This window comes from Parapedobacter sp. ISTM3, from assembly GCF_016533505.1.
Lineage (GTDB): Bacteria > Bacteroidota > Bacteroidia > Sphingobacteriales > Sphingobacteriaceae > Parapedobacter > Parapedobacter luteus.
The window spans coordinates 1-57,671 of sequence record NZ_JAENGN010000008.1; the positions used below are offsets into that span (position 1 = coordinate 1).

General features: G+C 48.4%; 43 protein-coding genes and 1 CRISPR repeat array (1 of these 44 running past the window's edge). Of the genes, 9 read left to right on the forward strand and 34 right to left on the reverse strand.

The genetic code is table 11. The features are described 5' to 3' along the window. The coding region (locus JHJ32_RS12140; RefSeq protein ID WP_233632629.1) for a hypothetical protein at nt 1-350 on the forward strand (350 nt) is incomplete at its 5' end. A gap of 60 nt (nt 351-410) precedes the next feature. Here the strand turns inward: JHJ32_RS12140 and JHJ32_RS12145 are convergent. From JHJ32_RS12145 to JHJ32_RS12155, 3 genes are read right to left on the reverse strand one after another with little or no spacing between them, the layout of a single operon-like run. Further along, on the reverse strand, nt 411-1,790 hold the full coding sequence (locus JHJ32_RS12145; RefSeq protein WP_200121135.1) for a RagB/SusD family nutrient uptake outer membrane protein: 1,380 nt from the start codon (nt 1,788-1,790) through the stop codon (nt 411-413). 3 nt (nt 1,791-1,793) lie between these two features. Continuing rightward, nucleotides 1,794-4,997 (reverse strand): SusC/RagA family TonB-linked outer membrane protein, encoded by a 3,204-nt coding sequence (locus JHJ32_RS12150; protein ID WP_200121136.1) that lies wholly within the window; start codon nt 4,995-4,997, stop codon nt 1,794-1,796. 11 nt (nt 4,998-5,008) lie between these two features. After that, nucleotides 5,009-7,039 (reverse strand): TlpA disulfide reductase family protein, encoded by a 2,031-nt coding sequence (locus JHJ32_RS12155; RefSeq protein WP_200121137.1) that lies wholly within the window; start codon nt 7,037-7,039, stop codon nt 5,009-5,011. Nucleotides 7,040-7,941: 902 nt separating this feature from the next. Here JHJ32_RS12155 and JHJ32_RS12160 point away from each other — a divergent pair. From JHJ32_RS12160 to JHJ32_RS12180, 5 genes are read left to right on the forward strand one after another with little or no spacing between them, the layout of a single operon-like run. Then, a complete protein-coding gene (locus tag JHJ32_RS12160; protein WP_200121138.1) occupies nt 7,942-8,193 on the forward strand; it encodes a hypothetical protein in 252 nt (83 codons plus the stop codon). 48 nt (nt 8,194-8,241) lie between these two features. After that, nucleotides 8,242-8,418 (forward strand): hypothetical protein, encoded by a 177-nt coding sequence (locus JHJ32_RS12165; protein ID WP_200121139.1) that lies wholly within the window; start codon nt 8,242-8,244, stop codon nt 8,416-8,418. Between the two features lie 10 nt (nt 8,419-8,428). Continuing rightward, nucleotides 8,429-8,614, forward strand: a complete 186-nt coding sequence (locus tag JHJ32_RS12170) for a PIN domain-containing protein (RefSeq protein WP_079716501.1) — start codon at nt 8,429-8,431, stop codon at nt 8,612-8,614. A gap of 32 nt (nt 8,615-8,646) precedes the next feature. Then, on the forward strand, nt 8,647-8,973 hold the full coding sequence (locus JHJ32_RS12175) for a type II toxin-antitoxin system RelE/ParE family toxin (RefSeq protein WP_200121140.1): 327 nt from the start codon (nt 8,647-8,649) through the stop codon (nt 8,971-8,973). A gap of 18 nt (nt 8,974-8,991) precedes the next feature. Further along, a complete protein-coding gene (locus JHJ32_RS12180) occupies nt 8,992-9,630 on the forward strand; it encodes a hypothetical protein (protein ID WP_200121141.1) in 639 nt (212 codons plus the stop codon). Nucleotides 9,631-10,058: 428 nt separating this feature from the next. Continuing rightward, a CRISPR array of direct repeats spans nt 10,059-19,350; the repeat unit is 30 nt; unit sequence ATTTCAATTCCTGTATGGTGCGATTAAAGG. 211 nt (nt 19,351-19,561) lie between these two features. On the opposite strand, the gene cas2 is transcribed toward JHJ32_RS12180, so the two are convergent. From cas2 to JHJ32_RS12245, 13 genes are all read right to left on the reverse strand, one after another. Then, a complete protein-coding gene (cas2, locus tag JHJ32_RS12185; protein WP_200121142.1) occupies nt 19,562-19,825 on the reverse strand; it encodes a CRISPR-associated endonuclease Cas2 in 264 nt (87 codons plus the stop codon). Then, on the reverse strand, nt 19,825-20,832 hold the full coding sequence (cas1b, locus tag JHJ32_RS12190) for a type I-B CRISPR-associated endonuclease Cas1b (protein ID WP_200121143.1): 1,008 nt from the start codon (nt 20,830-20,832) through the stop codon (nt 19,825-19,827). The genes cas2 and cas1b overlap by 1 nt, the downstream gene beginning before the upstream one ends. A 6-nt stretch (nt 20,833-20,838) precedes the next feature. After that, entirely contained in the window at nt 20,839-21,351 is a 513-nt protein-coding gene (gene cas4, locus JHJ32_RS12195; RefSeq protein WP_200121144.1) for a CRISPR-associated protein Cas4, read from the reverse strand. 66 nt (nt 21,352-21,417) lie between these two features. Beyond that, nucleotides 21,418-22,473, reverse strand: coding sequence for a hypothetical protein (locus JHJ32_RS12200; protein ID WP_200121145.1), 1,056 nt, complete (start codon nt 22,471-22,473; stop codon nt 21,418-21,420). A gap of 20 nt (nt 22,474-22,493) precedes the next feature. Further along, nucleotides 22,494-23,810, reverse strand: coding sequence for a hypothetical protein (locus JHJ32_RS12205; protein WP_200121146.1), 1,317 nt, complete (start codon nt 23,808-23,810; stop codon nt 22,494-22,496). After that, on the reverse strand, nt 23,807-25,957 hold the full coding sequence (gene cas3, locus JHJ32_RS12210) for a CRISPR-associated helicase Cas3' (protein WP_200121147.1): 2,151 nt from the start codon (nt 25,955-25,957) through the stop codon (nt 23,807-23,809). Before cas3 ends, JHJ32_RS12205 begins: the two co-directional genes overlap by 4 nt. A gap of 1 nt (nt 25,958) precedes the next feature. Beyond that, nucleotides 25,959-26,543 carry a hypothetical protein gene (locus JHJ32_RS12215; RefSeq protein ID WP_200121148.1) on the reverse strand — a complete coding sequence of 195 codons (585 nt, stop codon included), beginning with the start codon at nt 26,541-26,543 and terminating at the stop codon, nt 25,959-25,961. A gap of 7 nt (nt 26,544-26,550) precedes the next feature. Then, nucleotides 26,551-27,210, reverse strand: a complete 660-nt coding sequence (gene cas6 / locus JHJ32_RS12220; RefSeq protein WP_200121149.1) for a CRISPR-associated endoribonuclease Cas6 — start codon at nt 27,208-27,210, stop codon at nt 26,551-26,553. Between the two features lie 16 nt (nt 27,211-27,226). Next, nucleotides 27,227-27,370, reverse strand: coding sequence for a hypothetical protein (locus JHJ32_RS12225; RefSeq protein ID WP_200121150.1), 144 nt, complete (start codon nt 27,368-27,370; stop codon nt 27,227-27,229). 305 nt (nt 27,371-27,675) lie between these two features. Then, entirely contained in the window at nt 27,676-28,185 is a 510-nt protein-coding gene (locus JHJ32_RS12230; RefSeq protein ID WP_200121151.1) for a thermonuclease family protein, read from the reverse strand. A 65-nt stretch (nt 28,186-28,250) separates the two neighbouring features. Beyond that, the gene (locus JHJ32_RS12235) at nt 28,251-28,916 is read right to left on the reverse strand and encodes a response regulator (protein ID WP_079718622.1); all 666 of its coding nucleotides are present in this window, start codon (nt 28,914-28,916) and stop codon (nt 28,251-28,253) included. An 11-nt stretch (nt 28,917-28,927) separates the two neighbouring features. Continuing rightward, nucleotides 28,928-30,619 carry a tetratricopeptide repeat-containing sensor histidine kinase gene (locus tag JHJ32_RS12240; RefSeq protein ID WP_233632630.1) on the reverse strand — a complete coding sequence of 564 codons (1,692 nt, stop codon included), beginning with the start codon at nt 30,617-30,619 and terminating at the stop codon, nt 28,928-28,930. 105 nt (nt 30,620-30,724) lie between these two features. Beyond that, a complete protein-coding gene (locus JHJ32_RS12245; protein WP_200121152.1) occupies nt 30,725-30,904 on the reverse strand; it encodes a hypothetical protein in 180 nt (59 codons plus the stop codon). A 439-nt stretch (nt 30,905-31,343) separates the two neighbouring features. Here JHJ32_RS12245 and JHJ32_RS12250 point away from each other — a divergent pair, with 439 nt between their 5' ends. Next, the gene (locus tag JHJ32_RS12250) at nt 31,344-32,288 is read left to right on the forward strand and encodes a hypothetical protein (RefSeq protein WP_200121153.1); all 945 of its coding nucleotides are present in this window, start codon (nt 31,344-31,346) and stop codon (nt 32,286-32,288) included. A gap of 64 nt (nt 32,289-32,352) precedes the next feature. On the opposite strand, the gene JHJ32_RS12255 is transcribed toward JHJ32_RS12250, so the two are convergent. The 13 genes from JHJ32_RS12255 to JHJ32_RS12315 all read right to left on the reverse strand — a co-directional run bounded on the left by JHJ32_RS12255 (nt 32,353) and on the right by JHJ32_RS12315 (nt 49,682). After that, a complete protein-coding gene (locus JHJ32_RS12255; protein ID WP_233632631.1) occupies nt 32,353-33,465 on the reverse strand; it encodes a lactonase family protein in 1,113 nt (370 codons plus the stop codon). A gap of 102 nt (nt 33,466-33,567) precedes the next feature. After that, nucleotides 33,568-33,654, reverse strand: coding sequence for a twin-arginine translocation signal domain-containing protein (locus JHJ32_RS23190; protein WP_139378795.1), 87 nt, complete (start codon nt 33,652-33,654; stop codon nt 33,568-33,570). A gap of 26 nt (nt 33,655-33,680) precedes the next feature. Beyond that, nucleotides 33,681-35,867, reverse strand: coding sequence for a PQQ-binding-like beta-propeller repeat protein (locus JHJ32_RS12265; protein ID WP_200121154.1), 2,187 nt, complete (start codon nt 35,865-35,867; stop codon nt 33,681-33,683). After that, the gene (locus JHJ32_RS12270) at nt 35,867-37,150 is read right to left on the reverse strand and encodes an MFS transporter (RefSeq protein WP_200121155.1); all 1,284 of its coding nucleotides are present in this window, start codon (nt 37,148-37,150) and stop codon (nt 35,867-35,869) included. The genes JHJ32_RS12265 and JHJ32_RS12270 overlap by 1 nt, the downstream gene beginning before the upstream one ends. A gap of 12 nt (nt 37,151-37,162) precedes the next feature. After that, nucleotides 37,163-37,567 carry a nuclear transport factor 2 family protein gene (locus tag JHJ32_RS12275; RefSeq protein ID WP_200121156.1) on the reverse strand — a complete coding sequence of 135 codons (405 nt, stop codon included), beginning with the start codon at nt 37,565-37,567 and terminating at the stop codon, nt 37,163-37,165. Between the two features lie 57 nt (nt 37,568-37,624). Next, nucleotides 37,625-39,121 carry a mandelate racemase/muconate lactonizing enzyme family protein gene (locus JHJ32_RS12280; protein ID WP_079718615.1) on the reverse strand — a complete coding sequence of 499 codons (1,497 nt, stop codon included), beginning with the start codon at nt 39,119-39,121 and terminating at the stop codon, nt 37,625-37,627. A gap of 34 nt (nt 39,122-39,155) precedes the next feature. Beyond that, nucleotides 39,156-40,082 (reverse strand): RraA family protein, encoded by a 927-nt coding sequence (locus JHJ32_RS12285; protein ID WP_200121157.1) that lies wholly within the window; start codon nt 40,080-40,082, stop codon nt 39,156-39,158. Between the two features lie 56 nt (nt 40,083-40,138). After that, entirely contained in the window at nt 40,139-41,686 is a 1,548-nt protein-coding gene (locus JHJ32_RS12290) for a SusD/RagB family nutrient-binding outer membrane lipoprotein (RefSeq protein WP_079718611.1), read from the reverse strand. A 13-nt stretch (nt 41,687-41,699) separates the two neighbouring features. After that, nucleotides 41,700-45,128, reverse strand: coding sequence for a SusC/RagA family TonB-linked outer membrane protein (locus JHJ32_RS12295; RefSeq protein ID WP_200121158.1), 3,429 nt, complete (start codon nt 45,126-45,128; stop codon nt 41,700-41,702). Nucleotides 45,129-45,426: 298 nt separating this feature from the next. Next, nucleotides 45,427-46,509: a FecR family protein gene (locus JHJ32_RS12300; RefSeq protein ID WP_079718608.1), complete on the reverse strand. Its 1,083-nt coding sequence runs from the start codon at nt 46,507-46,509 to the stop codon at nt 45,427-45,429. Between the two features lie 188 nt (nt 46,510-46,697). Next, a complete protein-coding gene (locus JHJ32_RS12305) occupies nt 46,698-47,753 on the reverse strand; it encodes a sugar phosphate isomerase/epimerase (RefSeq protein ID WP_200121159.1) in 1,056 nt (351 codons plus the stop codon). Nucleotides 47,754-47,793: 40 nt separating this feature from the next. Beyond that, nucleotides 47,794-48,969 carry a Gfo/Idh/MocA family protein gene (locus tag JHJ32_RS12310; RefSeq protein ID WP_233632633.1) on the reverse strand — a complete coding sequence of 392 codons (1,176 nt, stop codon included), beginning with the start codon at nt 48,967-48,969 and terminating at the stop codon, nt 47,794-47,796. A 152-nt stretch (nt 48,970-49,121) separates the two neighbouring features. Continuing rightward, nucleotides 49,122-49,682, reverse strand: a complete 561-nt coding sequence (locus tag JHJ32_RS12315) for a sigma-70 family RNA polymerase sigma factor (RefSeq protein WP_176146271.1) — start codon at nt 49,680-49,682, stop codon at nt 49,122-49,124. A gap of 202 nt (nt 49,683-49,884) precedes the next feature. Here JHJ32_RS12315 and JHJ32_RS12320 point away from each other — a divergent pair, with 202 nt between their 5' ends. Beyond that, nucleotides 49,885-50,727 carry a hypothetical protein gene (locus JHJ32_RS12320; RefSeq protein WP_200121160.1) on the forward strand — a complete coding sequence of 281 codons (843 nt, stop codon included), beginning with the start codon at nt 49,885-49,887 and terminating at the stop codon, nt 50,725-50,727. Next, nucleotides 50,728-52,113 (forward strand): peptidylprolyl isomerase, encoded by a 1,386-nt coding sequence (locus JHJ32_RS12325; RefSeq protein WP_079718601.1) that lies wholly within the window; start codon nt 50,728-50,730, stop codon nt 52,111-52,113. Here the strand turns inward: JHJ32_RS12325 and JHJ32_RS12330 are convergent, their stop codons facing one another. The 5 genes from JHJ32_RS12330 to lptB all read right to left on the reverse strand — a co-directional run. Continuing rightward, the gene (locus tag JHJ32_RS12330; RefSeq protein WP_079718600.1) at nt 52,114-52,977 is read right to left on the reverse strand and encodes a DUF4440 domain-containing protein; all 864 of its coding nucleotides are present in this window, start codon (nt 52,975-52,977) and stop codon (nt 52,114-52,116) included. It lies immediately after the preceding gene. A gap of 15 nt (nt 52,978-52,992) precedes the next feature. After that, nucleotides 52,993-54,456: a cysteine--tRNA ligase gene (gene cysS, locus JHJ32_RS12335; protein WP_200121161.1), complete on the reverse strand. Its 1,464-nt coding sequence runs from the start codon at nt 54,454-54,456 to the stop codon at nt 52,993-52,995. Nucleotides 54,457-54,529: 73 nt separating this feature from the next. Continuing rightward, nucleotides 54,530-55,831 (reverse strand): ribosome biogenesis GTPase Der, encoded by a 1,302-nt coding sequence (der, locus tag JHJ32_RS12340; protein ID WP_200121162.1) that lies wholly within the window; start codon nt 55,829-55,831, stop codon nt 54,530-54,532. Between the two features lie 53 nt (nt 55,832-55,884). Next, on the reverse strand, nt 55,885-57,396 hold the full coding sequence (locus tag JHJ32_RS12345; protein ID WP_200121163.1) for a GH3 auxin-responsive promoter family protein: 1,512 nt from the start codon (nt 57,394-57,396) through the stop codon (nt 55,885-55,887). 2 nt (nt 57,397-57,398) lie between these two features. Beyond that, nucleotides 57,399-57,671, reverse strand: partial view of an LPS export ABC transporter ATP-binding protein gene (gene lptB, locus JHJ32_RS12350; protein WP_079717659.1) — the final stretch only. 462 nt of this gene lie beyond the right edge of the window; the window shows 273 of its 735 coding nt (coding positions 463-735); its start codon lies off the right edge, out of view — the gene reads right to left on this strand; the stop codon is at nt 57,399-57,401.

The following is a 57,671-nucleotide window of genomic DNA, read 5'->3' on the forward strand; positions in this document are numbered from 1 at the left end:
ATTTAAAGCCTATGGTTTTTAAAAAAGTAGTTGGTTTATTTATGGTGGCAGTGATGATGGCTACCGCGGTTTTTTCCTTTGCAAAACACAAGGAAAGCAAGGCGAGTCTCGCAAATCTCCGACAAATGTCGTGGATACATGATGGTTCTGGCCCCGCCACTGATCCTGAAAGCTATCAGCCCGGGAACATTTCTAATTGTGTGGGAGAGTCGGAAATTTGTGGGATTTTAGCGCCGTTAGATGAGGAAAATTCAACTCCAACAAACCCGGTGCCGTTCATTGACGACGATTTGGAAGATCGTATACAAAGTGAGAATACGGCAAACGGGGATGTGTTTTTGTTGAATTGAGGTAAAATGCAAAGCCGATTATCAAAAAGGCGCCTATCGTTATGGGCGCCTTTTTTGATGTTATCGTTCATTTTGCGGTATACCCGTTTCCTGTACTACACTGGCCGGTATTAAAAACGTATATCTACTATCTTCTGGCTGTAACGTATAGGTTGTCCCGCCCATTTCTCTTGTGACGGTCCTTTTAAAACGGCTGTCTTTATTCAGCCGTCTGAGGTCACTCCATCGTACCCCGCCCCGGAGCGCCAACTCTTTCTCCCTTTCCGTGATAATGACTTTCAGTGCTTCTTCGGCATCATCTGTATCATAGGGGTTGAAAAGGCCGGCTTTCCAACGGTTTTTCAGCAGCGTGTTAAGCGTTTCGAGAGCCAAGCCTATCTCTCCCAATCTCGCCAGACATTCCGCTTTGATAAGATACACCTCATTTGTGGCTAAGCCGCAAAACGGCGCAGTGACCGTGGCGCTTGTTCCGTAGTCTCCGGTAAACCGATACGACCCGTCCGCGTTCTCCTTATAAAAGATTTCCGTTCGCAGGTCATCCGCTGTGTACAATGCGTGAAGCGCTGGGCTTACTTTTGCCCTTGTGTTATTGAACCCGCCTCCTCCATTTGGCATCTGTAGGTGTAAAAGTACCTCTTTATTAAGCGCGGGTACCGGCTTAGCAGCGGCGGGGTCGAGATCATTGAAGTCAATTAGTTCGCTATAGAGGTCTAAGCAGGCATTGGCATGCTCAAGGCTGTTTTGATAATTTCCCATAATAAGGTATGCCTTAGCCAGCGCAGCATGGGCCGCAGCTTTGTTTGGCCTTACGGGTACAGGTGTACTGGTAGGGAGCAGCGCTACAGCCTCCGTGAGATCATGGAGTATTTGATTATAGGTCTCTGCCAAGGAAGGACGTGTGGTAGGCGTTTCGATGTTTGGTGAGAGCCGCAGTGGCACACCTAACAACTTCTCGGCCCCCGCTTCGTCAAAAGGCGGTGCAAAAATCTGGGCTAAATGGTAGAATGCCAGCCCCCTGAAGAAGAGTGCTGCGCCTTTGATATGCCTTCTATCCAATTCGGTTAAACCACCGAGTTGCGCATCATCTACCTCTTCCAAGACTACGTTGACGTCAAAAATATTAAGATACATATTGCTCCAATCCCGGTCGGCCACTGCATCTGACTTCCACAGATAGATATTCCGCGCATCAAACGCGTCATTCAGTTGATTGAAGCCGGCCTCGTCCAGATAATAATAGTCGGCAGCAACATCCCCGGCATAAGGATACAGCGTATTCCGGCGTGTCTCATTATCCAAAATAGCTTGGAGATCCCTCAACGTGCCGGGAATGGCCAAAGATCGTATGGGCTTCACATCCAGATATTCGGCGCAAGCGCCAAGGGTGAGGATGCCTGTAACCAAGCAAACGGTCATTGGTATATTTATTTTCTTTCTCATTGTTTAAAATGTTATGTTCATACCCATCGAAAGACTAAAGGGGGCGGGATATCCGCGAAAGTCAGGATCCAGCCCCGCGTTGTTTGCCCGCCATAGTATCGGAAGATTGCGTGCATACAGCATCATTGATACCGATTTGACCGGAAGGGATCGAAGGGCAGTACTATTTAGCCGATAAGTTAAATTGACGTCTTGCAACCGGATATGATCACCGCGTTCAACCGTAGCTTCGGAGTTCCGGTACACTTCGTCTCTCCTGTTGTTGGCAGGATATATCATTGAGGGCACGGTGGTGGTACGTTCGTCCCCCGGTTGTTGCCAGCGCAAATAATAATCGCTATGGCCCGTCACGCCGTTGTTCAATAACTGCGCATATTCTATTGTAGGTCTGCGGAAGAAGTATCCCATACGGTATGTGACGTTTGCGGAAAGGCTCAACCCACCAAATGACCACGTGTTACGCAATGAACCGAATGCCCTTGGAGTTGCGGAGCCATGGAATACCAAGTCGTCCATGGTCGTGTTATTGATGATATGGAGATAGTCTGAGGTCAGCTCCCCGTTTACATAACTCTGGGGGTTTCCTTGAAGGGCATCAAGACCGCCCCATCTGTAGCTTACGATATTATACGCATCGTAGCCCTCGATGGGATGCAGGCTGGCCCCGTTGCCTACATAAGCGCTCGGCCTGCTTCGCTCTACCAGATAACGTGTGACCTTCGTCTGGTTGACGGAAAGGAAAAAATCGGTTGACCAACCTATCCTTCCCCGCAGATTACGGCTGTTAAGTGTCACATCCCATCCGCTGGTCCTGATTTCGGCAGCGTTTCTTGTGAGGTTGGTAAAGCCGGTTGTTATATCGGCAGGGACAGATGCTATCAAATCGCTGGCATTCTTGACAAAGTACTCCACACTACCGGACACGTTGTTGTTCAGAAGACCGAAGTCCAGCGCCAAATTGGTCGTGGCGACGTTTTCCCACCGCAGATCCGCATTGGGCGGATTCATGATAAAAGCATGCAGATTTCTGCCCAATGGGGTGAGCCCACGGTAATCGATCGTCGTTACTGCCGCTGTCGCATTGTTAACATTTCCGCTATGGCCATAGGTAGCCCGTATCGAAAGCTGGGGTAGCCATTGCCAGCTGTAAAAAGGCGTGTTGGAAATATTCCACTTATAACCTAAAGACCATAATGGCTTCCACTTGTCATTGGTATTTACACCGAAAAGATTGGATGCATCTCTGCGCGCACTGGCTGTCAACGTATGGTTTGCCTGGAAGCGATACGACGCGTTGGCGAACAGTGACACGAAGCGGTTCATCAATCCGGCAAACGACTGCGGCTCTCCCAACGGGCTGTCGAATGCCATTCCTCCATAGATTGGATATCGATTTACCAAGTCAATAGGTTGAGCAAGCATCAATTCGTCATCATAACCATAGGCAGTGGAAGCGTTTTGCAGGTCTTCCACCTGTCTCAGCTCCCCTCCAACCAGTACTGCTAAGTCGTGGCCGGAGTTCCATGCGGATGAAAAGTTCAGTTGGCCACGTAGGTTATGACTATATCGATTGCCTTCCTGAGACCGAAGAATACCTCCCAGCGGGAGTGGACGATATACATCGTCGCCGGAGATTTGGGTGAACCTATTGATCTGGTCACGGGTATAGAACGTTTGATCACTGTAATGATTCCTGTCGCCGGTGCGCTGATTTTGATACTGATACCTAACCTCCATGTTGAGCACAGGCAGCAACTGATAGGTAGCCGAGAGGTTGATCAACAGATCGTTTATGCGTGAGGTATTATCCGCCAAACCGATCTCTTCCAGAGGTCTGTAATGCCAATCCAACAGTTTTCCATTGCCTGCCGTATCTACGAAACCCAAGCGGTAATTTTGGACGACCGTTGCGGGTTTACCTTCGGCGTCCACCAGCTGTGCGTAAGGATATATTGAGCTGGATGCATTCGAGGTGCCCAGCACGCCCAACCCGTTGTTTTCCCGCTGGCTGTGCACATACATGATGTTTGATTGCACGGTTAGGTTCTTTATGGGTTTATAGGTGTTTTGGGAACGAAGTGTAATGCGCTGGTAGCCATCGCCCACCTGTTGGGAAGCCGCCCTATCAAGCCCGCCGGAGATTAAGTAACCCGCCCGGTCATTTCCGCCGCTCATGTTGAGGGCATACTGCTGGCCTACCGGTCTTTGGTATACATATTCAGCCAAGTCTTTGCGAATGTCCTGTGAGCGCAGCGCATCAAGTAACCGATCTGCCTCTTCCGTTGAAATAAGGCCTTGGCGTTGCCGATGCAAAATTTCCACAGCCGGAGTGATTACCGGCCAAGTGACGGTGTTGGATAGCGCATTGTCAAAGGCTCCCTGCTCAAAAAGGAATCGTTCAATATCGATAAAATCTGAAGGGGTCATCTCAGGCCGGTAATACAGATCTGTTTGATTCTGGACAGATACATTGGCCGTTGCGGTTATGGAAACAGGTTTGTTTAGCGCTCCCTTTTTAGTGGTTATTACCATTACCCCGTTGCCAGCACGCGCTCCCCAGATGGAGGATGCCGCTGCATCCTTCAAGAATGTAATATTCTCGACGTCGTTTGGGTTGATGTTTTGGATATCTCCTTCATATGGAAAATCATCAACGATTATCAACGGCTGAGCCGCAGCGGGAGTGATGCTGCTAAGTCCCCGTATTTTGAAGGAGGTTTCGTTGCCGCCCCGCTTATCAAATAACATACCCGGCACCAGCCCGTCCAATCGGCTGATGACGTCCGGGCCGATCTGCCTATGGAATAATTCGTTGTCTACGTGCCCGAACGATCCTGTAAGCCGTTCTCTGGGCAAGGTCTGATATCCGGTAGATACTTCTACCTCTTCGAGAATGCTCGTGTTTGCCTCAAGAGCGATAAGTAACGGGGCTGATGGCGGCAGTTTAGACAGCATGGTGTCTACGGACATATATCCCAGGTGCTGGAAGCTAAGCAAAACATTTGCACTATCATCGGCAAAGAGGATAAAGCGCCCTTTGGCATCTGTATATGCAACAGGATGCTTACCATTCACTTTTACAGATGTGCCTTGTAATGGACTGTTCGTTGATTGGTCAATTATGGTGCCTGTGATGCGGTATTGAGCAGATAGTGTTGCGGCGTGCAAGAGTATGGCTGTCATCACGCCAAGCGTTTTAATGTGCATGGTTTGGTTTATTATTGTTTAGCGGTTGATGAAAAAATATAGCCAAAATCAGTAAGTTGAAGCCTGCCGGAGTCGCCGTCAAATCCGTTTTCGGTAAGGACAAACATGTCCATCTCACGTTCGACCCAGCTTAGTTCAAGCCCTTGTGCATTCAGCGATCTGTTGATGGTTTCCAGTGTTGCTGATTTTGCCGATGGGAAATCGAGGTCGAACCTACCCTCATAGCCGGTCTCATTAAGAATCGAGGGCAAGGGTTCGTTTGTGATTTCGTCAATCATCATCATCACATCTGCGAATTTGCCGTGCCTGATATAGGTATCCACGCCATTTGGCAGCGCGCCTACATCCTTTATTTGATCGACGAATCGGCTGTTTATGCGGCCATTTACCACTTTGACCCGACTGCCGCTCTCCGATTTATACGTTGGGGGACTGTCTATTGCCCTTAGTGCAAGGCAGCGCATACTGCGTGATTCGATGCGCCCATGTAATTGCAGGAAAAAGTCGAGATCACTTTTCATTTTTTCCAATACCTGACGCCGTCCGAGCACACTGGGGAAAAATATTTCATAGCAGAAAAGATCTGGACGATCGGTGCTCATTGTGTTTGCCGACGGCATGAGCAGGTTGCGGATACGGGCATGGGATATTTCCAGGATAATTCTATTTTTATTGATTGGCAGCGGCGAGTTGAGGGCTATGGTGTACAATTTGGGGATAACAGCGTTACTTACAATGAGCCGGCTTCTATGATTCGTTGAATCGGTTTCCCAGATAATCTGGTGAACCGCTCCGACATGATGGCCGGAAAGTGCACTGTATAATTGCAGGCCCGCGTGCCTATTGTCATTTATATCAAGTACCGACAGGTCTGTAGCGTCCGCTATCGTGTTTATGCCCGCTTCCTCCACGCCAGCTGTCAAAAGGGTCGAAACTCTCTTTTCATCCAATGCCTGTGGCCTTGTAATCACTTGCACGATTCCGCGGTCATCTACGATGACGGTATGGGGCAACGATTGTGTTGGAAATAGACCAGCGAGGGTTTTATCATCTACAGCCGATATAAACTTGTCTCTTATCTTATCGATATGAGGCGATCTTGTTTTGCTGAGGAATTGCCTGATATGATCCCCGGACTCATGAGTTACCGGAATCACGGTGAGGCTGTCATTGAACTTGGCCTGCAGGTCAAAAAGATGGGGCAGCGATGCGATGCATGGACCGCAGAATGTGTTCCAAAACTCAAGTATTATCCATTTACCGTTTGCAAGACGGCTAATGGTTGTTTCCCGCTCCGCATCCGGCGAACTAAATAGCGTTACAGGCAAATCGGGGATGGTATCGCCTATTTGCAGGGGCTTGATGCCTGCCTGCCGGCCAGGCAGGCTGTCGCCGGGGACCGATTGGCGGGCAAGCGGACTGGCTTGTAGACCAATGCTTACCGCCAGCAGGAGCAGTGCCAGTACCCCATTTGCGCGGCCCCGCCCGGGGTGGGCGGGGGCCTGCGCATGGGTCTGCACACATAGTAAACTTTTCTTGATACAGCTTCCAATACATCTTCCATACCCCTCCGTATACGCCTTTATCCCGCCATAAAGCCGCCAAACCTTCGTTAAAATGCCGATTTTGGGTACTTTTACCGAAGGATACACGGATATGACTGGGATAGGGCACGGATGAGGGATAAGGGAAGGTGGGATTTGGGATAAGGGTAACCGCTGCTTACCCCATAGGGATTGTCCGTCGAGATTGTCCGCTTCCGCTCCGCTTATCTTCCGCTGGAGACCATTACTTGCGCAACACCTGCTGTACACCTGCGGGTTATCTGTACTTCCGGTTTTCCCCTTATTGTCCGTTTGTTTTCCATTCCTTCTCCACTTCTCAAGCAGAAGAGCAGCAGAGAAGCACCGAAGGAGCAGCGAAAAACGAACGGAGGATGAGCGAATGTCAAGCGGAGCATGGACTGCTCGTTTTCGTTTATGTTTTGTATCGTTGGTTGCCAACAGGGCATAGTTATCCCCTAAGCGTAATTTTTGCTTCATTTGATGTTTGACTAAAGTGAAAAATTGAGTAACTAACTCCGGGTTTTCACTCCAATCAAACTGGCCTACCAATGATGTTTTTGTGAAGATTAACCGTGGAAATCTCCCACGCCTTAGATAAAATAGCTCTCCCCTCTCCTATTCGAGATGGAAAACTGGCAGGTTGTAAAAATAAAAAACTCGTTTTCATGGTTAGATTTGAAAACGAGTCTCCGGTAATCTAGTGGGGTCGTAAACACGAATAGCGCTGTGAACCCTACCTACTACCGCTTCACAAGGCTCTAACCCCTCACAGAACGGATTCAGTAGAGCCCACAGCGCTACCTTAACGCACCAAAAGTACGCAAAATATCACCATGGGCATTAACTACCTACCGTCTCGTCTGTGATTAATTGTTAGAGTTTGTGAACGAGACTCTTTTGTTAATGCTAATTCTTAATTTAATCTTATCAAGCCAAAACTACTAATAGCTTCAAAAACGTTTCACTTTCATATCTCTATATCCTTTTCAATAATTTGGTAATGACGCAAATATATTAAATATTTATTTAAAATGCAAATTTAAGGAAACATATAAGTATTTGAATTATGGCTCAATTAGCGCTTGATGAAAAAGCCGAGCAAGGTTACCCCTCTAGATCAGCATATAATTGACAAAATCAGAATTCGTCGCTTAGAAAAAAACCTATCCGGACGGGAATTATCGCGCAGAGTTACTCTTAGTGAAAACCCTACTAGAATTGGCGGGATTGAGAGCCCGTTAAAGAATAATAAGTATACTTCTTCGATACTGAAAAAGGTTGTCGCAGAACTAGATTGGACTCTACATGACGTACTACCTGACGAGCTTCTCTCCGACGACACCCTTCAAGACAAAACAAAAATCCCGATCTTAAAAGGCATGAGCGTTAGGGCCGCTTTAAACTCATTACTGGAAGAAGGTTATTTTGACGAGCCCCGTTTGCGCCGCGAAATCACGGAGTACTACAATTCGTTTTTCAAACCTGAAGAATATAAGAACGACAACTACTTTTCAGCCCAATTGGAAGACCTCTACAACGAGGGCAAACTCACCAAGCTCGATCCGGATAAATCCAAAGATGAAAAGCTCATCCGTTTCCAACGGAATCCAACGTATGATCCGAATGCATGATAACGAACATATTTTGATTAACAAGTCATCTTTCGTAAATTTGCTGATATGAGAACAGTAACATTGGAAATATTGAATGACAAAGCGATGAGCCTCCTTCGTGATTTGGAGCAATTGAAGCTGTTGCGTTTTCGTAAAGATTCTCAACAAGCTACCAAACAAGCAAAAAAGAAGGTGACTTTTGACGCCGTTGCTATTGACACAACTGGCTTCAAGTTTGACTGAGACGAAGCGAATGAGCGATAAGGTTTTTTTGGATACCAATATTTTGGTCTATTCCTATTCGGTATCAGATAAGGACAAACAGCTTACCGCCCGTAAGATTATCGCGGAAACCGATTCTTATGTCAGCACGCAGGTATTAACCGAACTGACCAACACGCTCACCCGCAAGTTTAAACTTCTTTTGATGCTGCATTGAAAGCCGTCAGTGAATGTTGCGCAAATAACCATGTGTTCATAAACAATCCTGAACCCTATTTCTACAAAAAAGCAAAACGGCTTCTGGAAAAATATAAGACGCTTGGTCAAAGCCTCGCTACCTTGGAAGGTGATTTGCTCGAAAACCCACAAATGGGAAACAGCTATGGCGCTAACATCTATAAGGTACGAGTAGCCGATGCTTGGAAAGGCACTGGAAAAAGTGGCGGGTTTAGGGTAATCACCTATTTGGTGAGGGAATCGGAAGAGGGTACCGACATTTATTTAATCACCATCTTCGATAAATCTGAGGAAGCATCTATTAAGAAGGAAGATGTTGTAAAATCATCAGAACACTAGATTTATAGGTTGTTGATTATGCTCGTATACCCTTCCCTTGATTATGAATTGAACACCCAAGTACGCAAGCACCGGGAGGCCAATGGCTATGCGCAAGAGGAATTTGCATTTTTGATAGGACGAGATGTAGCAGATGTAGTGAAGTACGAAGACCTTACCACCACAGATGCCTACGATTTCAACCACATCAACCGCTACGCAAGGGTGCTCCATCGTGTGCCGAAGGATTTTGTATTCAAAGAGTCGCTGCCTGAGAACGACATCAAGATTGAAGCGCGGAAAACCACATACAAGACAAAAACAATGTATCGGGGCGAACGGCAAATAATGGTTGGCGGAAAACCACAGTGGGTTAAACTGGAGCCTTATAGCATCCCAATTGCGGAAATCACCGTAGACTCAAGCGATAGGCAACGGATGGTAGCATTGCTGGATGAACTGCTACTTGAAGGCTATTTCCGAGATGGAGTGACCGGATATGATTTGTATATGCACGTTGGCACTTTGTGGGCAGGAAGTTTCCGGCCTAAATTGCTAATCGAGGGGTTGGCCGTTCTCTCCGGTCGTCGCAAGCGGCCAAAACTACTCCCTATGCGCAAAGCGCCGAAAACCGATGAAAAATGGATATTATATAAGGAGGATTTAGACGAAGATTGAATTTTGCACACTGTGTGGCTTTCCTTCCCCTCGGCTAACTTGCGTAGATAGCCTTTTTACGATGTTCTTGCTGATCTTGAGCGTACGGGCGATGCGGTGCAGCCGTAATGATTGTTTAGTCTGACTCGTGTGTCTTGGTTTCCCCTGCCAGGGGTTTCAGCCAGGGGTTTCAATGGTTGATGGTAAAACATACCAACAAATCAACCTAAACCTACCGGATTTTCCTAAGCCCCAGGGATCAGTTGCTCCGTTACGAACGCCCACCGGGGGCCAACATGCTCCGCAACACAATCCGTTGAAAATCTTAGGGGGCAGCATCCGCCGTTATAACATGCTTATACAACGCCCATGAGCAGTTGATGCCTCCGATTTAAAGCCCTTCGCAGGAGGTCAGCTTGCTCCGCAATATCTACCTTTCGATTTTCGTGATTCCAATTCCGGCATGGCGCGATTAAGGTGACCAGATCCACTGTGCGGCCACCGCATCTATGTAATTTCAATTCCTGTATGGTTCGATTAAAGGCGGATATTGACCAGTCGCCAATCTTGCTATTGCCCGATTTCAATTCCTGTATGGTTCGATTAAAGGCTACGATCCGGAGATGTTGAACCCGGATGTTGTACAATTTCAATTCTTGTATGGTTCGATTAAAGGTAGTTACAAAGAGGGCGCCGGAAGGCTGCACAGAATTTCAATTCCTGTATGGTTCGATTAAAGGCGTCACTGGCAACAGTGCTCACGGTACCGGTACGGCGATTTCAATTCCTGTATGGTTCGATTAAAGGTGCTTTGTTTTTGTCCAATGACTACGGCATATTTCCATTTCAATTCCTGTATGGTGCGATTAAAGGTCATCTGACTTTTGAATTTAGGTTCCAAACCTTGCAATTTCAATTCCTGTATGGTGCGATTAAAGGCTTCTAACCAGCCTATTAGCTCGCGGCTTTTGAATATTTCAATTCCTGTATGGTGCGATTAAAGGGGGGATTGCATGCTTGCTGTTTCGCCGGTTGGAGATTTCAATTCCTGTATGGTGCGATTAAAGGCAGAAGCGTCTGGATGCAAGTCTCTACGCTCATGATTTCAATTCCTGTATGGTGCGATTAACGGGTAATAGTATCTTTATATCCCTCCAAGTAGTAATATATTTCAATTCCTGTATGGTGCGATTAAAGGTGTCTCCGGCTGATCATGTGAAGTATGAGTCTCCATTATTTCAATTCCTGTATGGTGCGATTAAAGGCTTGCTTCGTCTCGCGTTTTCCTTGTATTGTTCAATATTTCAATTCCTGTATGGTGCGATTAAAGGTACCTGGGCATCCTCGAAAGACATTTCCTTACGATATTTCAATTCCTGTATGGTGCGATTAAAGGGGGGGTGGAGACAACGCCCAACACCACAACAAAAAAATTTCAATTCCTGTATGGTGCGATTAAAGGGCTTGGATGACGGCGGGTTCTCGTCGATGAATATCATTTCAATTCCTGTATGGTGCGATTAAAGGGGGGTGGAGACAACGCCCGACACCACAACAAAAAAAATTTCAATTCCTGTATGGTGCGATTAAAGGTTCGGGCGGGTTGGCACGAATTTTATTTTGTTTTTGATTTCAATTCCTGTATGGTGCGATTAAAGGCGTATTACCGTTCCGGGCGGGCGGAGAAAATGCCGATTTCAATTCCTGTATGGTGCGATTAAAGGCCCTATGTGCGTCCAGCTGCGTGCAGGCGGTAAGGATTTCAATTCCTGTATGGTGCGATTAAAGGGTAGATAGCAGTGAGCCTCCTCGTTCTCGTACATTAATTTCAATTCCTGTATGGTGCGATTAAAGGTAAGACGCCGAAAGCATTCTAAAGCATCCCACTACAATTTCAATTCCTGTATGGTGCGATTAAAGGCATATCGCTATGCATTGACCGTCTGTGTCCGTTTACGATTTCAATTCCTGTATGGTGCGATTAAAGGGATTAGATCGGTGTGCGGATAACTTAGCACAGGATATTTCAATTCCTGTATGGTGCGATTAAAGGCTCTATGTCTCCTACACGGCTATGCATTGAGTACTAATTTCAATTCCTGTATGGTGCGATTAAAGGCAAAATGCGGGGTTTTTAAAAATCACGTTCTGTAAAATTTCAATTCCTGTATGGTGCGATTAAAGGTGGCAGGTATTGGGCTGGTGTATCGGGATAACGGAAATTTCAATTCCTGTATGGTGCGATTAAAGGGAACGCACGTTGACGCGTATAGCGGTGGGCATGGCTAATTTCAATTCCTGTATGGTGCGATTAAAGGGTGTGTGCTGCGTTGCGGTTGCGATCAGGGGCAATAGATTTCAATTCCTGTATGGTGCGATTAAAGGCCGGCATGGTTTATAAAGCACACAAATTATACTAATTTCAATTCCTGTATGGTGCGATTAAAGGAGGTGTACCCGCCCGATACAACAGCGGCGATATTCATTTCAATTCCTGTATGGTGCGATTAAAGGGATATACAACAGCATCAGCCAGCAGCTGTATGACATTTCAATTCCTGTATGGTGCGATTAAAGGATAAACGGGAAGCGCACCAGCGTGACCACCATGAATTTCAATTCCTGTATGGTGCGATTAAAGGCAAGGCTCCGAAAGATGCTGTTGTGTCATTAAGCGATTTCAATTCCTGTATGGTGCGATTAAAGGATGAAAATGATAGTTATAGAGCAGGTAAATTATTTATTTCAATTCCTGTATGGTGCGATTAAAGGGGGGCACCTGCACAGATGCACAGATGCACAGTAAGGATTTCAATTCCTGTATGGTGCGATTAAAGGCTCAGGCGGCCCCGGCACATCCCTTTTCCTTTCGGGAATTTCAATTCCTGTATGGTGCGATTAAAGGAAGAACAGTCTAACCACGATATTCCAGGACTACGACATTTCAATTCCTGTATGGTGCGATTAAAGGTTGTAAACCGGAAATTTTTCACGCCACCTACGAATATTTCAATTCCTGTATGGTGCGATTAAAGGCGCGTCGCACAATTGGCGCTTCGCAACTTTATAATTATTTCAATTCCTGTATGGTGCGATTAAAGGCATCTCCGGCCTCCTTTCCGCATCACATCCAGCATGATTTCAATTCCTGTATGGTGCGATTAAAGGGACGTGCTCGAAAGGCTGGATGGGCAGGTTGAAATAGATTTCAATTCCTGTATGGTGCGATTAAAGGCGCAATCTGACAATCCGACAAACGGGTTACGGGCATATTTCAATTCCTGTATGGTGCGATTAAAGGTGGGTGTATTGGTGGCGGCAGCATATCTTTTGTGATATTTCAATTCCTGTATGGTGCGATTAAAGGCATTGCCCACAAGGGGTTCAGCCCAAGCATTAAGATTTCAATTCCTGTATGGTGCGATTAAAGGTATTCAGCGGTTAAGATATCCGCATTTATTAGGCAAATTTCAATTCCTGTATGGTGCGATTAAAGGTTCGACACAGTCGAGGCCGCGCGGATATTCGCACAAAATTTCAATTCCTGTATGGTGCGATTAAAGGGATTTATTCAGGCCGCGACTGTCTTAGGGATAGGAGATTTCAATTCCTGTATGGTGCGATTAAAGGTTTTTTCACCTAAATACGTGACGTGTCCAGCATTGATTTCAATTCCTGTATGGTGCGATTAAAGGGGTTCACCCCCGGCTGTGTTTGGTCATTTGGTTCCGATTTCAATTCCTGTATGGTGCGATTAAAGGGGCACCGTGCACGCCCCCGTTGTTACCAGTAGTTTGATTTCAATTCCTGTATGGTGCGATTAAAGGAACATTGTCGCCAGTGCTGCTAAGGGTTGTAACCCTATTTCAATTCCTGTATGGTGCGATTAAAGGGCTTACCCGCGTGGTTTAGAACTCCATAAATACGCAATTTCAATTCCTGTATGGTGCGATTAAAGGAATCAACGCTTTCGGCCAATTTGCAGGCCGTTTCAATTTCAATTCCTGTATGGTGCGATTAAAGGCATATCAAGTACTTCAATCCGGTGTACGATATAGATTTCAATTCCTGTATGGTGCGATTAAAGGATTTGCACGTAACCCCGCCCGTAGTAGCTATGCCCGTATTTCAATTCCTGTATGGTGCGATTAAAGGTCGCCAGGAACAGCAACTGATGGCTAATTTATCCGGATTTCAATTCCTGTATGGTGCGATTAAAGGATTAAAGCAGCCGCTGAAAACTCGTCTCAACAACAATTTCAATTCCTGTATGGTGCGATTAAAGGGTAGGTGGCGGGAATAGGGGACGGGACAAAAAGGGGATTTCAATTCCTGTATGGTGCGATTAAAGGCATCGCGCGGGATGATCAGTCCCCTGTATGGATCATATTTCAATTCCTGTATGGTGCGATTAAAGGGTTACGAAGATTTGGTCAATGAGATAATTCGCGAAAAATTTCAATTCCTGTATGGTGCGATTAAAGGCATGGACGGAAAAGATGCCGGTTTTACACGTCCGCTAAAATTTCAATTCCTGTATGGTGCGATTAAAGGAAGCATGGTTAGATTCGTCGTCCAGCCGCTTCTTAAATTTCAATTCCTGTATGGTGCGATTAAAGGGCAAGTACAACGCATATGCGTATGCTTGCATCTTTGATTTCAATTCCTGTATGGTGCGATTAAAGGCTAAAACTGTTAGGGTATGAAAAAACTTATAACACTATTTCAATTCCTGTATGGTGCGATTAAAGGACACAACAGGTCGTCCCTCTCCACCTCAAATACGATTTCAATTCCTGTATGGTGCGATTAAAGGTAGTAGGTGGCATCCGCGATGAACGCGGTTTGCTTTATTTCAATTCCTGTATGGTGCGATTAAAGGGCTTAAAATATCTATTGGGGCCAACTAAAATTTAAAATTTCAATTCCTGTATGGTGCGATTAAAGGCTAAAACGGAATTGGCTTTTGGTTAGCCAATGCTTATTTCAATTCCTGTATGGTGCGATTAAAGGTACATTTTCAATATAATCACACCAGTCCGTGTCATATATTTCAATTCCTGTATGGTGCGATTAAAGGAATCACCGAGAAGCGCCGATTAGTCACCGGGTGTACAATTTCAATTCCTGTATGGTGCGATTAAAGGGATCCCGTTCCTTGGCATCCTTGCAATAGGTGTTTTATTTCAATTCCTGTATGGTGCGATTAAAGGTCCGATCCTCGTCAGGGCTTTCTAATTGTCACGAAAATTTCAATTCCTGTATGGTGCGATTAAAGGAATTGCTGAATACGTCCCCCGACGTGAATGTATAATATTTCAATTCCTGTATGGTGCGATTAAAGGTGGGCTTAGGCTTTAAGTGCATTATATCGCGTTGAGATTTCAATTCCTGTATGGTGCGATTAAAGGCTGTGTGACTATCGACTTTATTAACGCTAATTTATAATTTCAATTCCTGTATGGTGCGATTAAAGGTCCACACCGAAAATCGGAGGTAAGAAAGGGATCGAGATTTCAATTCCTGTATGGTGCGATTAAAGGCAAAAGTGCACCCGGAATATTTTTCGTCCAAAAAGATTTCAATTCCTGTATGGTGCGATTAAAGGTTCGTATCCCGACCTGCAAAACATCCCCTACGTTATTTCAATTCCTGTATGGTGCGATTAAAGGAAGTAGGCCAGCGCTTCTCCTTCACCGACAAGCATATTTCAATTCCTGTATGGTGCGATTAAAGGGCTGGCCCGGTGTGGTAAGCACATCCAGGTCCATCGATTTCAATTCCTGTATGGTGCGATTAAAGGAAATAAGCATGATTGCCGTCGTAATCCCGTAACCGTATTTCAATTCCTGTATGGTGCGATTAAAGGAGAACATTTGAAACTTTTAATTGAGGTATTGTAAATTTCAATTCCTGTATGGTGCGATTAAAGGCACCACTTGGCATAGGTTGTCTTGCTGCCCTTGCGTAATTTCAATTCCTGTATGGTGCGATTAAAGGTATTCCTGTTTGCTTAACCTTATGTTTGGCTATTATATTTCAATTCCTGTATGGTGCGATTAAAGGCAGCGGCCTAATCGGCCTATTTGCATACTTTCGTTTGATTTCAATTCCTGTATGGTGCGATTAAAGGGACTTTCAACGAAGGCTATAATGTTACGTGATTTCAATTTCAATTCCTGTATGGTGCGATTAAAGGACGACACGTCCGAATGGAACGGCCTTGACATAGAAATTTCAATTCCTGTATGGTGCGATTAAAGGTTAGTTCGCACCTACAACGGGTATCGATCCCGTTCCTATTTCAATTCCTGTATGGTGCGATTAAAGGGGCTATTGCCAGCGTTGGGCAATTCACTGTTTCGGATTTCAATTCCTGTATGGTGCGATTAAAGGATTAAACAGGCAGTGGACAGCGGCAAAAAAGTATATATTTCAATTCCTGTATGGTGCGATTAAAGGGCCCGCACCCGTAAACGGACACAGGCACGGCCAGCAATTTCAATTCCTGTATGGTGCGATTAAAGGAAGAGTTGATTTTTGAAAAAAGGCAGTTTTACTTGATTTCAATTCCTGTATGGTGCGATTAAAGGAGTCGGAACGGCATGTTGAGCCAATAACCATTTATTATTTCAATTCCTGTATGGTGCGATTAAAGGCCGATCCGATCGGGCCGACTGTTCAGGTTAACTATCATTTCAATTCCTGTATGGTGCGATTAAAGGTTTCATTCAATGAATTGAGTGACGATGCAAAACAGGATTTCAATTCCTGTATGGTGCGATTAAAGGCGGGATTTGGCGGGTAAAACGGGTTATGTAAATTATTTCAATTCCTGTATGGTGCGATTAAAGGATCGCGCGGGATAACCATACCCCTGTAGGGATCATATTTCAATTCCTGTATGGTGCGATTAAAGGGTCCGGCACCGCCTTTGTAATGCCTTGATTTTCAATATTTCAATTCCTGTATGGTGCGATTAAAGGCGGTTTTACACGTCCGCTAAATGGTGTACGCGCTATTTCAATTCCTGTATGGTGCGATTAAAGGTTGATGTCAGCCATCAGGGCGCACAACGCCAACACCGATTTCAATTCCTGTATGGTGCGATTAAAGGATCATCAACACGTAACTTCCCGTCTTGTAGATTTATTTCAATTCCTGTATGGTGCGATTAAAGGAAGACGGAAGATACAAGCCTATCAGCAAGAATTGTATTTCAATTCCTGTATGGTGCGATTAAAGGACGGCACCGTCAGTCCATAAAAAGTCTTCATCCGATATTTCAATTCCTGTATGGTGCGATTAAAGGTCTTAGCGGAGTGGCGGGAACGGAATCTTCAACCACATTTCAATTCCTGTATGGTGCGATTAAAGGGCCATCGGGTTTACACGGATCGTCCTCCGTGGTGTATTTCAATTCCTGTATGGTGCGATTAAAGGTCCATTTGTTCGGCCTTAGCTCTTGCATCCTCCAGCATTTCAATTCCTGTATGGTGCGATTAAAGGTTGAGTTATTGATCGACGAGGCCCCGCAGTCTGATATTTCAATTCCTGTATGGTGCGATTAAAGGACGTGTTGAACGGAGACAGGAATAATTATGAAGCATATTTCAATTCCTGTATGGTGCGATTAAAGGCGCCCCGCTACCGTCCTGTTAATGTCTATGTGGTGCATTTCAATTCCTGTATGGTGCGATTAAAGGTGCTCCATACCACACAAAAAAAGCCGTGCATCGGAATTTCAATTCCTGTATGGTGCGATTAAAGGCCGGGCATTCGTGGGGCATTACGTACTGCTGGAATATTTCAATTCCTGTATGGTGCGATTAAAGGCATGGTGAAAGGTGCTTATTCAAAGACTATTTCTGAAATTTCAATTCCTGTATGGTGCGATTAAAGGACTTCTACAGTAGTCATGTTGCAAACATAATGAAAATTTCAATTCCTGTATGGTGCGATTAAAGGTGGGTTGAATGTGCCTGCCGGGGTTGAGTAGTGTTATTTCAATTCCTGTATGGTGCGATTAAAGGTTAAGGGCGTTTTATGGTTTGCGAGATGTTTCTGTTATTTCAATTCCTGTATGGTGCGATTAAAGGATCTCCCTTCGGCCCTTGTTCTCCCGGCTCACCTTGATTTCAATTCCTGTATGGTGCGATTAAAGGCTCGTTACGCTTCACATCTACCTGCCTTGCATCCTTATTTCAATTCCTGTATGGTGCGATTAAAGGGCCCTTCGAAGTCTTCATTGAAGTACTCGAAAAAGATTTCAATTCCTGTATGGTGCGATTAAAGGCGCCCGTAGGCTTGCACGGGTCGTCCTCCGTTGTGTATTTCAATTCCTGTATGGTGCGATTAAAGGAGTTTTGGGTTACCACTTCCCGGGAGTTCCAATTCAATTTCAATTCCTGTATGGTGCGATTAAAGGCTCGTGCTGCATGGGGCCAACACGCAAGACTACCGATTTCAATTCCTGTATGGTGCGATTAAAGGCCGAATAGGTCTGTCATTGTGCGTCTCCTTTCTCAAATTTCAATTCCTGTATGGTGCGATTAAAGGGATATACTGGCTCAGACTTCGTTCCGAGGCAACTCAATTTCAATTCCTGTATGGTGCGATTAAAGGTTGTACAAAGGTGAGCGGTATTTCGCTAAGAGTACGATTTCAATTCCTGTATGGTGCGATTAAAGGTTCCGTACCATCAGCGACGTGGAGGTGAACCACCGTATTTCAATTCCTGTATGGTGCGATTAAAGGTCCTTTCCAATTCAGAACGTATGCCCTTGTATGTAATTTCAATTCCTGTATGGTGCGATTAAAGGAACGTTGTCCCTGTCTTGTTCAAAAGCACGTACTTCATTTCAATTCCTGTATGGTGCGATTAAAGGTCCTAGGCCCGTCCGGGGTGTCTACCCGATCTTTGATTTCAATTCCTGTATGGTGCGATTAAAGGACAATCTCCAGCGCTTCACGGTGATTCATAAGGATAATTTCAATTCCTGTATGGTGCGATTAAAGGAACCAGGCGAAGATACTGGATAAGCAATTGAGGCATTTCAATTCCTGTATGGTGCGATTAAAGGTCTGCACGTAACCGCGCCCGTAGTAGCTTCTTCCGTATTTCAATTCCTGTATGGTGCGATTAAAGGACCACAAGTCCAACCGTATTGCGAAGTGCGTTCCTGATTTCAATTCCTGTATGGTGCGATTAAAGGAATTAAAAATAGTTTGTATCTTTGTAGTGTAATCAAATTTCAATTCCTGTATGGTGCGATTAAAGGTAATTTGTTTACGCGATTTTCAAGTTCTTCCGGCCAATTTCAATTCCTGTATGGTGCGATTAAAGGAACTTTTGCGTTAAAGTCGTCAACTGATCCAAACAAATTTCAATTCCTGTATGGTGCGATTAAAGGCACTATGCGAGCAACAACATGCCGCTATCAAACTAATTTCAATTCCTGTATGGTGCGATTAAAGGAAAATTCATAGGAATGACGGAATCGAGCTTCATCATATTTCAATTCCTGTATGGTGCGATTAAAGGCCGGTTAAATGATGTCGATGACTAAAGACTATTACATTTCAATTCCTGTATGGTGCGATTAAAGGTCGAGGCTTGGGACGCGGCCGCTCGTCGGAACACGAATTTCAATTCCTGTATGGTGCGATTAAAGGTTCACTAACCGATACCGGACTGTCTGACCTACGACGATTTCAATTCCTGTATGGTGCGATTAAAGGCCGTAATAAACGGCGCACAAATATGTCGATTTAGGGTCGAATAATGAAATTTACATCAATAGAATTGACATAAATAGTAGTCGACCCCTAATAACCAGAAAATCCCAGAGCATCGACAACCTTGCTCACGGCAATCTACACAGCAATTTCTGCACCAACTAAGGCTCAAGATGTCAAAGAACCTTTTGCTTTCGTCTTCATCGACGACTTGTTAAAGAAAATTTCCCAGCTCATTTCGCTCTTTACCCACCACTTCTTTATCCAACCACTTTTCTTCCCGACTTTTGAATACAATGATGCTATCACATTCCATATCCATGATTTTCTTAGCCGAAGCAAGCAATTCCCTTAGTTTCACAGGTGTGATTTCACCCTCGAATACCGAGTTTTGTATCCAGTGCAGGTAACGCCTGCACAATTTCAGCATTTTTCCTACACGTTTCTCGCCTACGTCATATACCAAAATCACATACATTACCAACGTGCCTTAAAAGGTTTATATTCTTCCATCCCCAGAATATGCTTGCTCAACTTATAGCACTCCAGTTTAACCAAATGCTTATAGCTCACATGCCTCTTTAGTACCGGATGTTTAAAAGTTTCGTTTATGCGTTCTTCCCATATCTTTACAAATGTCTTCCGCCCTGCATCTTTCAATAAGCAACCGTTAAGTCGATGATCAAAATCTTTCGCTTGGATTTCCTTTTTATTCAATACGCGGAATATTAGCCGGTCAACCAGTACGGGTTTGAATATCTCGGCTAAATCCAGCGCCAAGGAGTAGCGCCTATAACCGGGTTCGTGTAGGAAACTAATTGTCGGATTGAGTTGTGTATGGTATAGCTGGCTTAAGCACAGTGTGTAGCACATCATATTGCCAAAAGAGATCAACGCATTGATTTCGTTCTGCGGGGGACGCTTGCTACGATTACCCATAGTGAAGTCCGCGCCGATAATGCCATCAAAAGCATCATAATATGCCTGTCTGACATTACCTTCTATGCCCATGAGTTCATCCACGGCTGTAGCTCCATCAACCAACATGGCATATTGTTCAATGGAAGCCAGGGCAGCCGTCAGGTCTTTATCCCTGTTGATATAATAACGCAGGTTCTTCGTCATGTTAAACGCTGCTCCGGAAACAAATTTCCGCGCCAGCACCAGTCGCTTTCGTTTATCAATATGCTGCTTCGTCTGCTCAATCTGCATCTTGCCAGCTAAGAGGTATTCTTTGGGCGTAAACGAGCCGGTGTAATGCTCATAATAATCGAAAAAGTGGACAGCAATCCCTGCCTTTCCCAAAAAGTTATACAAAGCACTGTTGGCATCGAGGCTGCCGAAACAAAACAAGTCCGAAACACCCTCAACGGGAATATACTTGGGCGCCCCTTCCCTACCTTGTTCATCCACCGGTGTGAATTTCAAGGTGTTGTCCTTGCGGCTCATGCGGCCAGGATTGAAGAGGTAGTAGGTTTTCTTCATGCGTATTTAGTACGTATCCTCATCTACATAACAAAAATCGTAATAACTGCAGCGGCGACATATCTTGGAATGGATAACGGGCGGACAAATATCCCCGTATATGATGCCTGAAATATCAGTTTCCCAATCTTTGATAGCTTCCACATCTTCTTCTCTCAGCTCTACCAATTCTCTCTGCCGCAGTTTGGGGTACTCAACGATGCCCGTAGCCCCATCCACACCATGCTGCCGCAACTTATATAAATAGTATTTCACCTGCGCGATATGCGCATTTTCCACACTGTCTGATTTCTTCACCTCATGCACCACCCTATTGCGGGCATCGTAGAAGTCTATCTTTACGCCGTCAACCTCGATTTCCGTGTATCGTTCGGCCCGTTCGGGATAGCTGGTATCACCGATCAGCTTGCCCTCGGCTACCACATCCGATGTGTGCTCCATACGGATGCCATTAGCAAATAGCCAAAGCTTACGATGGCAAACATGATAATAATTGACATACGTGGCGATGATATTCATCTTTCTTGTACAGTTTACCATGAAAATCGTAAGTCAGATTTACGATTTTCATGGTAAAAGTTCAAGCTAGATTTGACTTTCAAAATCAAACGCCAGCATTTTATCGATTAGCGATTGCTCGGCACGGTCAAGGGCATCGGCAGTCTCCCCTTTTGTTCGGATAAAGCCACCTGCCTGTAGGGTGATATAGGTTTCTACATTATTCAATGATTCGTCTATAATTGGTTGTGCTTTGCTTGAATCTTCTTCAGAAAGCTTTGCTCTTATACTGCCCGCAATTAGATTGGCATTATCGCTGATTGAAATAGCCAAGGTATCCATCAAACTGAACGTACGGGACTGATTGGACGTAATTTTCCAATTGACAATAGCCTTTGCCAACGCTTTTGCCCACATTTCCCTTGTGTCTTTCGGTGCTACCAAGCAATCGCCGAACACATTCTTTGATGCAATCCAACCTTCAGACTTCAGTTTCTCAATTGTCTCATCTGACATTTCTGGCTCGAATGAGTTCAAGCTGACGGCAAATAATCTCCTTAAGTCAATGGCGATATCGGAGACAAACAGACCCGATGCCCGGCTTTGATTAGGAATCCATTTTCTACTTAGGCTCCTATCTTTTCCTTCCAAAAAAGCGACGATTTCCTCCTCTGATAACCGATTACCTTTCTCGTCCCGAACAACGACGACATTGTTGGGTCTGTCGCTTCTATCAAAAGAAGCATTGTCACTATCAAGCCCTGCTAAGAGTGGATGTAACCCCCTCATAGCTGAAATTGAAAGCGGGCTTCTCCTTTTTAAAGTCCTATCTTTTCCTCCTTTGGCTGCTTTCATCCATCCGCCCAACAGTTGGTCGGGATAGGTGGGGTCACAGGTACCGTACACTTCGCCCTCTTTTAATTCCTTTTGTTTGGTGACATCAAACAAGAAAGTAGTAGGGCTTGGAGTGGTATTCAACACTTCAGATACTGTGTCTAAAATAGACCTTTTGACTTGTTGTCCGCTCGAAAACGGAATACGCCTATTGAACTGCGCATCATAATAGTATTTTTGTCCGTCAGATACGCAGAATACGGTATGCTCTGCCCTTTTCAAGGTTCTGATATAAATCGTATTACTCATAATTTTATTGGTTTTAAGATTTAAGATTGTTTTTCTACAAATGCGTAATCGAACTTCAAAAGCGTATTGAAATATCCGAACTCTTCATTGGTCATTAAATGAACCTCGTCCTTCAGCTTTTTTAAAGTCTCTAAATCAGCGCCTTCAATACCATCTATCATTTCTGTCAAAGCATCGATAAAGGCTTTTTTTGATTTAGCGCCCAGTAAATCATTTTTAATTAAATTCATTCTGTCAGTGCCTTTAGCACCTGCCCTATACCGCTGAATCAGCCTTGCCAACTCTATGGTATAATCTGTAATTTCTTCTTTGTTTTTTGATAACATAGCGATTAACCAGGTTTTATATGATTGATAAATTAAATTCTCTTCTTCTTTTTTGAATGAAAGGTTTTTGTCTTCGTCCATGTACTTTTTCAGGCTATCCGGTCGGAGAGCGTGCAGGCCAATATTTCCTAATTCACAAGCCCTCTTGATGTGCATGCCAAATATCGACTGGAAATCTTTGTTATTAAATGGTAAGTCAGTGCGAAACAATTGGCGGAAAATATCTTTGAGCGTTTTCCCTGCTTTGAGATAGATTGGAATAAAACCGATTGTTTTATTGGTTTGTCCGAAGCTGTAAATATAAGCATTTAGTGATTTTTCAGGATATGCGTTGGAAAGACTGAAAAACAGATTCGACCAGTTGACTGTGTTTACTTCCGCCAATGAAGTTTCAACTTTAAATATTTTTTCATCTTCTAAAGTCGCAAAGTCGAAACTCTCGTCATACCGTTTCCCTAATCGGAAAGTCAACCATTGTCCATTCCACGAATTAATTTGATTTCCCCTCAAATTACCCAAAACTGGGTCATTCAAGTATTTCCGATAGATGGTCCAGCCGTCGTATGTTGTAAGGGCTATTGCGGCATCGTTAATCAATAGGTTATAACCTCCTGCGACACCGATACCTAATCCGGAACCTATCCAGGAATAATAAACATCTTCTTGCTCTGTTTCAATAAAAACATTTGACACCAATCCGGATGTACTGGCAAATTCCTTGCTCTCAGATGCGGGATAACCGATGGCAAAACTGGCATCAGGAGCTTCTGTCCCCACTTTAGAAAAAAGGTTGTGTAGTTTTTCTTGTCTGTCTTCTGCAGATAGCTTTTCAGGCTTTTGGCCGGCTTTCATTTGCACAAAAGGAGAATTCGTTATCCATTGCATATACTTCGGATGGTTGAAGAATAGCTCGAAATATTCTTTCTCGAAAAATTCCTTTGCAGAATAATTTTTATTGTACTTTTCGTTATAAGCGCTTAGAAATGTTTTTCCTACTAATGTGGTAATCATAAAAATCGGTTTAGTACATTGAAATTTTCTTGTTTGATTTTGGCAGGTTCCAGTCCAAATTCACTGTCATAGGCAGTTTCCGGAATGATAAATGGCTTATTCCCTTTTTTACTTTGTTCCATTTTCGCAACAGACCAGTAAGCTGCCGGAATTTCCAAGTTCAGACGGGTTTCAAAATCGCCTTTTTCATACGCGTCTACGTCACCTTCGGTAATACAGCTTACGCTGTCTATTTCCAGTAATTCAAACAGTATTGCTTTACTTCGATGTGTTAGTCTTTGGATGGCAAACCTTCCTTCAGATTTAAATACGCTATGTTCTTCTATTTTTAGGAAATCAATTTTCGTAAACACCTGGTCGATCTTGTTCTGCAAATCCCTTTCTTTCAGAACCTGGCCATGGTCCAATACTTCAAATGATTTTTGCAATATACGCAGATCGTAAGGCCGAGCTTCTTTCTCTGTCTCTGGAGGAGCAATAACGTAGACCTCTTTCAGCTTTCCAATGGTATCTGGATTTCTCTTCCGATTGATTCTTCCAAAGCGTTGTATCAACGCATCTAGTGGAGCGGTTGCAGTAATCATAACGTCAAAACTAATGTCCAGACTTACTTCCACTATTTGGGTAGCGACGACAATGCAAGCCGCATTGCTTGTATTGAACTCATCTGTACGCTCTCCGTTTTCATCCAGTCCTAATAGCTGTTTTTCTTTAGCGTTCCTATCGCCACGTTTAAATCTGCTGTGCAGTAATAGCGATGGAATTTTGGGATAAATATCTTTGATATAAGTATAAATTTTTTGGGCGGTTTGAACAGTATTCATCACAATCAAAATTTTTTGATTGTTTTGCACTGCTTGGCGGATTATCTCTTTAGCATCATCAAAACTGTCGAGTTTGTAAACGATATGCCTGTCGAATTGATCCAGCTCTTTACCTTTTAAACGAACTTCCAATACATCCTCTCCCAAAAGTCCTTTTATTTTTTGATACAAAATTGTAGGCATTGTCGCCGTGCCAATATGAATACGGCAACCAATGACTTTTAGCACTTCAGTGATTTTTAAAACCAACGCTTGTGATATGCCTGAGTAGGTATGGGCCTCGTCTAAAATCACATCACATCCTTTAAGATCCAAGATCATGGCTTCATAGCCCTTCATTCCCAAAGCAACAATAGCAAGCTGATGCGGTGTAAGTATCTTCACTGCCGAGCCCATCAGGTTTTGCAAACTGGTTTCTTCCTCTTTTCTTCGTTTTACGATTACTGAAGTAGAATGTAGCACACGAATGTCAATATCCGGGTTATCCCTTTCTAAATCGTTACCGACTCGCTTAAACATCGCGTTAATGGAAGCTTGAAACGGCAATGTGTAAAACACCCTACCTCTGCACCTACGGAAGAGAAAATCTGTTTTTCCGGCTCCGGTAGAAGCTATTACCATGGTGTGCCTTTTTGTAGAACTGGCGTCTTTACATGACAACGGATATAGCGGATGCTGACGTTGATAAAAGTCGAGATTTGGCCTTTTGAAAATTCTCTTACTTTGAGCTATTGTCTGATCAATCAATGATGATGCAAAATGATCAGCCCCCATCAGCAATCCCCTCCATTCAGAATATCCTTTTGTTTTAGTCGCAACTTCACAGTATTCGATACAATACTGCAAATTAGCCAAAGCTTCCTTTTTTGGTATAGAAGCACAATTTATTCCAAGATCATTTAATAGCGCTATCGCTTCATTACTCCAGTTATCCCATTTGCCCAAATGAAAATCTATGTAGTCATAAGATTCTTCTAAATCCAGTAACCCTAATTCATTATTATCTTTCACAACCGACTTGTGATGGCCTACTACCATTTCTATTAAAGCATTTTGCTGTTCCTCTGGAAAGACTGAGAGGAAGAAGAGCGAAGCGATTTCATGTCTGAATATATCCCCTTGTTTACTCTCACCTTGGAGACGTTTTGTCTGAAAATATGTGTGAGCCTTGCCTATATCGTGTAAGATAGCACCGTTTTTTGCAATGTTCACATCCAATCCGAGATATCGAGCAAAAACAACCGCAGCTTCTATCACGTGTTCGGTGTGATCTTTCAACGTCGTCCATTCAGGCGCTGATTTGGCAAGCAAGACTTTTTTCATTTTAGGCCATTTTTACCGGGTTTCCTACTGTATAAAGCCAGCCAAACATCGGCTCCTTTGTAACCCGGTTATACCCCACATGAAAGGAGTTTTCAGTACGTTCAAAAATGAGTTCATACCCGTTGAACAACTCCCCTTCTTCAAATTCTACTTTGTCGATTTCTAAAATCTCTTCAGGCATTAACACATCCTCATTTCTACACAAACAGACATGTTGTTTAAAAGCAGCGTCAGCATCTTCCCTTTTGCCAAACGCCAGGCACAAAACCGGCTCTAGTAGTATACCTCTAACCAAAACGGCTGTCGGTCTTTCAAAGAGAAGTTCTTTTCCTCTTCTTGTCGAGTTCCAACCTCTTGTTTGAATCACTTCCTGTTGCTGACTCACTTGTGTATAAGATAACCGATGCCTCAAAATCTTTTTAATCCCCACTTCATTTAATAATTCGGGAAATATTTTTTTTTCAATGCCTTCGACGATACTCGGAGTAAGAAACTGCTGTGAAAAGGTTTCACTGTCTCTAACTGCCGTCCACGGCTTGATAAAACCAAAAGGGCCGGAATATTTCACAACATAGTATTTTTCCATCTTAAAACTATTTTAAAGCACCAAAGCCTATTCCCGTACTATGGCCCAAGCCTACCAGCCAAGCAAATGCGATTTGTTCCGGTGTTCCCGTAATCACAACCGGGGCAAGGGTCGTTTTATTTTTTACCCCTTTATAATCCACCAACTTGGTTTGTGGGAATGCGTAACTTTGATCTAACTTTACAGCTACACCGTTTGAATTTAGTCCCACATAAGACAATTTACCCTTTAAGTTCTCTGTAAGCAGCACATCAAAATCGGCATCGTTGAACGTGACATGCGTTACCTTGCCGTCATCGCGCCTCTTAATCAGGATAGGGCTGTTCATCACAAATCTCTCTTCATTAGTAAATTTAGGCACCTCTTTTACCTGCACATCCAAAACCCGGCTACCACAAAAAGTCTCAGGATCTTTCAGAATGCCCTTTAATACCGTTTTAATAAGCTGCTCATTGTAAGCACTGATAAAAAAGTAAGCGTTAGAGGCCAGATTAAGTCCTGATTTAAACGAATCGGTATTTTGCAGCCAAGAAAACGAATAAAGACTCCTTTTTCCATGTTCCTGGTTTTCCTCTCCAATCCATTTGTGAACAACACCCGTGAGGAGATGTTGATAATTAAAAGGTATTAATTCCTTGTTTTTCGATAGCGTTATATAAATCCTCATAGTCTATTCTTGTTTCTCATTTTAGTTGTCTGACGTGCAAAACATAATCGCCATCCGCTTTCTCCAGTATTCCGTAAATAGCGCTGGACAGCAGATACTGATAGGAAAAAGGGAGTTCTTTTTCTCCGCCGATATGCAACAAAGACAGGTTGAATCGCATTTATATAATAAGTTATTTGTTCGAGTTTATAACCTATAACAGAAGGCCTTGGAAATCGCAACGTCTACCCGGTCTAGGCTGCTGTTATTGGTCAATGCTAAAGTTAAGCGTTTTCGGTCAACAACGCACAACAATGTTGGCATTTTTTTTTCCGGAATCGAGATAGTATCTGGTGTTCTTCGCATTGACTTGCCTGGTAATCGTGTTGCAAATCTTATTCATGTGTGCTGCCATTTGCTTACGATGTCAAAAATACTCGGCGTAGTCATCCGTTCCATACGGGAAACCGTAAAGCCGCAATTACTTCAAAAAATTTCGGCCCATAGCCCCCGCTCCGCCTGCCGGGCCTGCCGCTGTAAGTCGGCAAATAAGTCTACATATTTGATATTTGGAGGGTAAGTAGCCATCACCGCGTAGCCTTGGGCGACCAGATGGGCGTTTAGAAATGTGCCGTCTTCGAGATAGACATAGGCCAATAGCCGTTGATACCGATCTTTTTCCTGCACGTCCAGTTCCAGCCGGACTCGTTTGTGCAGCGTCAATTTTGTCACATACGCCTTGGCCTCTTCGCCGAAGTGCCCTTTCTTCTTCCGGCCTGCGTTGCGCGTTTCGGGCGCATCTATCCCGATGAAGCGAACTTTAACCTCGTCCGCCCCGTCCCTCACCCAAAAGGTATCCCCGTCTATCACCTTGGTCACATAGACATACTTTTCTTTCGGCGCCGATATTTGTTTTTGGCCTGCCGGTTCAGCGATTTCAAACGCAGCGCAGACAACGAGGAGCAAGGCTACGAAGATGGGAGCTTTCTTAATCAAATAGGATTGAATTTGCTTAAAGCAATCGTGCATCGTGCCAAAATTAACGAAGATACGACATGGCACTAAATAATTTCAATATCCTTACAGTAAGCGATAAGCTGCGCGTTGTTGGAAAACCCCAACACTTCCTTCATCAGGCTAAGCCGTTTCTCCACGCTGCTTAGCCCGGAAGGCTTGATATGTTGTTTCTGCAGGTAATACGGGATATCCTTTTGCAGTACACCTTGCGAAAGCAGCTTGATGATGGTCACATCAAAAGTGGTAAACTCATAGGAATTTTCCCCTTGGATGGTTTGCTTCAAATCCGGCGATAGATAGGTGCTGTGCTGGTAAACGGCATGGATGGCTTGCTTGAGATTTTGGGCATCACGCCGCGCTTTACGGACATAGCCGTCAATCGAGAGCGACTTAAACAGATTGTCCACGATGGGTGCCCTGTTTTCTGCCGAGAAGACGATCACCTTCAGGTCTGGCTGTGCTTCCCGCGCTGCCCGGATAAGCGCTTTCCCGTCCACGAGCGTTTGCTTGCAATGGTCTTCTTCAAAATATAGGTCCGTAATGAGTAAGTCATAGGGCTCGCCGGCCTTCAACGCATTCCGTATCCAGGCAAACGCATCATCACAATAATAGACATACCTGGCGTCAGCTATGCCAAGTTCGTCCAATGTCTTTTGTACAGAAATATTCGCTATCTCGTGGTCTTCGGCAATCAATACTTTTTTGAACATCCGCTAACAGTTTAAAAGACGGGAAAAGAGAGGTGTATTTTTAATCCCTTTTCGACCTCGGTGTCAAAGGTAATGAGGCCGCGAAGATTTTTTATACGGTTTCCCGTATTGGTAAGGCCATTGCGATAAGTAAACGTTTTAGGCAGGCCGACACCGTTATCGCTGTAGTGGATATGGAGCTCATGGCCGATTCGTTCAAAACGCACGGCAACGTGGCTCGCCCAGCTGTGCTTCTTCATATTGACCATGAGTTCTTGCAGGATGTGCTCGATCTCATGCTTCACTGCCAACGATACGGTTTCCCATAGGTCGATGTCGTTTCCCACGATGACTACTTTCGTTTCGTCTGAAGCGAATGAGGTGAGCAGGCCCGCCAGCTTATCGTTGAAGTCCGGCGGATCGGCCGACGGCACATCGACCTCGGTATCGTAGGATATATCGCGCGACTTCTCATACATGACTTCCAGCCGGTCCAAGATTCCTTCCCTATCGATATCGGGTTTGTTTTCGATTTCGGTCATCACGCGATAAAGTCCGTTGGCCACCACATCGTGCACTTTTTTGGACGTTTTGAGCTGATGCGCTTTTATCCGGTTTTGGGCTTCGAGCTCCAGCCGCTGTTTTCGCTTCCGGTGCCAATACACACTGCCGGCTAACAACAGGATAGCGATGATGGCAATGACCGTAGTCAATATTCGCTGCCGGCTGATCTGGTAGGCGTTTTCGGCATTTTCTTTCTGTAGCCTTAAGTTGTCTGCTTTGTTTTTCTCCGCCTCGTACCGGATAACGGCAAATTGGTTTTTGGCAGCGTTGCGAGCTAGCTGGACACTGTCGCTAAGCCGTTGATACGTCGCAAAGTACAATTTGGTCGAATCAGACGGCCCCAACCTAATCATTCGTCGCAGGGCCAGAATTTGGTCGTCGGCACTTTCGATTTGCTTGGCCACCTCATACCTCTTACGGGCGTAATACCAGGCCGAATCCAGCCGCTTTTTTTGATAATAATCGGTAAGATGTGCATAGCTGGCGTTTAGGCCCCAAAGGTCATTTTCTTCCTTCCGGATACGGAGCGCACGTAAAAATTCCGGTATTGCGTTGTATGTGGGATCTTGAAGCCATTTCAGGATGGTCATATTTGAAAGGACCCGGGCATATTCTCGAGGGTCCTTACTGGTTTCTTCTACAACTTGCTGGTATATTTGGTAGGCTTCGCTGTAGTTTTCCATCTCTTTGTAGGTGACAGCTTTGTTATTAAGGTAAATACGGGTATCCAGCGAATCGTCCGAAAATTTAATTGCCAAGTCGTAGAAATCCAACGACCGCTTATAATCTTTTAGGTTACGTGAGGCTATTCCGAGGTTGTTGTAATTGGAACCTAGGTAATGGTGGTGTGCCCGGTTCCGCTGGTTTAAATATGCAACAGCTTGGAGCGAGGTCTCCTGACCGCCGAAATGATCACCTTGATTGGTCAAAATGATAGCCATCTGCGTGAGACAGTACGCCGCATTGAGGCTGTCATTGGCTTCCAGAAAAACGTCTTTAGCCAGGTTGAGATAGAAAAAAGCACTGTCTACCGGGCCGCTGTCCAAGTATGCAAATGCCTGATCGTAGTACGGATTGTCAATGGGCTGGGGCTCGTGAGTTTCCTCCCGCGAACACGAAAGAAAAATAATGAAGAACAACGATATGCTTAGGTGTTTCAATAGGATGTAAATTTTATTCGAAATTAGCAAAACTAAAAAACAGAATAAAATTTTATACAAATAAAAAAAGGCAGCCTTCGCTGCCTTCTACGATTGGATATGTATTTACGTACTTTGGGGCGGCCTGGGGGGCACCTGTCCGGTTTCTCCACCGTTTCCGTTACTTGAACCGCCACCGTCTCCACCACCGCCGTTCGTAGTCTGTATGGTGGGCTGGCCCTGACCGGAATTACTGCCTGAAGGACACACCAAACCCATTAGTATTGCAAAAATGTAATACAACATAATTCAAAAATTTTAACATGAAAAACTTGGTAGGTCCCCGCGACCCATTCGCGGGGGTTGCTACGTTGGTTTTCAGAAGGCCTTCTGAATTTGTTGGGAAGTGCGAGCGTCTATCGCGGGAGCTAATAACTGCTTCCCAAACCGGCTATAAGCCACCGCGATTTCTTCTCATTTTGAAACCTGTTTCGTACATTTACCTCCATTGTGAATCAATGCTTGAACTGATTTCTGAAGCAAAAATATGGAGCGCAAACACCTAACCATCAGCAAATTCTGATGATTCCGTTATTCAACATCTTATTCCTGATTTTCCGGATGGACGTCTTGAAATTCCGGTGTTGGGCGATGGTGTTTTTACTTATAAAAGAATACGGGATTCCGTTAAAAGATTACGGGATTCCGTAAATTCCGATTGGTCGGTTGAGCTAATTTTGTCGCAATGTCAGAAATTGATAAATTTAAGGAAGAGGTGATAAACACCTATCGGGAAAAGAAAGAAAAGCATGCCCTGCCCAGTGAACTGGAACGCCCTTCTCCGGCACAGCTCAGGAGGTATTGCCTGGTACTTTTACGTAGGGGCGACATAAAGCAAGATATTCCCACCCTATTAAAAATTTTTAACGCTGATAATAAGCATGCCGATCTGGAGACCGCTATTCGAAAGTTTGGAACGGATGGATTTAAACCACTAAAAAATTTTATAATCGGCAAGACTAGCAAGCCTCGTGAAAATATCGTGAAGCTGCTGGCGATATTAATCGACTTCCAGCCCCGCCCCTTTGATAAATGGCGGGAGGCACAACGTAGCGACTCAAAGGAAAAACAAAAGGAAGACCAAGAAGAAACAGCCGCGGATCCGCCCGCTGATCAGGCGGAAGAATGCCAGGCGGATATGGCCATAAAAGAGAACGAAGATGTGCCCAAGGGGCAAAAAAATGAGGTGTCGACTTCGGCATCGGAAAATGCGGGCAAGGAAGGCTCGGGTAAAGGACAGGCCAAATCCGGAGTTTGGTCGACAATCAAAAAACCGGCATTGTATGGAATGGTTGCATTTTTGGCGACAATCGGTGCGTACCGACTCGCCGACAGCTTTGATCGGGAATGTATGTATTGGCGCACCGACCGCTATGTACCGATCGCTTGCCATACAAAAATCGACGACGCGAAAATTATCCCCCTGAATAAGCAACTGGCCAAAAACTTCCGCAAAATCATGCAGCCAGATACATTGACCAAAGACGCCCTCGGAAAAGTTTGGTATGTCAAGGTTACGGTGGACAGCATCGAGTTTTATACAGCTCCCGGCTTTTATCCATTGGATACCAATAAAAGGCTAAAGCCGGTAACGCTGTACATACTCGATAAATACGTATTTAATAGGTAAAGAAAGCAATAAATAAGGTTACATCTTCCGGACTCGGATTCCAGAAGAAAGTAAAACTGGGGGATTAAAAAACCAAACACACCGGCGATCCCACAGCGATGCGGTGCCCGGTATCTTGCAGTAACCCCGTAGCTGCATCCCTGCTGAAGACCACCACCTCATCGGTATTCTGGTTGGCCACCAGGAGGTACTTGCCGTCCGGCGAGATGTTGAAATTGCGGGGACCACGGCCCAGCACGGACTGATTGCCGACCTTGGTGAGCGTGCCGTCCGTTGCGTTCACCCGGTAGATGGCCAAGGTGTTGGCATCGCCCCGGTTTGATGCGTACAGGAACCGGCCGTCGGGCGACAACTTAATGTCTGCCGCACCGTTTTTGCCGGTGAAGCCCGCTTCGTTTATCTCCACTTCTTGGATGGCTTCCAACCGGCCGTTTTGCTGCCGGTAGACCAGCACGTTGGCAATCATTTCCTCAATGAGGTAGACAAATTTTCCGTCGGCGGATTGGGTCAAATGCCTGGGACCACCGCCCGGTGAGCTCTTGGCAACGGGTTGCGCCGCAGGGATAAGCGGCCCGTCTGCGCTGGCGGGCCGGAAGTCGTAAATGTGTACATTATCTGTTCCCAAGTCCTGCACATAGATGCGTCTTTCATCGGGCGTAAAAAAAGCGGAATGCACATGCGGGGCTTGCTGCCTGCTTTGGTCGGGGCCACTGCCGGTATGCTGGATAAGCTGGCTGATTGCGCCAAGGCTTCCGTCGGGCTCGATGGGGAATACACTGATGCTGCCCCCACCGTAATTGGATACAACAACGTGCGTACCTCCCCGGTCGACGGCGACATGGCACGGTGCATCTCCTTGTGTAAGCTGCTGGTTCAACAGGCTCAGCCTCCCTGTAGCCTCGTCATATGCATAGGCGCTGACCGCCCCTTCGCCGTCTCCATTTTCATTGGCCGCATAGATATATTTCCTATCGGCACTGATAGCGAGAAATGACGGATTGTTGGCGGCCGCCGTACTTCTCAGCGTAGCGCTACCGGTGGCGGGATCAAAGGCGTAGACGTAGATGCCTTTGCTCTTTCCATTGTTTGTGTACGTGCCGATGAATAAATCAATCGGTTGGTGCTGGGCAAAAATCATGGCGGGCAATATGATTAACAATGTGGCTAATGTCTTCATCAAAACAACTTAGTTTATAATAATGTTCAATAATAAATAAAATTAAGGAGATTGCCTAACCTCCTTGTGCTGCGGATTTGACCACACCTTGCTTGGCCTGGGCTACCCGCCGCTCGCCCCGCTCCCTCCTACCGTCATGGCTGCCAGCGCGGCGGTGTTTTTGATAAACGCTCTTCTGTTGGCTTTCATGTTTTGTAAGTTTATTACTATCGTTTTTACTCAAGCGCAAATGCGATATATGATCCGCCTGGCTTGAGCCCATACTTGGTGCCTCCTGCCGCTACGACGACGTATTGCTTTCCATTGACGGAATAGGTCGCCGGCGTGGCGAACGCCCCGGCGGGAAGCTGATACGTCCACAGGATCGCACCGGTTTTCTTGTCAAACGCCCTGAACAGCTCGTCTTGCGTGGCACCGATGAACAGCAGCCCGCCGGCCGTCACGATAGGTCCACCATGGTTTTCGGTACCTGTGGGGGGTATACCTTTTGCTGTGAGCGCAGGAAATTCGCCGAGAGGAACCTTCCAGAGGTATTCGCCCGTATTCAGGTCGACCGCATTCAAGGTGCCCCAGGGCGGCTTCACCCCGGGATACCCTGCTGGGGTACGGAACTGCACCTGCCCATTGTTTACCCACGGCGCGACATAAGGAAACCGGCTTGTGGTGTCTTCTTCAACGCCGGCTGCTGAACGGTTGTGCATATCTTCCGGTTCGTCAGTTTTGAGCAGGAAGTTGATGATGGCTTCCCTGCGGAACTCATCCATGTGCTGGAACGAAGGCATCATCCCCTTGCCCGACTGGATGACGGCGGCGATATCCTTGCGCTGCAAGCGCTTTCCGACATCCACCAGCGACGGGTTGTTGCTGCCGCCGCCTTGGAGATCCGCACCGTGGCAGACCGCGCAATGGGTCGCGTACAGTGCTTCACCTCGCGACAATTGTGCGTTACGGCGTTCTTTCATACTGGTTTCGAGATCCAGCATCCGGAGATCCCACGGCATCTCGTTGGAATTGACGTAAAAAATGCCGTCCGGATCGGCTGCCGTACCACCCCATTCGGCACCTCCACCGATGTGGAAGACCAATGTGCCTTCTACGCTTGGGGGAATAAACTTGTTGCCCGAGCGCGTTTGCAGGAACCTTTTTTTCACGAATTCGTACGATTCGGGGTCGAGGTCGTTGATATCTGCTTCAGTAAAGTACTGGCGGGCGAATGGTTCAGGCTTCAGCGGATAGGGCTGCGTGGGCCAGGGCGCTTCGCCCGGCACGGCGCCTTCCACCGGTACGGGGCGCTCCTCTACGGGAAAAAGCGGCTCTCCGGTATCGCGGTCGAGCACATAAATGAGCCCGTCTTTGGTGGCTTGTGCTACAGCGTCGATCATCCTGCCTCCGTGCCGCACCTGGATGAGGTTGGGCGGATTGGGGATATCGCGATCCCACAGGTCATGGTGGATGGTTTGGAAATGCCACTTGCGCTTGCCGGTGAGCGCATCCAGGGCGAGGATGCAGTTGCCGAATAGGTTTTGGCCATGCCTGCCACCGCCGTAAAAGTCGGTGGACGGCGAGCCGGTGCCCAGGTAGACAACGCCCCGCTTGGTATCCAGCGTCATTCCGGCCCAGTTATTGGCGCCGCCCATATAGTTGTAGGCCTCGGGCGGCCAGGTGTCGTATCCAAATTCGCCGGGGCGGGGAATGGTATGGAATAGCCATTCGAGTTTGCCCGTCCGCGTGTTGAAGCCGCGGATATGGCCGGGTGCGGCGTCACCGAACTCCGAGACCCGCGTACCCATAATCAGCACGTCCCTGTACACCGCGCCGGGCGTGGTGGCGATTACCATCAGCTTACTGACGTCATGATCCAGCCCATCGCCCAATCCGGCATACAGGCTTACGATACCGCCCTCGCCAAAATCTGCTTTCAGCTCGCCCGTTTTGGCGTTCAACGCAAAGAGGCTGGAACCGGCGGTAAAGAAAATACGCTCATCGCCGTTTTCACGCCAATATACCACGCCCCGGTTCTGGTGATACCGGGGTTCGATGTACTCGAATGGATCGAACCGCCACACTTCCTTGCCGGTTGCGGCATCCAAAGCAAATACCTTTAACTTCGGTGATGTTGCATACAGCACGCCATCCACGATAATGGGCTGGCATTGGATCTCATAACCGCGTTCATTGGGATCGCTGTTTTCGCCGGTGTGGTATTGCCATGCCACCTTCAGCTGGCTCACGTTGGCTACGTTAATCTGATCCAACGGTGAATACCGGTTCCCCGCATTATTACCACCATAAACCGGCCAGTCGTCTCCCGTATGGTCATTACGCTCGTCATGCGAAGACGAACAGCCAAGGGCTATTGCGGCCGCAACAACCAGTGCCCTGCTACGGAATGAACGCTTCATCACGGTGCCGATAAGGGTAGTACCGGGCTGGTTTTCCGCTGCCGGGGCGATTTCACCACGATGATCGTCAGGATGGCGGAAGACAACAGCGCGAAGGCCATCAACAGGTACGAAGCACCGAACCCTCCGGTGGCACCATTGAGGTAGCCGACGATATATGCGCCTACGAACGAACCGAGCGCTCCCATGCTGTTGATAAGGCCCAGGGCACCCCCCGCTACATTCTTGGGCAGGATCTCGGTGATGACCGCGAAAAACGGCCCATACGGTGCATACATGGCGCCGCCGGCCAATACCAGCAGGATAAATGACAGCCAGAAATTGCTGGAGCCCACCAGATACGACCCATACAGTGCGAGTGCCCCCAGCAGCAGGAAGGGCCAGATGAAGATCTTCCGGTTGAGCGTTTTGTCTGAAAGATAGGAGGCGCCGAGCATGGCGATGATCGCCAGCAGGTACGGTACGGCGGCCAGCCATCCGGTGGTCACGATATCCATATTGGGTGCTGCGTTGATGATGGATGGCAGCCACATCACAAAACCGTACAGGCCGAGGCTCCACAAGAGGTATTGCAGGCACAACAGGATGACGGCCCGTGAGCGGAAGGCCTGCGCATAGTTTTTCACCGGCTTGATTTCCCGCTGTTCCTCCTCCAGCGTGGCCTCCAAGGCTGATTTCTCCGGCACGCTCAGCCAGCTTGCTTCCTTGGGCCGTTCATCCACCATCCGCCACCACACGAAGGCCCATAGGATGGCCGGCGCACCCTGGATGATAAACATCCAACGCCAGCCCAGGGCATCGATGAGGTATCCCGAAAGCACGGACATCCAGAGCACCGTGGCCGGATTGCCTAATATCAAAAACGTGTTGGCCCGCGAGCGCTCTGCTTTGGTAAACCATTGGCTGAGCAGGATGAGCATGGCCGGCATCACCGCGCTTTCCACGACGCCCAGCATGAACCGGATGACGACGAGCCACCCGGCATTGCTCACCATACCGGTGGCCGTGGCAAATGCACCCCATAGAATCAGCGACCAGAATATTAGCCGCTTGGCACTTTTATGCGCAGCGTAGTGGGCACCGGGAATCTGGAAAAAGAAATACCCCAGAAAGAAAAGCGATCCCAATAGCGACGACATGCCGGGCGTGATACCCAAGTCTTCGGCCATGCCGCCCGCGGCGGCAAAGCCGAAGTTGGCCCGATCGAGGTAAGCGAGGCTATACGTGATGAAAACAACGGGAATAATGCGGTACCACCGCGACCTTGCTAATTGTCTTTCCATAATTGCTCCCTGTTATATCCTTACGGCTTGGCGGGCAAGCAATTGCCAGCCCTCGCTGCTTTTCTGCCACACCTGCAGCACATGCAGGGTGACGGTACCGGGTTCTTTTCCTTCGTCATGCGTGTGGGCAAAAAAACGGTGCCGCACAATCGCCGTATTGCCGGAAAGGTCTACCGTCTGGTCAGACAACTCCAGGCTCAGAAATTTGTTTTTGCCGGATACAATGGCAGCCACGCAGGCGTCGCGGTCTTCAACCAGCCCGCTGGAATGCCCGTAGGTGAGCTTCGGCGACGTCAGTTTGTAGAAAACCGATTCATCCGGCTCGACCATTGTCTGCCGGAATAATTCGACAGCGGCTTCTACTTCAGCCACTGCCGTTGATTCATTTTCGCTTTCATTGCATCCAGTCATCATCATTATACTTATAGTAAGCAAGAATAGATTACGCATCTGATATCCTAATTTTTTGTGTGATTAACTCCATGTACGGTCGTGTGAGCGCCTGTCGTCCCATTGCGGGGTGGGCTCGAAATAGCTCTTGTCTTTGTCAATCAGGTATTTCTTCACCACCTCGTCATTCAGTTCGATACCCAGTCCCGGCGCGGTAAGTGGCACATTGGCGTATCCTTTTTCGATAAGCTTGCGTCCATCGGTGGTCACGACCAGATCTTCCCACCAGGGCAGGTCTACCGAATGGTGCTCCAGGGCAAGGAAGTTTTCGGTGGCTGCAGCGCAATGTACGTTGGCCATGAAGGATACGGGCGTGCCTGCCTGGTGCATGGCCATGGCAATGCCAAATTCCTCGGCGTAATCGCCGATACGCTTGGTTTCAAGCAATCCGCCGGATGAGGCTAAGTCTGGATGGATGATATCTACCGCCCGCTCATGGATAAGCGGTTTGAAATCTTTCAGCAGGTAAATATCTTCGCCGGTGATGGTAGGCGTTTCGAGTGCTTCGGTGATGGTTTTCCACTGCTCGGTATATTGCCAGGGCACCATGTCTTCGAGCCATGCCAGCCGGTATTTTTCCAATGCCCTGCCCAGGCGTATGCCGTTATTCAGGTCGAAATGGCCGTAATGGTCGGTCGAAATCGGAATCTCATACCCCGTCAGGCTCCGGATGTTGGCGACAACCTGCTCGAGGTGATCCAGCCCCTTATCGGTGATCTGTATTTGGGTAAACGGGTGCATCCGGTTGGCGTAAGACATGTAGCCGTAGTTGCCCCACTGGGCCAGGCGTCCTTGTTCGTTTTTCCAAAACTCGGCATTCACCACCGCGTCAGGCACGTCAAGCACCTCGCCGATGGATACGTCCATCTTCAGCCAGGTATACCCCTGTTCGTTCACCCGGTATTCGATTCGTTTCTTCTGCTCTTCGGGCGAGCCGCCTTCCGGCGTGTCGGCATAGAGCCTGACCTTATCGCGGTACAAGCCCCCGAGCAGTTGCCAGGCGGGCACACCGTACGCTTTGCCACAGATATCCCACAGGGCCATTTCTACGGCGCATACGCCACCGGCCTGACGGGCCGGGCCGCCGAACTGCCGAATCATCTTGAATATTTTCTCGACATTGCAGGGGTTTTCACCGATGATGCGGCTTTTCAGGAAGAGGGCATAGCGCTCATCGGCTCCATCGCGTACTTCCCCCAGACCGTAGATCCCTTGGTTGGTATCAATGCGGATGATGGCTGTGCGCCCCAGGACGCGGGTCACGCAATAGCGCATGTCCGTAATCCGGAGGTCCGACGGGGCAGACCGCCGGTTGACCTTCGAAGTGGTGTGCGCTAAGGTGTCTTCGATAGACATATTCATGAAACCGCCTAAGGCTAAACCGCCAAATGCCGCCTTTTTCAAAAATTCACGGCGCGCGGAGGTCGTGGCCGGATTGGCCAGCTCGGCCTGCATCGCGGCACGCTGTTGTTGTTCTGCTTTTCGGGTTTGTGCTTTCAGTTGTTGTATGATGGTTTTCATTGCTGTCAAGTAATCTGTTTAATAATGAGGTTCGTTACCAATTGCGTTGTTTCATGTAATTGTCCAGTTCTTCCCGGCTCATGGGCAGGTCTTTTTTCTCCCGCAGCCAGCCCAGGAAATCTTCACGGATGGGGGCTGTCCACCGGCTGTCGACGTCACCGGCGGTATACTTCTTTTCCTTGATGCGCTGCTTGCCGAACTCATCGCGCAGCATGATGAACTCAGCGTTCAGGACAATCTCATGAAGCAAATGCGCGGGGATAAAAACGGTGCCATATTGGTTGGCAAGCACCGCATCTCCGGGCATGACCGTTGCCCGGCCGATGCGGATGGGGGTATTGATGGATGTGAGCATCATCTGCTGAATAAACGAGGGGTCATACCCCTTGACCCAGCCGTTGAAGCCTTCGACCTCACGGATCCCCTTCAAATCGCGCACGCTCCCGTAGAATATCACGCCACGCTTGGAGTTGGTATAGATGGCGTTGGCCAGGATATCGCCAATGAGGGTGCCGTCTACAATTTTTCCATAACCATCGGCTACATAAATATCGCCGTCTTGCAGCACATCGATAGGCCACGAATTGGTACCGCCGGCGCTGTTCCGGCCTTCCTTGATGCCGATAGCCCGGAGGGTACTGTCTACATCGGGCCGCGATGGCATGTATTGGGCCGTCACCGCCCTTCCGGTCATGACTTCATCGGGGTTGACGATCATCCAGTCGGCCTCGAACTGGTTGTGGTAGCCTTTGGCACGCAGCCCGCCCCATGCTTCTTCGATGGATACTTTTTTGAGTCGCTCCAACAGTTCGTCGGGTACTTTGGGGCGGCCGTCGGGAAACCGGTCGCCCTTCCACAATGGGGTGAGGCCGATGATTGTTTCGCGGGATGGCGCTACCTCCTGGCCGGCAACTCGGACAGCCGAAAAGAGAAACAGCAGATAAAGGATAGTCGTTTTCATTAGCAAAAAATTAGTGGTTTTATTATCTGTTCGTTTGTGGCATCAACAACGTACACTCACCGGTCCCAAAATACCGGCACGCCCAGGTTGTCGCCCCCCATGCGGTTGGCGGCCTCGCTCACGTTAGCGCTGTTGACCGACACCTCACGCAGGGGATAGACCAGCCGGCGGATAAACCCACCGCCGGCAACGACCGACGGATCCTGCGAGGGAAAGTTTATCGGCGACAACTGCGGATAACCGCTCCGGCGGAAATTTGCCCAGCCCTCCGACCAGTTGCGGAAGGAACTTACCCAGTATTGCTCATTGATCTGCTGCAGGGCATTCGCCTCATCAAATGCCACTCCGGCACTGCTCAGGTAGGCGGTCTTTTCCGCAGCGGAGATATCGGGCATGCTCCCGTAGAGGTTGGCCTGCTCCATGTGCGCAATGATGGCACGCTCGTAATATTCCGCGGCAGTACCGGCGGTAATGAACCCCCGATACCGTGCTTCGGCCAGCAGCAGCTGGGTCTGCGAATAGCTGACCAGGTATTCGGGGGCATCGATGCGCATCACCGTCGCCCGGTTGAACTGGGAGTAGCGGAAGGCTGAGCCTATCTTGCCAGGGAAGCCGGGTGCATCTTCGATGGAACTTTCGTCATAGCCATAGGGCATCCCCTGCTGGTCGTCCGGATCGGTATTGGCATGGCCTGCCGTGGCCAGCGGATTGGAAGGATTCTCATATAAAACCGCGATGTACCGTAGCCGCGGATCGTTGTGGGCCTTCAGGAAATCGACGAACGCTTCGCCGATGTAATAGTTTGCACGCTCGCCACCGAGTAATGCATTCGATGTGGCATTGGTGTAGGTGGCGTTGAACTGGATGAGCGCATTGTCGTCATTGGAGAGCATTACCCCGCCACGGGCGGGATCGACCGCCTGCGCGACCAACGACCGTGCCCTGCTCTCGTCTATCTTGGTGTAGCGCATGCCGGTACGCAGCAGCAGGGCATTGCCCAGGCGCTTCCATTTGGCAATATCGCCGCCGTAGAAAAGATCGCCGGTACCGATGGAGCCTTTGCTGGCATCCAATGCATCGGTCGCCTGGACATACTCCTGGATGATGGATTCGTATATGGCCTCAGACGGGTCATACTTGGGCAGGAAATTGCCGCTTAAGTACCCCTGGCCGGCTTCGCTGTATGGCACATCACCATATGTGTCGACCAATAGCTGGAAGCAGTAGGCTTTCCATATCCGCGCCATGTTATGGAGGTTGCTGGCGTCGGGGTCATCCTGCGTCTTGTTGATGACCTCAATGAGGTACCGGATGGATTCGGTAAACAACGAATTAAACGCGGCATTGGCATGCTGGTCATTGATGATATTGCGGTTGCCGGCGGCGAGCTGGCCACCGTACGGGGTATTGATTTGCTGGACAATCTCCCCCTGGTAATGGTACGACGGAATGGCCGAAAGCCGCTGGGCGTTCGAAAACAAATACACCGGATTCAGATCATTGGCCAGCGATGGGTTGATGTTTATGGTCTCAAAGTTTTTGTCACAACTACTCATTGCAAACACCAGTAGCATCATTGTGGCGATTAATAGATTTCGTTTCATGTCTGGTTTGCTGCTAAAAATTAACATTTAAGTTCAAGCCATATGTCCGGGTCGTTGGCAGGGCGTGTGTTTCGAGGCCCGATCGGAGGTCCGATGCGGAATACTGCACTTCGGGATCGAGGTTGTCGATGGATTTCCGGATGATGAATGGATTATTGACAAAGAGGTTGGCATTGACTCCCTTGACAAACGTCCGCCCGAAGAATCTCGAAAAGTCGTATCCCACCGAGAGTGTCCGGCACCGGATGAAACCAGCATCATACACAAATGGGGTGGCCACGTTCGCCGAACGGTACTGGCTGTAAAACAGCTCGGCCTCCACTGGCGTGCTGTTTGGCGTACCATCGGTGTTGACGCCCGGGAAGACCACGCCGCTTTCCCTGCCTACAAGGCTGTTTTTGTGCAGGCCGTGTCTTGTCCAGTTGAAGTTGGAGTTGGAAATCATCTTATGTCCCGCCTTGAAATCGATCTGGGCAAAAAACTTGATGCCCTTGTAGGTCACCGTATTGAGCCACCCCCCGGTATGGGGCGGTATGGCACTCCCATAAGTGACCAAACTGCCCGGAAGGAACAAGCCGTTGGACGTGATGATCTGCCCTTGTTCGTTGCGCAGGTAATCTACCCCCCGAAGCGATGCCATCGGCTGCCCCACTTCGTGTGATACGATGCCGATGTATTCGCCGGTACCCACGTCAAATCGCTGCTGATTGTCGGCCAACTGCAGCACCTTGCTCTGGTTCAGTGCGTAGTTAAAGGCGGTTTCCCATTGGAAATGTTCATTGCGTACCGGGACGATGTTCAACAGCACTTCGACCCCGCGGTTGCGCAGCCTGCCCACATTGACGAGCGTCTGGCTGTAGCCGGAGGCGTTGGAAATATCGACATTGAGTATTTCGTCTTCCGTCAACTTGTTGTACACCGCTGCATCCACCGACAGCCGGTTGTCAAACAGCTTGAAATCAATCCCTATTTCCGTCTCCTTGACCGTCAGTGGCCTCAGGTTGGCATTCGGGCTGATGGAGGACGTGATGATACCCAGCGGCACACCGTTGAATTGGTTGTTTTCAATATTGTAGTACAGCGTGTTGGTATATGGATCGGTGTCGCCCCCCACTTCGGCGTACGAAGCCCGCAGCTTGCCAAACCCGAACCACTCCGGCAGGGATTGGAAAAGCTGGCTGAACACAAAGCTTGTACTCACCGACGGATAGAACGCACTGTTGGACTGCGGATTCAGCGTGGAGAACCAGTCGTTCCTGCCGGTCAGGTTCAAGTACAGGTATTCGCCAAAGGAGAAGTCGATTGTACCGAACACCGAATTGACACGTTTGTGCCAAAACGCATAGTTGGGGTTTTTGATCTGGCCATTGTCCACGGTATACAGGTCGCGGATAAAGAAATTCGTCACCGACGTACCCATGCGTTCGGACTTCTGATCCATGGAGTTGGCACCGAAGGTGGCATCTACGCCCCAAACGCCAAAGGTGTGGTTGAGCCCGAGCAGGAAATCGACGTTGCGTTCGCGGAATGTCCCCGTATTTTGGAAATAATTGCCATTGAATCCGCTGGGCGCCACGGGCAGCATAGCCGTGCCGGTAGGCCTGTTGGCATGCCGCACATTGGTGAAGAAATCCTGGCCCACGCGCCCCTGTACCCACAACCAGGGCGCGATATCATACCGCAGGGTAACATTGCCGAACAGGCGATCGCGTTTCTGGGTTTCAAACCGCTCGTTGATTGTCCAGTACGGATTGGTCCTGTCGGTAAAGCGGGCCGGATTGATTTCGTTGCCCGTCACGGGATCTTTATAAGCGTTTTCCAGCCAGCGGATGTCTACGCTGTTGGCCATGGTGTATACCGTTTGATTAACGTTATAAGCCTGTTGGTTCAGCGCTGGGGGATTGTCATTAAACTCATTCGAATAGTTGGCATTGACCTGCACAGAGAGCCCTTCGGTGAGCATGTAATTGAGGCCCATGTTGAGGATTTTCTTATCAAAATCCGAATTGGGCACGATGCTGTTGGCATCGGTATTGGCAAACGATACCCGGAAGTTTCCTTTTTCGTTGGCACCTGATACGGCCAACATATGGGTAAACGTGTTGCCCACGCGGTAGAAGTTTTTCACGCGGTCTTCGTTGGGCAGGTAAGGGCGCTCCACGCCGTCGTGCTGCATAATGGGCTGGCCGTCAAACCGGGGGCCGAAGCTCCAGACGCCCGTGCGCCGCACATCGGCCAGCGTCTCGTTGCGGATGCCGTACTCACCCTGCCCATATTCATATTGAAAATCTGTATAATCCAGGGGCTGGTCGCCCTGGTAGCTCAGCCCATAGCTGATGCCAATGCCCCGGTCTTGCTTGCTCCCCGATTTGGTTGTGATGATGATGGCGCCGTCCTTTGCGCGGAACCCATACAGCGCCGCTGCGGCGGCCCCCTTCAATACGGTCAGGGACTCGATATCGTCAGGGTTGATGCTCTGGAGGCCATCCCCCAGGTCCGTATTGATCTCGCCCGTATTGCCCTGCCCCGAGGCATTTGCCCCACCCTGGGGGGCGTTGTTGATGGGAATCCCGTTGACGACAATCAGGGGCGAATTGTTGCCGCCGAAGGATGACTGTCCGCGCAGCCTGATTTTGGAAGACCCGCCGGGCCCGCTGGGGATGCCCGAGACGTTCAGTCCGGCAACCTTACCCACCAGGCTATTGCCCACGTTGGTGGTGCGGCTCTCGGTCAGCTGATCCGTATCCACGGCGGACGCCGAATAGCCCAGCTTCCGGTTTTCGCGCCGTATACCCAGGGCGGTTACAATCACCTCCCCCAGTTCTTTGGTATCTTCCTGCAACTCGGCGTTGACCGTACTACGCGAGTTGACAGGGATTTCCAGGGGCAGATATCCGACATAAGAAAATACCAGCACGGCGTTGGGCGGTGCTTCAATGACGAACTTGCCCGCATCGTCCGTTGTACCGCCCGTGGATGATCCTTTTACAGACACACTGACGCCGCTCAGCGGCTGCCCACCTGCGCTGGTGACAGTACCGCTGACGGTGATGTCTTGCTGCACCACTTTTTTCCTGACGACAATCAAGTTGTTGTCAAGCGCCTTATACTCCAAACTGGTGTTGGCAAGCAGCATTTCCAGCACCTTCAGCACGGGCGTGTTCCGTACTTTGATGCTCACGAGTTTGTCCAATGCGCCGTTATCTTCGCTGTACATCAACCGGATTTTCCCCTTTTGTTCCAAGATTGGGAACACGGTCTTCAATCTGGCATCCTGTACGACCAAATCGATCTTCTCGCCCTGGGAGTAGGTTCTGGCGGTTACGTTCAACGTCAAAATCAGCGTTAAAATGACCGTGTAGTTCAAGAGAAAGAAAATTGGTTTTAATTGGACAAAGAAATGATGATAAAGAACTCTTTTGCTTAGTTCCTTTTTTTTCATAATTTTGGCTTTTATCGTTAAAAAATCTGACCCGAGCAGTGGCTGCTGCTCACTAAAGGTTTTGGATGAGAAGTGTTGGCGCACTTCTCATTTTTTTTTATAGATCGTCACGTCATAGTTTTCAGTTTAATATGTTCAACCTAAATGAAAGTCACCGATGGTTTATACTGATCGTTCCTAATAATAGACAATATTTTACGCCAGATTCCCTAATGGAAAAGATCATTTTGACCCGGGCAGCGGCTGCTGCTCACTAAAGGTTTTGGATGAAGAAGTGTTGGCGCACTTCTCATTTTTTTTAATAGATCGTCACGTCATGGTTTTCGATTTTATAGTTAAACGAATGAATAAATTGCAAGGCTTCCAATAATTGGTGAATATCGTCTTCCTCGGTAATGGTGGACGTATACCGGTAAGCCATGACCTTTGGATTGGTTACCCTGATGTTGACATTGTACCACCTTTCTATTTTGGGTATCAGCTCTTTCAGCGTTTCGTTTCGGAATACCAGCTTGTCATCCACCCAGGAAGTTTCCTGGATGTACTCCTCATTGGCTACCTGTACCTTGGAGAGGCTCCCGATGGTCAACGTAAGCGCATTTGTTTTGCCATCCCCTTCGTCCGGGGCCGCGGCAGGATGATTGGTGATGGCGACTTTTTCATTCGGCTTCATCAGGATTTTTTCATTTGGCCGGTCATTGACGGACAGCTCGATCGACCCCCTGATGAGTGTGGTTTCTGTCTTGCTATCATCCGGATAAGCCTGTACGTTGAACGCTGTGCCCAACACCCGTATGGAGATTTTGTCCGTAGCGATGGTAAATGGCCGCTTGCTGTCTTCCGTCACATCAAAAAACGCTTCCCCTTGCAGCTCCACGGCCCTCGTGGCATGAGTTTTCATCTTACTATCGTACCACAGCCTGCTGTCTGCATTGAGCCACACCTTCGTGCCATCCGGTAAAACAAACTGCTTACGCACACCTTTTTCGGCGACGATTTCAACCATATCGGGCTGCACCGCCGTACGGGGGAAAATCAGCCACAGCGCCGTCAGGCACACGGCCAGCGTCAATGCATAAACGGCCAGCCGTTTTTTTCCCGGACGCCCCCACAGCTTTTGCGTAGGTCTATCCAAAAATGGCGTTGCTGTCGCCTCTCCCTCAAAGGCCAGGGCTTTGCCGTGCCGGCGTTTATGCCAATCGAAAAAGTGTGCGCCGTGGTTTTCCTCCGGCGAGCTTTTCCATAGCTCACCGACAAACTCTTCATAATATACGGCATCCGGATGATTTGCCAATAAATTATCCAATTCTTCTGACTCACTGGCACTGATTTCACCAGCTGCCCTACGTGTCAACAACACGATGATTCGCTTATCATCCATAAAAACCGTAAAGACTTTATTGATTTATAACTGCAGTCTTTGATAGAATAGACAACAGTTTTAACGGATCTCCCTAATGGAATGTGACATTTTTTGGGGATGGTGGGTGGTTGGTGGTCGCTGGTGGGTAATGAAAGGCAGTGGTACGACGCTCGGTTCGCTCGTACCACTGCCGCTTATTATCGTGGTTAATCAAGCCCCAACAGCCGCCGGTTGCTGGCTTCGTCTGCCTGCCCGCCGGCAAAATCGTCAAAGGTTTTTTCCGTGACGCGGATGATATGATCGTTGATGAATGCGGCCCCTTCACGGGCACCGTCTTCGGGGTGCTTCAGTGCGCACTCCCACTCCATCACCGCCCAGCCCTTGAAATCGTAGGCCGTAAGCTTGCTGAATACCGCCCCGAAGTCGACCTGGCCATCGCCCAGCGAACGGAAACGGCCAGCCCGCTCTACCCAGCCGGAATAGCCGCCGTATACGCCTTGCTTGCCCGTCGGGTTGAACTCGGCGTCTTTCACATGAAACATCCGGATGCGCTCGTGGTAATGATCGATGTAAGCCAGGTAATCCAGGCATTGCAACACAAAGTGCGACGGGTCGTATAGCAAACACGCCCTCGGGTGGTTATCTACCTTTTCCAGGAAACGCTCGTAGCTAACCCCGTCGTGCAGGTCCTCGCCGGGATGGATTTCATAACACACGTCCACACCGTTTTCATCAAACACATCCAGTATCGGACGCCAGCGCTTGGCCAATTCAGTGAATCCGGTGTCGACCAGGCCCTGCGGCCGCTGCGGCCAGGGATAGACGGTATGCCACAACAGGGCGCCACTGAACGTGGCATGGGCATCCAGCCCGAGGTTGCGCGAGGCCTGTGCCGCATATTTCAGCTGCTGCACGGCCCACTCGGTGCGGGCCTTGGGATTGTTGTGGTATTCCGCAGGCGCGAAGCTGTCGAATAGCTGGTCATATGCCGGATGTACAGCCACCAGTTGCCCCTGGAGGTGGGTAGACAATTCGGTAATTTCGAGCCCCAGTTCGTTCACTTTTCCCTTGATTTCGTCGGCATACGTCTTGCTCTCCGCTGCCTGCTTCAAATCGAAATAGGAGGTCGCCCAAGTGGGTATCTGGACACCCTTGAATCCCAATTCCTTAGCCCACCGGCAGATGGACTCAAACGTGTCAAACGGCGGTTGCTCGCCCAGAAACTGTGCCAGGAAGATACCCGGCCCTTTTATGGTTTGCATCGTTATTTATTTTTTAAAATAAAACAATCGTTTTCTATTGTTACACCGTGAAGGGTGTCCATTTTTCATTGCTTTCGTTGCTGCGGACAACGTTGTCGAGGAACGCCATGCCACGCACGCCGTCGTCCACCGATGGGTAATCGTACGCATCAGCATCCTGCGGTACGCCGGCAACCTTGGCGGCCAGCGCGCCTGCAAACAGCTTGTACAGATTGGCGAACGCTTCCAGGTAGCCTTCCGGATGCCCCGCCGGGGTGCGGCAAAGCGACGCGGCTTCCGCGGCGATCCACCCGCCGTTGTTCGACCGGTAAATCTGCGTGGGCTGGTCAAGCCATTTTACCACCAGGCTGTTGGGTTCCTGCTGATGCCATTCCAAACCGCCGTTTTCTCCATAGACACGGATTTTCAGGGCGTTTTCTTCCCCAGCGGCGACCTGCGACGCAATGAGTACGCCACTCGCCCCGTTTTCGAAACGCAGCAGCACATTGCCATCGTCATCCAGCTTCCTGCCCTCCACGTACGTGTGCAGCGAAGCACAAAGGTGCGTCGTGCGCAATCCCGAGATAAACTCGGCCAGGTGCAATGCGTGTGTGCCGATATCGCCCATGCAACCGGCCTTGCCCGATTTCGTCGGGTCCGTCCGCCAGGAAGCCTGTTTGTTGCCGTCCTGCTCCGAAAACTTGCTCAGCCAGCCCTGCGGGTACTCCACATAAATCTTGCGGATGGCCCCCAATGCGCCGTCGCGCACCAGCTGCCGGGCCTGCCGTACCATCGGGTAGCCCGCATAGGTATGCGTCAGCAAAAACAGCAGGCCGGTTTCATCCACCTTTTGTTTCAGCTGCTTGGCCTCCTCCAAATCAAAGGTCATGGGCTTATCCAGCACCACGTGAAAGCCATTTTCCAAGGCCAGCATGGCCGGCGCGAAATGCACGTGGTTGGGCGTCACTATGCTGACAAAATCCATCCGCTCGCCTTCAGGAAGCGCCCGCTCCCGCTCGATCATCTCCTGAAAACTCCCATAAACCCGGTCGGAAGGAAGGAACAGGGAACGCCCGCTTTCTTTCGATTTGGTGGCATCCGAGCTGAAAGCTCCGCAGACCAGTTCAATCCGGTTGTCCAATTGCGCTGCGATCCGGTGTACTTCGCCGATGAAGGCACCGTGCCCACCGCCTACCATACCCATCCTGAGTTTACGATTGATGCTGTTGTTGCTCATAATAGTTGATTTTATAAGTTTCTATGGAAATGCTATCGTTGGCACCCGCAAGATGCCCGCTTCGCAAAAATATTATTAATGTGACAAAATTCATGGGATTGCCGCAATTATTTTTGCGCAAATCATCGGCACCGGCCACAACCGGCCAGGGATTACACCAGCTTAAACTCGGCCTTTAGAATGGCGGCCAGTTTTTTCATGGCATTGACCAGGTGAGCATCCACCGTTTTCGGGGAAAGGCCCAGCAGGTCGGCCACTTCCTTATAGGAAAGTCCGTCTTCTTTTATCAGTTTGAACACCAGCTTGCATTGCTTGGGTAGCAAGGCTATGGCATGCTCCAGCTTGGCCTGCAACTCGCCCTGCAAAAAAATCGCTTCCGGCGATAGGGTTGCCAACTGTATATCCACTTCGATGTCATTCAGCGAGATGATTTCTTTGCCCGCCTGCTTCTTCAGCGCGTTTAGCGCATGGTTGCGGGCCGCCACGAAGGCATAGTACCTGATATTTGTCACGTCGGCAAGCCGCCTGCGCTGTTGCCAGAGCATAAAAAGCACATCACTTGCTACCTCTTCGGCCACCTCCCATGATTTGACAATGCTATAGGAGAATTTCCGTATCGGAAGAAATAACTGATCAAACACCTGCCTGTAAGCACTTTCTGAATTTGACGCAGCCATTTCGTCAACCAAAGCCTTTAGTTCCGCTGGTTTCATCGACATGGTTTTACAATTGGTTATGTCAAAGGTAGTCATTAAATTTAATATTCCAACCTATGGACAGTGTTGTTGTTTTCGGCTGCTTCCGGCATGGCACCAATGTGTTAAAAATGGTTAAATCCATGCCTTATTGGCCCCAAATACGTATTTTAGCCCATTGAAACAACCGAGTAGGTATTGGGTAAGCATAAAAAAACTAATGATTAGGGTATATATACTGGCTATCGCCGTCCTTACGTCGTTATTTATGTCTTGTCAACAGGGAAAGCCCACGCCGGTTGCGCGGTCGTTTGACCAATACCTTTATCCGGACGATCTGCAAGGGGTGGTCCCTCCGGGTGTTTCCGGTGATGACAGCATCCAGCTTGTGCGTGCTTATATCGAACAGTGGACGCGCCAACAGGCCCTGCTGTATCATGCACAGCGAAACGTCAATATCAATACGGAACACCTCGCCAAACAAGTGGAGGAATATAAAAACGGCCTTATTGTGTACGAATATGAGCAAGCATTGGTCAGCCGGAAGCTGGACACGGTCGTCACCGATGACGAAATCAAGGCGTATTATGATTCGCGGGAGGAGCTGTTCCTGCTTAAGCAGCCCATCCTCAAAGCGTCCTTTATCCGGTTGAAGCAGGATGCACCCGAAATAGAACGGGTAAAGCGGCTGTTCCGATCGACAAATTTCGAAGAACAGGATCTCCTTGAAAGATACTGCGCCGTGTATGCGCTGCACTATGCATTGCGCGATACAGCGTGGTATTATGCCGATGAGTTGGCCAGGAAATTCCCGATTACGAAAATCAACGAAGACCATTACAGCCAAACCGGGCGAATTTTCGAAATAATTGAAAATAATGAATTATATCTGATAATTTTGCACGATTCTAAATTCAGGGATACTCGTTCGCCATTGTCATTGGTGCACTCCAATATCCGTAACCTGATTTTGAACAAACGCAAAATTGATCTGATTGATCAAATGCAGAAGCGTATCCTGGATGATGCGCACAAAAAAAATAACATCGAAATATATAACTAAATGAGTAGACATAGCGGCATTTTTCTTGTTTTGATTATAGCGGGCGCCTTCAACTTATCCGTAGCCCAGCAAGCCCAGGTCATCGATAAGGTCGCAGCAGTGGTAGGGTCCAATATTATCCTGCAATCTGAAATCGAAATGCAATACGCCCAATACCTTGCCCAGGGCAATAAGGCCGATGAGGACTTCAAGTGCTATATCCTCCAACAGCAGCTTACGCAGAAGCTGCTGGCGCAGCAAGCAGCCATTGACTCGATTGATGTCGGCGAGGGCGAGGTGGATGACAACATCAACGCCCGCCTGCGGTACATGTCAAGCCAAGCCGGAGGCCAGGAACGGCTTGAACGCTTCCTCAACCGTTCGCTGCTCCAATACAAGGAGGAAATGCGTCCCAGCGTATATGAGCAACTCAAGGCCAATAAAATGCAGCAGAACATCGTCTCGGGCATAGACGTGACTCCACTGGAGGTAAGGCGTTATTATGAGTCGCTGGATAAGGACAGCCTCCCCTATTTCAATACCGAAGTAGAGGTAGGTGAATTGGTGGTATACCCCCAGCTTACCCGGGAGGAGAAGCAACAGTACCGCGACCGTGCCGAGGAACTGCGCAAGCAGATTGTTGATGGTGCTGACTTTGCCACCGTGGCGCGTCTTTATTCGCAAGACGGCGGTTCGGCTCCGTACGGCGGCGATTTGGGATTCAGCACGCGCGACCGCTATGTCAAGGAATTTTCAGCCGTTGCCTTCCGGCTTAAACCGGGCGAACTTTCACAGGTATTCGAGTCTGAACATGGCTTCCACTTCCTGGAAGTCCTCGAGCGGCGCGGCGAAGAAGCCCGGGTACGGCACATCCTCATCCAGATAAAGCCGACGCAAGCCAGCCTCGAACGGGCGAAAAAACACATCGATAGCATCTATGAAAACGTGGTGGCGAAAAAGGTCGATTTTTATACAGCCGCTACCCTATATTCGGACAACAAAGAAACCAAATACAACGGAGGCATGTTGCTGAACCTGGAAAACCAGCAAAGCCGGACCACGTTGATTCCTGCGGACAAGCTTGACGCATCCATTTTTACAGCCATTGATACGCTGCAACCTGGCCAGTATTCGCGGCCGGCCCCCTTTACCGATCAAATGGGAAAAACCGGATACCGGTTTACTTACCTCAAGTCACGGACGCCACCGCATCAGGCAAACCTCGAACAGGATTTTGCCAAAATCAAGGAAGCTGCCCTGGAAGACAAAATCAACCGCAAGCTCAGCGAGTGGTTTGAAGGCCGCCGGAAAGTGACGTTTATCGATATCAACGACGCGTATTACGACTGCGATGATCTGAAAATATGGCTGAAAGACAGCGGGGAGGATGCCGTAGCGCAGCGGTAATCACCGCTCAAACAACATTTCAATGACGACGCGCCATTGAAAATCAGGCTGCAATTGCCAAATCCGTACGTAGTTGCACTTAAGGCGCTCCTCACCGGCTGCTACCGTAGCGGTGCCATACGAATAGGCCAACTCGCCGCTGTACGAACGGTTAGACACCAACGATTCGGCCTGTATCGCCAAATCTTGCTCTTTCGCAAAGGCAAGGATGGCTTTTTTTCCAACAATAGGAGTCTTCCAGGGAAAATAAAAACGAGCGTCTTCTGCCAAAAACTCTTCGTAGGCAATAGCCGCATTTGATTTCAGCACGGCAGAAAGCAATTGGTCATTGCTGCTCACAATCTCCTTCCGCTGCTGTATCCGCTCCTTGGTCCGGAACTTGGTGTAATCCTTATCATCGGGCTCGATGTATTGCAGCTCCGGCTCGCTACTTCCGCCATGATGCTCCACCTGTGCGCGGAGATCAATCTTCCAGACTCCCTTCCGATCGCGCCGCCATACCGCTAAGTACTCGCCGTACCGTTGTATTGCCCCAACCCGCTGAAACGACAGTGACCCCGCCGTGACGCCCCACTCCATGCTCTTCGCTACGGCAGCAAAGGTAGGCTTCCACGTCAGTACGTCCGGAATGTTGGGGCGGTTATTCAGGTATTCCAGGGCCGGTGTCGGTGCCGGCGTAAAAAAGGTGGAATTGCGGTCTACTATAGACAGCAACGCCGCATGCGGCCCCTCCGTTGCTGACAGCCGCGCCGCCGTGCGGTCTGCGGACAACAAGCTTCCCACCTTGCCTAAAATTTGCGCAAAGGTGTTCGAGGAAACAGCCAGGAAAAAAAACAGTATACTTAATCGAATCGTGTAGTTCATCAATGTGGGTTGCTATCAAACCTTATTCCAAAGTGTGCCTTCTTTGCTATCCTTGAGTTGGATACCGATAGCACTGAGCCCTTCCCGGATACGATCCGACGTCGCGTAATCTTTCTGCAGCTTGGCTTCGTTCCGCAGCGCGATGATCATCTCCATCAGTCTCTCAAAATCATCCGAACCGGTGTTGTCATCAATGAGCCCCAGTATATCATGCACGAAATGCTGCATCAATGTTTTCAGATCGGCAAGCGATTGTTCATCTACAGCCAATTTACCGTCGTGGATACTATTTATGGTACGCACAGCTTCAAACAATTCGGCAATAAGTACCGGGCTATTGAAATCATCGTTCATGGCTGCATAGCAGCGTTGCCGCAACTCATCGACCTTGAATGCGGCCTTTTTGGCCGTTGCCTTCAACTTCGGCAACAGCGCCATGGCGTTCATAAGCCGCTTGAACCCTTTGTCGGCAGCATCAAGCGCCTCGTTTGAAAAGTCCAGCGTACTGCGGTAGTGTGCCTGCAACATGAAAAACCGCACCGCCATCGGCGAATAGCCGCGACTGAGGAGCGGATGGTTTCCGCTGAACAATTCGTGCGGAAGGAAGCCGTTGCCGGCAGATTTCGACATGCGCGCGCCATTGACGGTCAGCATATTGGTATGCATCCAGTATTTAGCAGGCTGGGTATGGTTGCAGGCCTGCGATTGGGCAATCTCATTGGTATGGTGCGTGGCAGCCAGATCCATGCCGCCGCCGTGGATATCAAACTGATCGCCCAGGTATTTGCTGCTCATGGCCGAACATTCGATGTGCCACCCCGGAAACCCCACCCCCCAGGGCGAGGGCCAGCGCATGATGTGTTCGGGCTTTGCCTTGATCCACAATGCAAAATCAAGCCGGCCACGCTTTTCATCCTGCCCGTTCAGCTCGCGCGTATTGTTGAGCATGTCCTCCAACTTGCGGTTGGTCAAGATGGTGTAATCGTATTCCTTGACGTATTTTTCTACATCAAAGTACACCGTACCATTTACCACATAGGCATATCCCTGTTCGATGATCCGTTGGACCATCGCTATCTGCTCCGAGATATGGCCGGTGGCGGTGGGTTCGATGCTCGGCGGCAAGGTATTGAAAAGCCGCAGCACTTCATGGAAGCCCAAGGTATATTTCTGCACGATTTCCATAGGCTCCAGCTTTTCCAGCTTGGCCTTCTTGGCAAACTTATCCTCCCCCTCATCGTTGTCGCCCTCAAGATGCCCTGCGTCGGTAATATTGCGCACATACCGGACTTTATACCCCAGGTGTTGCAAGTAGCGAAAGATCAGGTCAAATGAGACGAATGTGCGGCAGTTGCCCAAGTGCACATCGCTATATACAGTCGGCCCGCAGACATACATGCCCACAAAGGGCGAATGCAGGGGCTCAAATTTTTCTTTCTTCCTTGTTAACGTGTTATACAGCACCAATTGGTTGTCCATGGCTGCGAAAATACGAATTTATAGGCACCTTCTAAAGCCCTTGTTTTATAATGAGTGCGCGCGAAGCAAGCGTTTATTTCTGCCGGAAATACACCTGTACGGGAACGCCTTCAAAATCGAAATGTTCCCGCAGCTTATTTTCTACGAAGCGCTTGTAAGGCTCTTTGATATATTGAGGCAAGTTACAGAAAAAGGCAAACATCGGCGACTTGCCGGCGATTTGCGTGGCATACTTGATTTTGATGTATTTGCCTTTGATGGCTGGAGGTGGATAGTTCTCAATAATGGGCAACATCACATCGTTCAGCTTCGAGGTCGGTATTTTCTTGACCTTGTTTTGATAAACGTTGGAAGCGGCTTCGATGGCTTTGAAAATCCGTTGCTTTTGGGTTACCGAAGTAAAGATAATGGGTACGTCTGTAAACGGGGCTATTTTCTCCCGGATGAGCTCTTCGAACACTTTGGTGGTCTTGTTGTTCTTATCGATCAGGTCCCATTTGTTGACCAGGATGACCACGCCCTTGCGGTTCTTTTCGGCCAAGTGGAAAATATTGATATCCTGCGCTTCGATGCCTTCCGTGGCATCCAGCATAAGGATGACAACGTCCGATTCTTCAAGAGCCTTGATGGTACGCATCACGGAGTAAAACTCGATATTTTCCTTTACCTTGGTTTTGCGCCGCAATCCGGCCGTGTCAATAAGCACAAAATCGTGCCCGTACTGGTTATAATGGATGCGGATGGAATCACGCGTGGTGCCTGCGATGGGCGTCACGATGTTGCGCTCCTTCCCCACTAAGGCATTGATAAGCGACGACTTGCCCACGTTGGGCCTGCCGACGATGGTATATTTCGGACGTTCGTCTTCCTCGGCCTCCTCCTGCTGGAAATGCGTCACCACTTCGTCCAGCAGTTCGCCGGTTCCTGATCCGGTGATGGAAGAAACCGGATAAATCTCGCCCAGCCCGAAGCTGTAGAAAATGGTCGCCTCCTGCTGCAAAAGCGGATGGTCTACTTTGTTGACCACCACAAATACCGGCTTTTTGCTGCGCCTCAGGACGTCGGCTATGGCATCATCCAAATCCGTAATGCCTGTGGTCACATCCACCATAAACAGAATGACCGATGCCTCTTCGATGGCGATGAGCACTTGCTCCCGTATAGCCGACTCAAATACGTCGTCAGACCCGTGCACATAACCGCCAGTATCCACAACCGTGAATTTTTTACCGATCCACTCCCCCTGTCCGTAATGGCGGTCGCGCGTCACGCCGCTGAAATCATCCACGATAGCCTTGCGGCTTTCCGTTAAGCGGTTATAAAGGGTGGATTTTCCAACGTTAGGCCGTCCTACAATTGCAATAATATTTGCCATAAGGCTACAAAGTTACGGATAAGGAACGGGAGTCCAATAATTTTTCTCTGGCGCTACCGCAGCAGCTTCAGGATATCATCGATATAAGTACGTTCATTGGCCAGCCGGGGCACTTTATTCTGCCCGCCAAGCTTCCCCCGCGATTTCATCCACCGGTAGAATGTGCCATCAGGTGCGCGGTGAATAATGGGGAAACGCAATGCCAGATCATTGAACCGCTTGGCATCGTAGTCTGAGTTGACCGCCCGTAAGGTGGTGTCAAGCACCTTGCAGAATTTATCGAAATCATCGGGTTGCTCTTCAAATTCGATAATCCACTCGTGTGCGCCGGCCTCGCCTTCCCTGAAGTAGACCGGTCCCGCCGTATAGTCGCGAATGGAGGCACCCGTCTCTTTACATGCCTCGTTCAGCGCATCATCGGCATTGTCCACGATGACCTCTTCGCCGAACGTGTTGATGTATTGCTTCGTACGGCCCGTAATCTGTATCCGATAGGGATGCAAACTGACAAACTTGACGGTATCGCCCAGCATGTAACGCCACAACCCCGCATTGGTCGATATAATGAGTGCATAATTTTTGCCCAGTTCCACTTCATGAAGGGCCAGCGTTTTGGGGTGCTCTTCAAATAGATTTTCCATGGGAAGGAATTCATAATAAATCCCATAGTCGAGCATCAGCAATAAATCCTCCGAATCCGATTGGTCTTGCAGCGCGAAGTAACCTTCTGAAGCGTTATAATTTTCCAGGTAATACATCGTATCCGAAGGGATGAGTTTCTTGAACTGCTCGCGGTAGGGTTTGAAGCTCACGCCCCCGTGGCTGTAGAACTCCAGGTTCGGCCACACTTCCAATAGGTTGTCTTTGCCTGTGATTTCAAGGATGCGCTTGGCCAGCACGACATTCCAGGTGGGCACGCCCGACAGGTTTGTGACATTCTCATGGATCGTTATCTGGGCGACATTCTCAATTTTTTCTTCAAAATTGGGGTTCAATGTGGTCTCGACGTCCGGCGTCCGGTGAAACTCCGCCCAAAAGGGCAGGTTTCGGATAAGGATGGAAGAAAGATCGCCGTAGTACGAATCGGAATTGAAGCTATTGATCTGCGAGCTGCCGCCCAATACCACCCCTTTGCCCGTCAGGATTTTCGTGTCCGGCCGGTTGTGGCAGTATACCGTGAGCATGTCCTTGCCGCCCTGGAAATGGCAGTCTTCCAGGGCCTCCTCGCTCACCGGGATAAATTTGCTGCGATCGGCCGTGGTTCCCGACGACTTGGCAAACCACTTCACGTCGGAAGGCCACAGGATATTCTGCTCGCCCTTGATCATGCGGTCGATATAGGGCTTCAGGCTGTTATAGTCCTGTATCGGAACTCGTTCCTTATACGTCTCGGGCGTCAGAATAGAACTGTAGCCGTATTTCTTACCCCATTCCGTGGCTTCAGCCGCGGAGATGAGGCTTTGGAACCATTCGTCCTGCACCTCGTGCGGATATTTCATGAAAAGCTCGATCTGGTGGATACGCTTTTTCATGATCCAGGTGAATATCGAATTGATAAAGGCCATGGTTAAAGTTTTTTCCTTCGCAGCTCAAAATTGCGGCCCAGGTAAAATTTCCGGGCCATCTCATTGACGGCTATTTCTTCCGGTGTACCCGCCAGCATGATTTTACCTTCGGTGAGCAGATAAGCGCGATCGGTGATGGACAGCGTCTCCTGCACATTGTGATCGGTGATCAAGATGCCGATGTTGCGGTGCTTGAGCTTGGAAACAATGGTCTGTATTTCTTCCACTGCGATAGGGTCTACGCCGGCAAACGGTTCATCCAACAGGATGAAATT

Coding starts and splice junctions, on each gene's coding strand:
- JHJ32_RS12225 (WP_200121150.1), bottom strand. CDS start 27,370: ATGCGATTCAACCTGTCTTTGTTGCATATCGGCGGAGAAAAAGAACTC.
- JHJ32_RS12235 (WP_079718622.1), bottom strand. CDS start 28,916: ATGTTCAAAAAAGTATTGATTGCCGAAGACCACGAGATAGCGAATATT.
- cas4 (WP_200121144.1), bottom strand. CDS start 21,351: ATGAATATCATCGCCACGTATGTCAATTATTATCATGTTTGCCATCGT.
- JHJ32_RS12150 (WP_200121136.1), bottom strand. CDS start 4,997: ATGCACATTAAAACGCTTGGCGTGATGACAGCCATACTCTTGCACGCC.
- JHJ32_RS12265 (WP_200121154.1), bottom strand. CDS start 35,867: ATGAAGCGTTCATTCCGTAGCAGGGCACTGGTTGTTGCGGCCGCAATA.
- JHJ32_RS12200 (WP_200121145.1), bottom strand. CDS start 22,473: ATGAGTAATACGATTTATATCAGAACCTTGAAAAGGGCAGAGCATACC.
- JHJ32_RS12305 (WP_200121159.1), bottom strand. CDS start 47,753: ATGCAAACCATAAAAGGGCCGGGTATCTTCCTGGCACAGTTTCTGGGC.
- JHJ32_RS12155 (WP_200121137.1), bottom strand. CDS start 7,039: ATGAAGCAAAAATTACGCTTAGGGGATAACTATGCCCTGTTGGCAACC.
- JHJ32_RS12345 (WP_200121163.1), bottom strand. CDS start 57,396: ATGGCCTTTATCAATTCGATATTCACCTGGATCATGAAAAAGCGTATC.
- JHJ32_RS12275 (WP_200121156.1), bottom strand. CDS start 37,567: ATGATGATGACTGGATGCAATGAAAGCGAAAATGAATCAACGGCAGTG.
- JHJ32_RS12180 (WP_200121141.1), top strand. CDS start 8,992: ATGCTCGTATACCCTTCCCTTGATTATGAATTGAACACCCAAGTACGC.
- cas3 (WP_200121147.1), bottom strand. CDS start 25,957: ATGAAAAAAGTCTTGCTTGCCAAATCAGCGCCTGAATGGACGACGTTG.
- JHJ32_RS12270 (WP_200121155.1), bottom strand. CDS start 37,150: ATGGAAAGACAATTAGCAAGGTCGCGGTGGTACCGCATTATTCCCGTT.
- JHJ32_RS12160 (WP_200121138.1), top strand. CDS start 7,942: ATGAGCGTTAGGGCCGCTTTAAACTCATTACTGGAAGAAGGTTATTTT.
- JHJ32_RS12315 (WP_176146271.1), bottom strand. CDS start 49,682: ATGAAACCAGCGGAACTAAAGGCTTTGGTTGACGAAATGGCTGCGTCA.
- cas1b (WP_200121143.1), bottom strand. CDS start 20,832: ATGAAGAAAACCTACTACCTCTTCAATCCTGGCCGCATGAGCCGCAAG.
- cas6 (WP_200121149.1), bottom strand. CDS start 27,210: ATGAGGATTTATATAACGCTATCGAAAAACAAGGAATTAATACCTTTT.
- cysS (WP_200121161.1), bottom strand. CDS start 54,456: ATGGACAACCAATTGGTGCTGTATAACACGTTAACAAGGAAGAAAGAA.
- JHJ32_RS12300 (WP_079718608.1), bottom strand. CDS start 46,509: ATGGATGATAAGCGAATCATCGTGTTGTTGACACGTAGGGCAGCTGGT.
- JHJ32_RS12245 (WP_200121152.1), bottom strand. CDS start 30,904: ATGTTGTATTACATTTTTGCAATACTAATGGGTTTGGTGTGTCCTTCA.
- JHJ32_RS12290 (WP_079718611.1), bottom strand. CDS start 41,686: ATGAAACGAAATCTATTAATCGCCACAATGATGCTACTGGTGTTTGCA.
- der (WP_200121162.1), bottom strand. CDS start 55,831: ATGGCAAATATTATTGCAATTGTAGGACGGCCTAACGTTGGAAAATCC.
- JHJ32_RS12310 (WP_233632633.1), bottom strand. CDS start 48,969: ATGAGCAACAACAGCATCAATCGTAAACTCAGGATGGGTATGGTAGGC.
- JHJ32_RS12320 (WP_200121160.1), top strand. CDS start 49,885: ATGATTAGGGTATATATACTGGCTATCGCCGTCCTTACGTCGTTATTT.
- JHJ32_RS23190 (WP_139378795.1), bottom strand. CDS start 33,654: ATGAAAGCCAACAGAAGAGCGTTTATCAAAAACACCGCCGCGCTGGCA.
- cas2 (WP_200121142.1), bottom strand. CDS start 19,825: ATGTATGTGATTTTGGTATATGACGTAGGCGAGAAACGTGTAGGAAAA.
- JHJ32_RS12215 (WP_200121148.1), bottom strand. CDS start 26,543: ATGGAAAAATACTATGTTGTGAAATATTCCGGCCCTTTTGGTTTTATC.
- JHJ32_RS12170 (WP_079716501.1), top strand. CDS start 8,429: ATGAGCGATAAGGTTTTTTTGGATACCAATATTTTGGTCTATTCCTAT.
- JHJ32_RS12325 (WP_079718601.1), top strand. CDS start 50,728: ATGAGTAGACATAGCGGCATTTTTCTTGTTTTGATTATAGCGGGCGCC.
- JHJ32_RS12330 (WP_079718600.1), bottom strand. CDS start 52,977: ATGAACTACACGATTCGATTAAGTATACTGTTTTTTTTCCTGGCTGTT.
- JHJ32_RS12255 (WP_233632631.1), bottom strand. CDS start 33,465: ATGAAGACATTAGCCACATTGTTAATCATATTGCCCGCCATGATTTTT.
- JHJ32_RS12280 (WP_079718615.1), bottom strand. CDS start 39,121: ATGAAAACCATCATACAACAACTGAAAGCACAAACCCGAAAAGCAGAA.
- JHJ32_RS12165 (WP_200121139.1), top strand. CDS start 8,242: ATGAGAACAGTAACATTGGAAATATTGAATGACAAAGCGATGAGCCTC.
- JHJ32_RS12205 (WP_200121146.1), bottom strand. CDS start 23,810: ATGATTACCACATTAGTAGGAAAAACATTTCTAAGCGCTTATAACGAA.
- JHJ32_RS12250 (WP_200121153.1), top strand. CDS start 31,344: ATGTCAGAAATTGATAAATTTAAGGAAGAGGTGATAAACACCTATCGG.
- JHJ32_RS12145 (WP_200121135.1), bottom strand. CDS start 1,790: ATGAGAAAGAAAATAAATATACCAATGACCGTTTGCTTGGTTACAGGC.
- JHJ32_RS12285 (WP_200121157.1), bottom strand. CDS start 40,082: ATGAAAACGACTATCCTTTATCTGCTGTTTCTCTTTTCGGCTGTCCGA.
- JHJ32_RS12295 (WP_200121158.1), bottom strand. CDS start 45,128: ATGAAAAAAAAGGAACTAAGCAAAAGAGTTCTTTATCATCATTTCTTT.